This window comes from Pseudomonas sp. BN606, assembly GCF_029873115.1.
Taxonomy (GTDB): Bacteria; Pseudomonadota; Gammaproteobacteria; order Pseudomonadales; family Pseudomonadaceae; genus Metapseudomonas.
Map to the genome: position 1 here is coordinate 1 of NZ_SSOF01000073.1, position 56,084 is coordinate 56,084.

A 56,084-nucleotide genomic window follows, 5' to 3' on the forward strand; every position below is an offset into this window, starting at 1 on the left:
CCGGTGAGGACGCCATGCAAGGTGCGCAGCGGCCGGTTCACCGGCGGGCTGAGGCCGATGATGGGGAGCGGCATGGGCGACGGGTAGAGGCTGAACGCGGCGTCCTGCCCCAGGAGCTGGTCAACCGGCAGATCGCGCTGGCTGGAGGTGAACTCGATGCGGTAGCGGAACGGCTCGCTGAGCGCCTCCTCGCCCTGGAAGGCGAGCACGTCGAGCGTGGCGTCGAGGTTGCGGACCTTGAGCTGGTGGCGGCTGTGATCGAAGAAGGGGCGGATTGCAGCGAGCATGCGGTTGAACCTTCCGTCGTCAGAAACAAACGCCGAAGGTTGCCGCTCACACCGGCCCGCCGCTATCAGACCGGTTCGGAATGATTGCTGGAAAACAAGCGTCGTCGTGTCGGAAGCGTGGGAGTGCGTTGCGGTGTCAACTAAAGCGATTGCTGGAGCCGGAAGGCGGAAAACTCACCTTCTCCAGACGTTAATCCATGCATGCGTTGGTGAGCTGGGACGGAGCACCGCCCAGCCCGTTTACGGAACTCGTGGTGTCAGTGCAGCTTGTCCCGCTTGGCCAGGCCGGGGAACAGCTTCATCCACAGCCCGGTCACGATCAGTGTGCCAACGCCGCCCATGACCACCGCCGGAACGGTGCCGAACCAGGCGGCGGTAACGCCGGACTCGAACTCACCCAACTGGTTGGAAGCGCCGATGAACAGCCCGTTCACCGCACTCACGCGGCCGCGCATCTCGTCCGGGGTATGCAGCTGCACGAAGGCGCCGCGAATCACCATGCTGATCATGTCCGCCGCGCCGAGCACCGCCAGCACCGCCAGGGAGAACCAGAAGGAGGTGGATAGCCCGAAGGCGATGGTCGCTACGCCGAAGATCCCGACCGAGGTGAACATGATCCGGCCCACGTTGCGTTCGATGGGGAATCGCGCCAGCCAGAAGGACATCAGCAATGCACCGACCGCCGGTGCCGAACGCAGCAGGCCCAGGCCCCAGGGGCCGGTGAGCAGGATGTCCTTGGCGAACACCGGGAGCAGGGCGGTGGCACCACCCAGCAGCACGGCGAAGAGGTCCAGGGAAATGGCGCCGAGGATGTCCGGGCGGCTACGGATGAAACGGATGCCCGCCAGCAGGTTTTCCAGGTTGGCCGGAGCCTTGTTGGCCGGCTGCTGCCTGCTGGAGAGGCCCAGCATCAGGACGCAGGCGGCTATATAGAGGACCGCCGTGGGACCGTAGACCCACAGGCTGCCGAAGGCGTAGAGCAGGCCACCAAGGGCCGGCGCGACGATGGTGGCCGCCTGCATGGCCGAAGCCGAGGCCGCCACCGCGCGGGGGAAGAGTTCCTTGGGCACTACGTTCGGCAGCAACGCCTGGGTAGCCGGCATCTCGAACGCCCGGGCGGCGCCGAGGACGAAGGCCATCAGGAAGATCAGTTCGCGGCTGGCGCTGTCGGTGGCGCTGGCGAATACCAGCACGCCTGCCACCAGGGCCTGGAGAACCTGGCAGATCGCGGCGACGCGGCGACGGTCGAAGCGGTCGGCCACATGCCCGGTGTGCAGCATGAACAGCACGCGCGGCAGGAACTCCACCAGACCCACCAGGCCCAGGTCGAGCACGTTGCCGGTGAGTTCGTAGATATGCCAGCCGATGGCGACTGTGATCATCTGGAAACCGCTTGCCGTGCAGACGCGGGCGAACCAGAAAGCCAGGAAAGGACGATGGTGGCGTAGGAGGAGGGCCTGAGACATATCCGGAAAAAGCTTAGGCTGCTATCGATGGCGCAGCCTAGCACGGCGGCGGAAACATGCGGTTGCATTTGCCGAACCGAGCGTTCGATCAGCGCCTGCTCTTCGGAAATTTCTGACCAAAGAGACAGATTTACCCTTTGTCTCTGTCAGTGATTTCGTTAGAATTTGACTTTCAAGTCAGGTTAATCCCTCCGACTACTCTCATATCTACGACCCTTCTCTCCGGAAGGGCCGACAACCGTGTTTGCACAAAGAAAAGCGCCGGCCAACGCCGGTCGATGAGGAACGGGCATGTCCACTCCTGAGTTATCCCGTCGCGCCTTCCTGCAAGGCAGCGTCGTCGCCGGCATCGGCATCACCCTTGCACCCTTGGGCAGCAAGGCCTTCGCCGCTCTGTTCGAAGAACAGGTCACCCGCACGCCCGAGCCCTGGTACACCGCGGGTGGCCAGGCCCGTGGGCGAATTGACGGTGTCAGCAAGGTCTGCGGCGGCAAGGTGTTCGCCCGTGATATCCGCGCCAAGGACATGCCGGGCTGGCCGCAGCAGCAAGGCCACGCGCTGCTGCTCAAGGCCACCCGTGCCGATCACCTCTATCAAGGTTTCGACCTGTCGATGCTGGGCGAAGAGCTGAAACCGGATCGCGTGGTGACCGCCGCCGATCTGGCGCGCGACGGCATCGCCTTCCCCGAAGGCCACAGCCCGGACCCCTTCCTGCCGGAAGGCCAAGTGCCCATGTTCATCGGCCACCCGGTCGCGCTGCTGATCTGGAAGGATTTCGACCGCTACCGCCGCGCGAAGAACATCCTCAAGTTCAACGAGAAGGTGGTGCGCTACGGCGCCCAGGCTCCGCTGTACCAGCGCGACCCCTACGGCAGTTTCCGCTTCGTGCGCGTTGGCGGGGCCACGCCTTTCGAGCCGGACACCTTCTCCAGCCTGAAGGACAGCATGCTGTTCCCGCTGATCCGTGAGCGCAAACCCACCTGGGGCGCCGGCAACCCGGCGGGCGACCTGACCGCCCAGGGCATCTACCACGCCGAGCAGATGCAGTCGAAGCTGGCCAATCCGCCGGAAGGCTGGATGGTCTTCGACGAGCGCTTCAAGACCCAGTCCATCGAGCCGGCCGCCCTGGAAGCGGACAACGGCAACGGCTGGTACGACCCGGCTACCGGCACCCTGCATTTCGTCGTCGCCACCCAGTGCCCCTTCGAAGTGGCCGAGCAGACCGCGCACATGTTGGCGCCGTCGCGCTTCAAGGTGCAGAAGCTGAACATGCACCCCGGCTACACCGTCGGTTACGGCTCCAAGGACAACAACATTTTCGTGTTCTACGCCGCCCTGGCGGCGATTTACGGCGACGGCGTGCCGGTGCGCCTGGCCAATGACCGATACGAGCAGTTCCAGAGCGGTATCAAGCGCCACCCCTTCGACATGCATTACCAACTGGCCGTGAAGAAGGACGACCTGTCGTTCCAGATCTTCCGTGCTCACATGGACGTCGACGGTGGCGGACGCATCAATTACAGCCCCTCGGTCGCCGCCGTGGGTGCTACCGCCGCGCAGTCCATCTACTACCTGCCGCAGAGCGATCTGGCCGCCACCGCCTATCACTCCCGTGGCGTCGAAGCCGGCTCCATGCGCGGCTACGGCACCCTGCAGACCATGGCCGCCACCGAGATGATGGTGGACGAGGTCGCCGCGCGCTTAGGCGTCGACCCCATTGAGTTGCGCCGCAAGAACGTCTTCAAGTCCGGCATGAAGAACACCCAGGGCGCCATTCCCGCCGGTGCCTTGCGCCTGGAGGAAATCCTCGACAAGGCCGCGCAGCACGAGGTCTGGAAGAACCGCGATGCACGCAAGCGCGAGGAAGAGGCGAAGGACCCGGACAACTACTACGGCGTTGGCTTCGCCATCTGCCAGAAGGACTTCGGCACCGGCTCCGAGGCGCCGATGGCCAGCATCGAGTTCACTGCCGATGGCCGCGTGACGCTGCGCCAGATCGCCATCGACATGGGCACCGGCATGGCCACCTCCCAGGCGCTGCTGGTGGCTGACTACCTGGGCCGTCCGGCGCATGAAATCCGCACCGGCGTCACCGAGTGGGCCGAACTGGACCTGACCACCAGCGGCAACCCTTACCTGATCAGCCAGGCTGAACAGGATGCCGCGCTGAAGAACCCGCGCTGGGTCGGCAAGCTGGCGTCGCCGTCCTCGGCCACCAACTCGGCCTATTACTCGGGTCATGGCACCCGCGAGGCGGCACGCATCCTCTTCAACCACGGCCTGTGGCCGGCGGCGCTGAGCATCTGGGGCCGCGGCGAGTTTGGCGGCCTGGCCAACCCCTACGTCGTACGTCGCGAGGACGCCCATTGGGTGGAAGGCAAACTGACCGCCAACGGCCTGCCGCCGATCCCCTTCGAGGTGCTGGCGCACAAGGCCCACGAGCTGGGCCTGGTCACCGGAGTCAGCGTCCACGGTTTCAACCGCTGGGCCTGGGCCGAGGGCGAGTTCGACATAGACGGCAAACGCGACACCTTCCCGCTGGACGCCGTGGCCGTTAAGTACGGTGACGGTGCCGCCAAGGAGAAGAAGGCGAAGATGACCAGCCACGGCTACCACCTGCTGGACCGTACCGCCATCACCTATCCGCCAACCCAGTTGAACAACGCCATGGTCACCTACTACAGCCCGGTGGCGACCCTGGTCGAATTGAAGGTGAACAAGGGCAGTGGCGAAGCGCGAGTGATCAATCATCACTCCTGGCTCGAGTGCGGCCGGGTCATCGTGCCGGAGCTGGTGCGCGGCCAGCTCGAAGGCGGTATCGCCATGGGCATTGGTCACGCATTGCTGGAAGAAATGCCGTTGTACGAGGGCGGCCCCGGTGAGGGCACCTGGAACTTCAACCGTTACCAGCTGCCTCGCGCCAAGGACTGTGCAGTGTGGAAACAGACCGCCGAAATCCTCCCGCCGCTGTCGCCCAGTGACCCGGCCAAGGGCATTGCCGAAGTGGTGATGATCCCGGTGGTCGGCGCCATCGTGAACGCCGTGGCCCACGCCACCGGCAAGCGCCTGCGCGACCTTCCCCTGACTCCGGCCCGCATCAAGGAGGCCCTCCATGGCTAAGCGCGCCCTCAGCATGACCCTCAACGGCCAGGCCATCGGTCCGTTCACCGTGGATGACGACCTGATGATGATCGAGTTCCTCCACGAACACCTGAACCTGACCGGTTCGCGCCTGGGCTGCGGCCAGGGTATCTGCCACGCCTGCGTGGCGATCCTCGACAAGCCCGATGGCACCAGCGAGGAGATCCGCACCTGCATTACTGGCGCGCATTTCTTCGATGGCAAGAAGGTGCGCACCATCGAAGGCCACGCCAAGCGCGATGCCAAGGGTGAAGTCACCGAGCTGAATCCGATCCAGCAGAAGTTCATCGACCAGTTCGCCTTCCAGTGCAGCTACTGCACCCCCGGCTACGTCAACGCCGCCACCGTGCTGGTGGAAAAGCTCCAGCGCCAGCCGGTCAAGCGCAGTGAACTGGAAGGGGAGATCGAACAGGCCCTGGGCAACCACATCTGCCGCTGCACCGGCTACGTCCGCTACTACAACGCCGCGCGCGAAGTGGTAGAAGGTCTCGGCCTGGTCAAGGAGGGTTAAGGATGCGTGCAATTCTCCTCGCGGCGCTGCTGCTGCCCCTGACTGCCCCTGCCGCTGAACAGCCCGCGGACAAGGCGCTGATCGAGCGCGGCAAGTACCTGGCCCGCGCCGCCGACTGCGTGGCCTGCCACAGCATCGAAGGCGGCGCCGAGTACGCCGGCGGCCTGCCGCTGGTGTCCCCATTCGGCACCATCTACGGCACCAACATCACGCCGGACAAGGAGCACGGCATCGGTCAGTACAGTGCCGACGAGTTCTTCAAGGCGGTGACCCAGGGTGAGCGCAAGGACGGTGGCAAGCTCTACCCCGCCATGCCCTACACCTCGTACCACCTGCTCAAGCGTGAAGACTCCGACGCCATCTACGCCTACCTGATGAGCCTGGAGCCCATTGCCAAACCGAGCCCGAAGACCGACCTGGCCTTCCCGTTCAACGTCCGCTTCGGCATGACCTTCTGGAACATGCTTTACAAGAACCGGGTGCAGCTCGAAGCGGCTGATGGCAAGGGCGAGGAGTGGCAGCGCGGGCAGTACCTGGTGGAAGTGCTCGGCCACTGCGGCGAGTGCCATACCCCGCGTAACGCGCTGGGTGCCCTGCAGCAGGACCTGCGCATGACCGGCGGCGTGATCCTCGGCTACGAGGCACCGAGCCTGTTGGCCAAGGACCTGGCCGAGCGCGGCTGGACCACGGACGACTTGTCCACCTTCCTCAAGCACGGCATCAGCGATCAGGGTTCGGTATTCAACGAGATGTACCCGGTGCTGCACCACAGCACTCAGTACCTGCCTCAGGATGATCACCGCGCCATGGCCACCTACCTGCTGGGCGAAGAGCCGCCGGCGCCGCGCAAGATAGCCGCCGTGGCCGAGGCTGAGCTGGGCGAAAGCGCCGCTCGCGGTCGCCAGGACTACCTCAACGTCTGTGCCGGTTGCCATGGCGCGGCAGGAGAGGGCGTGCCGCACGTGGCGGTTGCCATGAACGGCAACACCACCCTGCGCCTGGCGGATTCCCGCAACCTGCTACGGGTGATCGACGACGGCATTCGCGAACAGCAGTTCACCGGTTTCGAACGGATGCAGCCAATGCCCGGCTTCAGGGATAAACTCGATGACGGCCAGATGCGCGACCTGCTCAATTACCTGCGCCAGACCTGGGGCGGACTTGAGGGTGAGGTGAGCCCTGAGCGGGTGTCGGAGCTGCGCGGCGAGGTCCTGTCGTCTCACTGATTAGGGTATTTCCCACGATGCAACACCTCGATCTGCTGGTGGTGCGCAAGGCGCTGGAGTGGTCCGCTTCTGGCCAGCGCGTGTGGCTCTGCACGGTCCTCGCGACCTATGGCTCGGCGCCTCGCGCGCCGGGTTCCCTGCTGGCGGCCACCGCCGACGGGCACTGGATCGGCTCGCTGTCGGGCGGTTGTGTCGAGGATGACTTCCTCGAACGCCTGGTCGCCGGTGCCTTCGCCGAGCCGGTTCAGCTGGTGCGTTATGGCGACGGCAGCGATACCCATTCGTCGATCCGTCTGCCCTGCGGCGGCATTCTCGACGTGCTGGTGGAAAACCTGCCCTCCGATTGTGATGTCCAGGCGCACCTGCGAGAGCTGGAAACGGCCTTGGCCGGCCAGCGCCGCTTGATCCGCGAGGTCGCCCTGCCCGAGGGCGCGCGTCGGTTGTTGCCGGACCGCGAGCATGGCCCGCGGGTGGAGCGCCTGGGCGACCTGCTGCACCTGCGCGTCGGTGCCGCCCAGCGCCTGCTGCTGGCGGGTTACTCCACGGTGGCCCAGGTATGCGCCGAGTTTGGCCAGAGCCTGGGCTTTGAAGTGGTGCTCTGCGACCCGCGTGACGAGGCGCTGCAGGGCGTCGAGCTGCCGGGCGTGGAAATCCGCCGCGAACTGCCCTCGGAGTTCATCCGCCTGGGCGGCTGTCATGCCGATACCGCCGTGGTCGCCCTGACCCACGATCCTAAGATCGACGATCTGGCGATGATCGAAGCGGTGCGCACCGAGGCTTTCTACATCGGCGTGATGGGCTCCATGGCCACCAGCGCCAAGCGTATGGAGCGCCTGCGGCGGATCGGCGGCCTGAACGAGGCGGAACTCGACCGCATCATTGCTCCCATTGGCCTCAACCTGGGCAGCAAGACCCCGTCCGAAATCGCCCTGGCGGTGCTCGCGGATATCCTGCGGGTTCGTAATGGGATTGCGCGGGAAAGGGTTTGATCAAACGAAGTCAGTCGCACCAATCCCCTACAGTTCCATCGCCCCGGGAGATGAAGGATGTCCAATGTCCCCGCCCTGATCCTCGCCGCTGGCTTCGGTACCCGCTTTGGCAGCGACAAGCGTCGCGCCACCCTGGCCGACGGCCGCACGCTGCTGGCAGCCAGTCTTGAGCGGGCCAGGACGGTGTTCGACGAGGTGCAAGTGGTGCTGCGCCCGGAGGACGACCCGACGGTGTTGGGGTTGCCGGAGGGCTGCAACATCATCCTTTGTGAAGATGCCGGGCGGGGCATGGGCCACAGCCTCGCGGCCGGTGCGCGGGCACTTGCCAATGGCGAGGCCGACGCCATCGCCGTATTGCTCGGGGACATGCCCTGGATCGCTGAATCCAGCCTCCGCGCGCTACTGGCCAAGGCTGCGCCGGGCCGTATCGTTTTCCCTGTCCATCACGATGAGCGTGGTCATCCCGTGCTGTTCGGCCGGGAATTCTGGCCGGAACTCTGCGCCTTGACCGGCGATGAAGGGGCGCGCCGGGTTCTGCGTGCCCATGCGGCCGCCTGGGTGGCGGTTGGGGTGGACGATCCGGGGGTGCTGCGGGATGTGGACAGCCCCGAGGCACTTCTACCGTAGGTTGGCGTAGAGCGCAGCGAAACCCAGCAAATCCGAAACAAGCGCGTCGTTGGGCTTCGCTGCGCTCTGCCAAAACCTACAGTCCCCCGCACTCCATGCGGCGCGCGGCCGCGCGGCAACCTGTCGCGCGGCAACGAACCACAGCTTCCAAAATGCCTTGACCGGCTACTCTCTATGCATTGCTTGATCCGCGTCAAAACCCCCGGCGCGGGTTTGTGAAGGGCCGACCTGGCCCGCATCCAGTCGCAGCAGACCCCACAAGAACAATTCGGTCCGGCCCGGCTCCTCTATCCGATGGAGTCGTTCGGGACCTGTACCCGTATCAATCTGATTAGAGGATTCGCCATGTTCGGATTGGAGGCTCTCGATCTCGCCCGAATGCAGTTCGCCTTCACCGTGTCCTTCCACATCATCTTCCCGGCCATCACCATCGGCCTGGCGAGCTACCTCGCCGTCCTGGAAGGGTTGTGGCTGAAGACCTGCGAGGAGGTCTACCGCGACCTCTATCACTTCTGGTCGAAGATATTCGCCGTGAACTTCGGCATGGGCGTGGTCTCGGGCCTGGTCATGGCCTACCAGTTCGGTACCAACTGGAGTGCCTTCTCCGACTTCGCTGGTGCGGTCACCGGGCCGCTGCTGACCTATGAGGTGCTCACTGCCTTCTTCCTGGAGGCCGGCTTCCTTGGCGTCATGCTGTTCGGATGGAATCGCGTGGGTCCGAGCCTGCACTTCTTCTCCACGGTGATGGTGGCCATCGGCACCATCATTTCCACCTTCTGGATCCTCGCCTCCAATAGCTGGATGCAGACCCCGCAGGGCTTCGAGATCATCGACGGCCGCGTGGTACCGGTGGACTGGCTGGCGGTGATCTTCAACCCGTCCTTCCCCTATCGCCTGCTGCACATGGCCACCGCCGCCTTCCTCGCCACCGCCTTCTTCGTCGGCGCCTCGGCGGCCTGGCACCTGCTGCGCGGCCGCGACAACCCGGCGATCCGCAAGATGCTCTCCATGGCCATGTGGATGGCGCTGATCGTGGCCCCGGTACAGGCGTTCATCGGTGACCTGCACGGCCTCAATACCCTCAAGCACCAGCCGGCGAAGATCGCCGCGATGGAAGGCCACTGGGACAACAGCAGTGGCGAAGCCACCCCGCTGATCCTCTTCGGCTGGCCGGACATGGAGCGTGAGGAAACCCGCTTCAAGGTCGAGGTTCCCTATCTCGGCAGCCTGATCCTGACCCACAGCCTGGACAAGCAGGTACCGGCGCTGAAGGAGTTCCCCAAGGAAGACCGGCCCAACTCCACTGTGGTGTTCTGGTCATTCCGCATCATGGCGGGCCTGGGCATGCTGATGATCCTCACCGGCATCTGGAGTCTGTGGCTGCGCTGGCGCGGCGGGCTGTTCCAGTCCCGGCCGTTCCTCTACCTGTGCTTGTGGATGGGCCCGTCCGGGTTGATCGCGATCCTCGCCGGCTGGTTCACCACCGAGATGGGCCGCCAGCCCTGGGTGGTCTATGGCTTGATGCGCACGGCCGATGCGGTGTCCAACCACAGCGTGACGCAGATGAGCCTGACCCTGGTGAGCTTCGTGGTGGTGTACTTCGTGCTCTTCGGCGCGGGCCTGGGCTACATGATGCGCCTGGTGCGCAAGGGCCCGGTCACCCACGAGGGCAAGGAACAGGGTATCGGCGGCCCCGGCCAGCACCGCACGCCTGCACGCCCGCTCTCGGCGACCGAAGAGGGTATGGACGATGACGACAACGTTACCGAGGTAAGGAGCTGAACCATGGGCGTAGACCTTTCACTGATCTGGGCCATCATCATCATCTTCGGCGTGATGATGTACGTGGTGATGGATGGTTTCGATCTCGGAATCGGCATCCTCTTCCCCTTCGTCAAGGATGACGGCGAGCGCGACGTGATGATGAACACCGTCGCGCCGGTCTGGGACGGCAACGAGACGTGGCTGATCCTGGGGGGCGCCGGCCTGTTCGGCGCTTTCCCGCTGGCGTACTCGGTGGTGCTTTCGGCGCTCTACCTGCCGCTGATCCTGATGCTGCTGGGGTTGATCTTCCGTGGCGTGGCCTTCGAGTTCCGCTTCAAGGCCAAGCCGGCCAAGCGCCACCTGTGGGACAAGGCGTTCATCGGCGGCTCCATCGCCGCCACGTTCTTCCAGGGTGTTGCGCTGGGCGCGTTCATCGAGGGCATCCCGGTGGTGAACCGCACCTTTGCCGGTGGCTCGCTGGACTGGCTGGCGCCTTTCCCGATGTTCTGCGGCCTGGGTCTGATCGCCGCTTACGCGCTGCTCGGCTGCACCTGGCTGATCATGAAGACCGAAGGCCGCTTGCAGCAGCAGATGCACGACCTGGCGCGACCGCTGGTGCTGGTGATGCTGGCGATTACCGGCCTCGTCAGCATCTGGACGCCGCTGGCCCACGAGGAAATCGCTACCCGCTGGTTCAGTCTGCCCAACCTGTTCTGGTTCATGCCGGTACCGATCCTGGTGCTGGTGTGCACCTGGGCGTTGCTGCGCGCCGTGGCGAACAACGCCCACCACGCGCCCTTCGTGCTGACGCTGGTGCTGATCTTCCTCGGCTACAGCGGCCTGGGCATCAGCCTCTGGCCCAACGTAATCCCACCGTCCATTTCCATCTGGGAAGCAGCGGCACCGCCGCAGAGCCAGGGGTTCATGTTGGTGGGCGCGCTGTTCATCATCCCCTTCATCCTGATGTACACCGCCTGGAGCTACTACGTGTTCCGCGGCAAGGTGACCCAGGAAGACGGCTACCACTAGGAGCGGCCTGTGGATAAGTCAGAGAAGAAACCGCTTTGGCAGCGCCTCGGCTGGCTGGTGGGTATCTGGGCCCTCAGCGTGTTGGCGCTTGGCGCTGTGGCCTACGTGCTGCGGATGTTCATGACGGCGGCGGGGTTGAGTACGCACTAGGCGTGCTCTCTCATTACTTGTAGGGGCGAATGAATTCGCCCCTACAAGGTTTCAGTGGCCTGGTGCAGCTATTTGCTCGCCTTCAACACCACGAACTTCGGTGTCGCCGCCACCTGCTCCACGCCCCGGAATAGACGCTTGAGCTTGGCGTGGTAGCCCAGGTGGCGATTGCCCACGATCCATAGCTCGCCACCTTTCACCAGTGCATTGCGCGCTTGCACGAACATGCGCCAGGCGAGGAAATCGCCTACAACCTGCTGCTGGTGGAACGGCGGATTGCACAGCACCAGGTCCAGCGAATCCCCCGGCTGCTCTGCCAGACCGTCGCCTGCCCGGATATCCGCAGGGCGTTCGCCCAGTGCCGCGCGCCAATTCTCCTTCGCCGACTGGACGGCCATGTAGGACTCGTCCACCAGGGTCATCTGCGCCTGCGGGTTGGCCAGCGCATAAACGATGCCGAGAACGCCATTGCCACAGCCCAGGTCTGCCGCACGGATATCCGCCAGGCTGCGCGGCAGGTGCGGAAGAAAGGCACGGGTGCCAATGTCCAGGCCTTCGCGGCAGAACACGTTGGCGTGGTTGATCAGCGTCAGGCGTGGCTGGTCCAGTTGGTAGCGGGTGGGGTAGGGCGAAGCAGGTGCCGGCTTCTGTTCGGCCGTGGCGATCAGCAGGCGTGCCTTCTTCACCGCCAGAGATGGCTGCATCGGGCCGATGTATTTCTCCAGCAGGTCGCCAGCGGCGTGGGGCAGGTGCTTGACCATACCCGCGGCTACCACCGTGGCGCCGGGGGCGAGTTGGCCATGCAGGCGGATCAGTTGTTCCTCCAGCAGTGCCAGGGTTTTGGGAACGCGCACCAGTACCCGGTCGAACGGGCCTTCGGCCAGTTCACTTGCGGCCACGAAGCGCACGCGCCCGGCATCCAGTTCGTTGCGTGCCAGATTGCGTTGCAGGGCGATGTGGCCGAGGTGGGAGTCGCCGCTGCTGGTGACGTGCGCGTGGGTGGCCAGGCTGGCGGCCAGCGCGCCGAAGCTGTCATTCAGCACCAGGATGCGCGTTTCGCTGGCGATGCCCTGTTCGTGCAGGTGGTTGAGCAGGTACTCATCGGCGGCATCGAAGGCCTGCAGCGGGTCGTCCTGCTGTTCGGGCTGGCGAACGAGATCGAGCTGGGCAAAAGGCGTAGCAAATATAGGCATAAGAACCGGCGGTGTTTCTGAAGGCCGCTTTGCGAGACACTGAAGCGGCCTTTGAACGAATCGGAAAGAGTGGGAGCGGAGTATGACCGCCAGCGAAGAGAAGTTCACCCGTCAGACCCTGCTGGATGTCGAGACCCTGACGCCCAGCCTGTTCACCCTGCGCACGACCCGTGACGCGGGGTATCGCTTCAGAGCCGGGCAGTTCGCCCGCCTGGGCGTGACCAAGGCCGACGGCAGCACCGTCTGGCGCGCCTATTCCATGGTCTCGGCGCCCCATGACGAGCACCTGGAGTTCTTCTCCATCGTCGTACCGGGGGGCGAATTCACCAGTGAGCTGTCGCGCCTCGCGGTAGGCGACACCCTGATGGTGGACAAGACGTCCTTCGGCTTCCTCACCCTCGACCGTTTCGTCGATGGTCGCGACCTCTGGCTGCTGGCTACCGGCACTGGGCTGGCGCCGTTCCTGTCGATCCTCCAGGACCTGGAGGTCTGGCAGCGTTTCGAACGGATCATCCTCGTCTACAGCGTGCGCCAGGCTGCGGAGCTGGCTTATCAGCCGCTGATTGACGACCTGAAGAACCGCGATTACCTGGAAGGCGTGGCCGACAAGCTGCTGTACATCCCTGTGGTGACCCGCGAGGAAGTGCCCGGCGCGCTGCATGGGCGTATCACTACGTTGATCGAGAACGGCGAGCTGGAACGCGCCGCCGGCCTGGAACTCACCCCGGAGCACTCCCGCGTGATGCTCTGCGGTAACCCGCAGATGATCGACGACACCCGCGCGGTGCTGAAAAAGCGCGACATGAACCTGAGCCTGACCCGCCGGCCGGGGCAGGTGGCGGTGGAGAACTACTGGTAGGTAGTGTGTGGCGGATGAATAGCTTGGAGGGGCGATTTCAATCGCCAAGGGCAGCTCCGCTGCCCCTCACCGGCTTCGCAGGGCAGACCTCCGGCCTGTAGATGCGAATGAATTTGCCCCTACAGGTGTTCTTCACCTCAGGCATCCAGTTCTATTCGCCGCTCGCACCCCCCATCACACCGACCCGGACAGCTGCACCCCGTGCTGCTGCGGGCGGTGGCGCGTTCCATTCGCCTGGCTACGGGCTCGTCGTCGGCAAAGGGCAGCATGGTGGCTTCGTCCAGTTGGCGTTGGCTCCTGCCACCCAGGCTGGCCTGGATGGCGAGGTAGAAGAAGGTCAGGGCAGCCAGGCTAAGCAGGGCGTATGCGCTTTCGCTATCCATGGGCCACCGCCTGCGGGACCGCGTCGGTGGCGCGCGTATCACCGACGCGGATCGTGCGCCAGGTGTTCCAGGCCATCAGCAGCATGCCGGTGACGAAGAAGATGCCACCCACCATGCGCACCACGAATCCGGGGTGGCTGGCTTCCAGCGCTTCGACGAAGGAATAGGTGAGGGTGCCATCCTCGTTCACCGCGCGCCACATGAGGCCCTGGGTGATGCCGTTGACCCACATGGAGGCGATGTACAGAACGGTGCCGATGGTGGCCAGCCAGAAGTGGGCGTTGATCAGGCCGGTGCTGTGCATCTGCGCGCGGCCGTAGAGGCGCGGGATCAGGTGGTAGAGCGAGCCGATGGTGATCATCGCCACCCAGCCCAGCGCTCCGGCGTGTACGTGGCCGATGGTCCAGTCGGTGTAGTGGGACAGCGCGTTTACGGTCTTGATGGCCATCATCGGGCCTTCGAAAGTGCTCATGCCATAGAAGGCCAGCGACACCACGAGGAAGCGCAGGATCGGGTCCTCGCGCAACTTATGCCAGGCCCCGGAGAGGGTCATCATGCCGTTGATCATGCCGCCCCAGCTCGGCGCCAGCAGGATGATCGACATCACCATGCCGAGGGACTGGGCCCAGTCCGGCAGGGCGGTGTAGTGCAGGTGGTGCGGGCCGGCCCAGATGTACAGGGTGATCAGTGCCCAGAAGTGCACGATGGACAGGCGGTAGGAGTACACCGGGCGCCCGGCCTGCTTGGGAATGAAGTAGTACATCATTCCGAGGAAGCCGGTAGTCAGGAAAAAGCCCACGGCGTTGTGCCCGTACCACCACTGCACCATGGCGTCGGTAGCGCCGGAATAGACCGAGTACGACTTGAACCAGCTCACCGGAATGGCCATGTGGTTGACGATGTGCAGCATCGCGGTGACCACGATGAAGGCGCCAAAGAACCAGTTGCCCACATAGATGTGCCTGGTCTTGCGCTTCATCACCGTACCGAAGAACACCACCGCGTAAGCGATCCAGACGATGCCCATCCATACCGCGCCGGTGAACTCCACCTCGGCGTATTCCTTGGTAGTGGTCAGGCCCTGGGGCAGGGTGACCAGGAGGATCACCACCAGTGCCTGCCAGCCCCAGAAGGTGAAGGCAGCAAGCCCACCACCGAACAATCGTGCCTGGCAGGTGCGCTGCACCGTGTAGTAGCTGGTAGCGAACAGGGCACTACCGCCGAAGGCGAAAATCACCAGGTTGGTGTGCAGCGGGCGCAGGCGGCCGAAGCTGGTCCAGGGCAGGTCGAGGTTCAGCGCCGGCCAGACGAGCTGGGCGGCGATGAACACGCCCATGCCCATGCCGACGATGCCCCAGACGAGCGTCATCAGGGCGAACTGGCGAACCACCTTGTAGTCGTAGGTCGGTTCCGGGATTGCGGTGTTCATGTGCGGGCCTTTCGGTTGAGAAGACTGAGCGGCCGCCATTCTGGAAACCCCGTCGCTGGGGAAACAGACTCAGATAAACGCACTTTTTAGTGCTCAGATCGGCTGGCGCCTTGTAGGAGCGAGCTTGCTCGCGAACCGCCGGCATTCGCGAGCAAGCTCGCTCCTGCAAGTCAATCTGATATGGTTTTTTGAGACGGACCTGAAGCTGTTTACGCCGGGCTCGCGCGCCCATAGTGAAGGCCCCCGCCCGCCTTGCTGGAGCCCGCTTGCATGTACCACTACGACGACTACGACCGCGCCCTGGTGCAGGAGCGTGTGGCGCAATTCCGCGACCAGGTGGCGCGGCGTATCAGCGGCGAGCTTTCCGAGGAAGAGTTCCTGCCGCTGCGTCTGCAGAACGGCCTCTACATGCAAAAGCACGCCTACATGCTGCGGGTCGCCATCCCCTACGGAACGCTGTCGTCCAGCCAGATGCGTTGCCTGGCGCGAATCGCCCGCGAACATGATCGCGGCTATGGCCACTTCACCACCCGGCAGAACATCCAGTTCAACTGGATCGAGTTGGCCGAGGTGCCGGACATCCTCCAGCAACTGGCCGAGGTGGAGATGCACGCGATCCAGACATCCGGCAACTGCGTGCGCAACATCACCACCGAAGCCTTCGCCGGGGTGGCCGCCGACGAGTTGCTGGACCCGCGACCACTGGCGGAAATTCTCCGCCAGTGGTCCACCATCAATCCGGAATTCCTCTTCCTGCCGCGCAAGTTCAAGATCGCGCTCTGCGCAGCCGAGCAGGATCGAGCCGCCGTGCAGATGCACGACATCGGCCTTTACCTGTACCGCGACGATGCGGGCGAAATGCGCCTGCGGGTATTGGTGGGCGGCGGCCTCGGCCGCACACCGATCCTCGGTCAGCAGATTCGTGACGGCCTGCACTGGCGACACTTGCTGTCCTATGTCGAAGCCATCCTGCGCGTCTACAACCGCCACGGCCGGCGCGACAACAAGTACAAGGCGCGGATCAAGATCCTGGTCAAGGCGCTGGGTATCGAAGCCTTTGCCCGCGAGGTGGAAGCCGAGTGGCAGCACCTGAAGGAGGGCCCGGCCGAGTTGACCGAGGCTGAGTACCAGCGCGTTGCCAGCAGCTTCGATGCACCGTCCTATGCCCGCCTGGATGAGGCCGACCTGGACTTCGGCAGCCAACTGGCGCGGGACCCGGAATTCGCCCGCTGGTGTGCGCGCAACCTGCAACCGCACAAGGTTCCGGGCTACGCCGCCGTCGTGCTGTCCACCAAGCCGGGACCGGATGCCCCGCCCGGAGATGTCACCGACGTCCAGATGGAGGCAGTAGCCGACTGGGCCGAGTGCTTCGGTTTCGGTGAAATCCGCATCGCCCACGAACAGAACCTGGTGCTGCCCGACGTGCGCAAGGCCGACCTGCACGCACTTTGGCTGAAGGCCCGCGACTGTGGCCTGGCGACCGCCAACATCGGCCTGCTCACCGACATCATTGCCTGCCCGGGCGGCGACTACTGTTCCCTGGCCAACGCCAAGTCCATCCCCATCGCCCAGGCCATCCAGGCGCGCTTCGTTGATCCAGCGGCACTTCAGGATCTGGGTGAGCTCAGCCTGAACATCTCCGGCTGCATGAACGCCTGCGGTCATCACCACATCGGCAACATCGGCATCCTCGGTGTGGATAAGGGCGGCAGCGAGTGGTACCAGATCACCCTCGGGGGCGCCCAGGGCATGGACAGCGAACTGGGCAAGGTGATCGGACCTTCCTTCAGCGCTGACGAGGTGCCGGACGTGATCGAAAAGGTGGTGGAAACCTTCCGCGACTATCGCGAGCCGGAGGAACGCTTCGTCGATACGGTGCGGCGCATCGGCCTGGATCCCTTCAAGGAACGGGTCTACGCCAAAGTGGGGGTACCGGCATGAACAACCTGATCAAACTTGTGGATGGTGAGGCTCGCCTGGTGGAAGACACCTGGACCCTGGCGCGCGAGGCGGGCGAAACCTTGCCGGATGGGCAACTGATCCTGCCGCTGGCGCTCTGGCGTGAGCGCGACGGCCGCGACGGGTTGTTGCTGCAACCGGACGATGAAGTCGAGCCGCTGGCACCGCTCTTGGAAGGAGTGCCCCTGATCGCCGTCGACTTTCCCAGCTTCCGTGACGGCCGCGGCTACAGCCAGGCCTACCTGCTGCGTACCCGCCTGGGCTGGCGCGGTGAGCTGCGTGCGGTCGGTGATGTGCTGCGTGACCAACTCAGCCATATGCGTCAGTGCGGCTTCGACGCCTTTGCCGTTCGCGAGGATAAATCCGCCGAGGATGCGCTGAAGGGATTGGCGGGTGTGAGTGTGCTTTATGGCCGTTCGGTGATAGAGCCAAGGCCACTGTTTCGCAGGCGCTGAGAGATTTCGTACATGAATGGTAAAAATTCCCTACTTAGCGCTGGATGATTTCTGACCTAGCATTTGCGGTTCGTTTATCCGAACTGGAAACCAATGGACAGCGATAGTTGTAAGCCGCCCCCTGCAACCCCGGGTGCGGCCGCCCCCCTTCCCGCCGGCGTCTACGCACGCCATTTCGAATTGCAGCGTCCCGCTGCCCACTCTTCGTGCATGTCGATGCAGCGCCCGCAGGCGCCGTTTGCGCCTGCCCGTAAACCTGGTTCGAGAGCCTGATCCCTATGGAATGGATAGTTGACCCTACGGCCTGGCTGGGCCTGCTGACTCTGATCGTCCTGGAGATCGTCCTCGGTATCGACAACCTGGTGTTCATCGCCATCCTGGCCGACAAGCTGCCCCCCCATCAGCGCGACCGTGCGCGATTGATCGGCCTGTCCCTGGCCCTGCTGATGCGCCTGGGTTTGCTGGCCAGTATTTCCTGGCTGGTCACCCTCACCACGCCGCTGTTCGAGGTGTTCGATAAGAGCTTCTCCGGCCGTGATCTGATCATGCTGTTCGGTGGTGTGTTCCTGTTGTTCAAGGCCACCATGGAATTGCACGAGCGCCTGGAAGGCCGCGTTCACAGCCAGGGTGGCAGCCGTGCCTACGCCTTGTTCTGGCCGGTAGTGGCGCAGATCGTGGTGCTGGATGCGGTGTTCTCCCTGGACGCGGTGATTACCGCCGTGGGCATGGTCGAACACCTGGAAGTGATGATGATCGCGGTGGTGGTGTCCATCGGCCTGATGATCATCGCCAGCAAGCCGCTGACTGCCTTCGTCAACGCCCACCCAACGGTGATCATGCTGTGTCTGGGCTTCCTGATGATGATCGGTTTCAGCCTGACCGCCGAAGGCTTGGGCTTCCATATCCCGAAAGGCTACCTGTATGCCGCCATCGGCTTCTCGCTGCTGATCGAGGCTGCCAACCAACTGGTGCGCTGGCGCCGCAAGCGCCAGCTCCAGGGCGACCGCAGCGTGCGTGAGCGAACTGCCCACGCCGTGCTCCGCCTGCTGGGTGGCCGTGGCGTGGAGGCCGATGAAGTAGGCGAGGAAATCGCCGACCTGTTGGATGGCGGCGACGCTGGCAAGGTGCCCTTCGACCGTCGTGAGCGGATCATGATCAGCGGCGTACTGGGATTGGCCGAGCGCCAGGTCCGTACGCTGATGACCAATCGCAGCGAGGTGGAGCGCATCGATCTCGACGACCCGCGCGAAAGCATCCGTGACGCCCTGCTGCGTTCGCCGCACTCGCGCTTGTTGGTGATCCGGGGCGGCGATGTGGATGAGCCCCTGGGCTATGTGCACAAGAAGGAACTGCTGCGCGAGTTGCTGCAGGGGCAGGAGCCGGAGTTCGAGCAGATGCTGCGGATTCCGCCGAACCTGCCGGAGAGCGCTTCCGTACTGGGCGCCCTGGAAGAAATGCGCAAGGCCTCTACCCACGTGGCGTTCGTCGTCAACGAATTCGGCGGCTTCGAGGGGCTGCTGACCATGACCGACATACTCGAGTCCATCGCCGGTGAGCTGCCTGACGCCAGTGAGGTGGATGGCCTGGATATCGAACCGTGCGATGAGGGCTGGAAGGTCAGTGGTGCGGTGAACCTCAGCCTGCTGGGGGAGCGCGTCGGCTTTGCCGCCAAGCCCGGAGAGGACTACCAGACCCTCGCAGGCCTGGCCATGAGTCTGCTGGATCGCCTGCCGGTCATCGGTGACTCCCTGGAAGTCGCAGGCTGGCAGTTGCAGGTGATCGAAGTGAAGGAGCGGCGGGTCAATCGCCTGCTGCTCAAGCCGCTGACAACAGCAACCTGATCACTTATGGGAGCGACTTCAGTCGCGAAATGAAGAAGGGCCGCGATGCGGCCCTTCTCTTTTGCTGAGGTCGGTGGGATTCGCGAATGAATTCGCTCCCACACAGGACGCCTCGGGCAACTCAGGGCTGCTTGTCCCCCTGGGCTTTCAGCAGGTCACGTATCTCGGTCAGCAGGGTTTCCTCGGGGGAGGGCGCCGGTGGCAGCTCGGGAGCAGCGGCTTCTTCGCGTTTGAGTTTGTTGATCACTTTCACCCCCATGAAGATGGCGAAGGCGACGATCACGAAGTCGAGGATTGTCTGGATGAACTTGCCATAACTCAACACTACAGCCGGGATTTCCCCCTCGGCGGCCTTGAGGATGATGGCCAGGTCGGAAAAGTCGACCCCGCCGATCAGCAGGCCAATGGGCGGCATGATCACGTCGCCCACGAAGGACGAGACGATCTTGCCGAAGGCAGCGCCAATGATGATGCCAACGGCCATGTCGACCACGTTGCCTTTGACGGCGAAGGCTTTGAATTCGTTGAGCAAGCTCATGTTTCACTCCCTGAGGTTCTGGATTCAACGCTGAAGTGTAATTCAGCAGGTCGAGGCTGCCAGCGACGGCCACCTCCTTGTGCCGGTGCTCATGCTAGGGGCCGGAGGTGGCAGTGCCAAGTCCGGGTGAGGTTTCCGTCAGGCGGCGCTTTCCGCCTGTGGTCCCTGGTCTAGCCTGAGAGTGAGGCTGCAAGAGGAGGGTCGCTGCCATGCCACTAGAACACCACCCGCTCAACCGTGAATTCCCAGAGTTCAAGGACACCATGCGCGCACTGCTGCAGAGCGATGCGCACTTTGCCCGATTGGCGGGGGAGTACCAGGATCTGGATTCGCAAATCTACGAAGTCGAGGACGGCAACAAGGCCCTCGATGACAACATCCTGCACGGTTTGAAGGTGCAGAGGGTTGCCCTGAAGGACGAAATCGCCCGGATGCTCAAGAGTGCCAAGGGCTGACACTTTGATTTGATCGGGGTCAACAGCGCCAGGAAGGAGGCCGGATAGGCTGGCTCACCCTCTATCCGGAGCCAGTCCCATGCCTGCTACTAACCTCTCGTCCGGCGCGGATTTTTCGTCCGCGTCGTCGCTCTCCCCTGAGCGCCAGGAAGCCATCGAGCGTCTCGACCGCCTGCAACAACAGTACGATCTGCTGCAACGTCGCATCGCTCGCGTCGAGGAAGGCAGCGAGCCGCTGGACGGCTCCAGCCTTAGCGCCCTGCACATGCGCCTGGACGGCCTGAGCCAGGATCTCGAGCGCCAGCGTCGGCGCGCTAGCGGCCAATGCTGCAACTGCGGCGGCGGTTGCCGAGGCTGATCCGCTATCATGCGGGCTTTCGTTTTTCTGACGGAGTCCGCTGATGGCCAAGGCCAAGCGCATGTACGGCTGCACCGAGTGCGGCGCTACCTTCCCCAAATGGGCCGGCCAGTGTGCTGACTGCGGGGCCTGGAACACCCTGGTGGAAACCGTGCTGGAGGGCGCCGCCGCTACCTCCGGGGGGCGCGGCGGCTGGGCCGGCCAGCAGGCGCAGATCAAGACCCTGGCCGAGGTCAGCGTTGAGGAAATGCCGCGTTTTTCCACCGCTTCCACCGAGCTTGATCGGGTGCTCGGTGGTGGCTTGGTGGACGGGTCGGTGGTTCTGATCGGCGGCGATCCGGGCATCGGCAAATCCACCATCCTCCTGCAAACCCTCTGCAACATCGCCACGCGTCTGCCCGCGCTCTATGTCACCGGTGAGGAGTCCCAGCAACAGGTCGCCATGCGTGCCCGCCGCCTGGGCTTGCCGGAAGACAAGCTGAAGGTCATGACCGAGACCTGCATCGAAAGCATCATCGCCACCGCGCGGGTCGAGCAGCCCAAGGTGATGGTGATCGATTCCATCCAGACTATCTTCACCGAGCAATTGCAGTCCGCCCCAGGCGGCGTGGCCCAGGTCCGCGAGAGTGCGGCACTGCTGGTGCGTTTCGCCAAGCAGAGTGGCACGGCGATCTTCCTGGTCGGCCATGTGACCAAGGAAGGCGCCCTGGCTGGCCCGCGCGTGCTGGAGCACATGGTGGACACCGTGCTCTATTTCGAGGGCGAGTCCGACGGCCGACTGCGCCTGTTGCGGGCGGTGAAGAATCGTTTCGGTGCGGTCAACGAGCTGGGCGTGTTCGGCATGACGGACAAAGGCCTGAAGGAGGTTTCCAACCCCTCGGCGATCTTCCTCACACGCGCCCAGGAGTCCGTGCCCGGCAGCGTGGTAATGGCGACCTGGGAAGGCTCGCGGCCCATGCTGGTGGAGGTTCAGGCGCTGGTCGACACCAGCCACCTGGCCAACCCGCGACGGGTAACCCTGGGGCTGGACCAGAACCGCCTGGCCATGTTGCTGGCGGTATTGCACCGGCACGGCGGCATCCCGACCTACGATCAGGATGTGTTCCTCAACGTGGTTGGCGGTGTGAAGGTACTTGAGACCGCTTCCGACCTTGCGCTGATCGCCGCCATCATCTCCAGTCTGCGCAACCGCCCCCTGGCCCATGATGTGCTGGTGTTCGGTGAAGTGGGGTTGTCCGGTGAGGTACGTCCGGTGCCCAGCGGCCAGGAGCGCCTGAAGGAAGCCGCCAAGCATGGTTTCAAGCGGGCGATCGTGCCCAAGGGCAACGCCCCCAAGGAAGATCCGCCGGGCCTCACCGTGGTCGCGGTGACGCGCCTGGAGCAGGCGTTGGATGCGCTGTTCGAGTAGTTTTCGCGAATGAATTCGCTCCCACACGAAGAGCGAAAAGCCAATTGATTGCACGGACAGCCCCCTCTCCCTTTGGGAGAGGGCTGGGGGTGAGGGACCTTTGGCAGAACTGCGATCTGCTTGGCGAACGAATTCGCCCCTATAGGGAGCTTCAGCCCGGCGGGCTACTCCTCGCCCAGTGCCGTCAGTTCACGTTCCAGCAGTTCTTCGCTACCCAGGTTGAGTTCCACCAGGCGACGCAGGTGGCTGATGGAGTCGAGGTCGATATGGCGGCAGACGAATCCAAGTTGGTCGCCCTGGGCGCGAGTCAGTTCCACTTCCATCTCGACCTTGGCGTCTGCGCCCAGATCGACGCGCACGTCGAACGGCCTTGCCGGATCGCCATCCCAGTCAGCCGGGCGGATCACCAGCAAGCCCTTGAGGGAAATGTCGTGCAGCTCCGCCGTCCAGCGCTTGTCGCCCTGGTTGATTGTGGTGGCGGCGTCGAAGTTGATGCGGTGGAAGCGCCGACGGTCGTTGGCGATTTCACTCATGGTCATGCTCCTGAGAGATTTCATCCACTATAGCCAAGGCCAACGAGACTGTTCATTCGCCGCGGCGACGCCTGAACCAGAAAAACGACAGGGCCAGGATCAGCGCTCCAGCCCCGGCGAGCAGGTACTTGTAGGGGCGCAAGCTGTTGCGCAGTTGCTTCCCGCGCTCCTCCCAGACACGCTTGCCCGCGGCGTCGAAGTCAGGCTCCTCGCAGTTCCGTCCGAAATTGGCTGCCCAGGGCACATACGGGCCGTGCTGCACATAACGCCGGTAGTAGCCGCGCGCGTCTTCCAGATTGCTGCTGAGCAGGAAGCCGGTTGCCTTGCACAGCACCGCGGCGAAGGCCTGGCTATTTTGCGGCAACTGGTCGGCGGCCCGCCCGGCCAGATGCGCGGCGACCCAGCGATAGTGATAGCGGGTGTTGGGCTGGGCGAGGTTGTCGTTATGTCGCTTGGCTTCGTCTGCACTCAGCAGGTCGCCCGCTTGCTGTTGCCCCACCTGGGGCAGGGCGAAGGAGCCGCCTAGGCTGTGAAAGTCTGGCGACATCTCGTAACCCAGCAGTTCCATGCCCTGCTCGCGGGCGATCAGCGCGGCTTTATAGAGGGCTTCGGCGCGCCCGGTAGCGGTCCAGCGGTTATCCGCCTCCTCGCGGGCCTGGCCATAGCGACGGGCGGTTTCGCGCAGTTCAACATCATCGAAGTAGGGCAATGCCTCGTTGTAATGGCCTTCGCGCAGCAGACGCCGGGCCAGAAGGTTGCGCAGTTGGGCCGCGACCGGGCGTGGCTGGTAATTCTCGCGCTCTTCCGCAGTCTGCGGCTTGGGCTCTGGCACCTTGGCGTCGACATAGCCCTTGAGCTCTTCCAGGGTCAGCACGCGCTCGGCGATGGTGGCGCTGTCCCACCAGTAGATATCGCCGCTGTGCCAGAGCAGGTCGAAGGCGTCCAGATAGTCGCCGCGCTGGAGCGAAAGGATGGCGTTCTCGCCGTCCACTCGGCAGCGCGGCTTCACGTCCTCCCAATCCCAATCTGCGGTGCGCCGGTAGCCCCAGTCTTCTTCCTTCGGGAAGGCCCGCGCGGCCTTGGCATAGGCCTCGGTGGCGCGGGTCGCGTCGCCATCGCGCAAGGCCAGCTTGGCCCGCAGCCACCAGGCAAGCCCACTGTCGCCGGCCTTGGCGACGAAGTGCTCGGCCTCAGAGTAGCGCCCGAACTGGTAGCTCAGGGCGGCCAGGCGATCGGCATTGGCCAGGTCGGCACCAGCGTTCTCGATCAGTAGCGTACTGATGCGTTCATCACCGCTCTGCTCACCGTCGATGCGGCTGAGCAGGCGAGCGGTGAGCAGGTGCTGCACTTCGGGTAGGGCCAGCAGTGGCGCCAGCTCCTCGTTGGGCATGCGCGCCAGTTCGCCAGCGAGTTGGCGCAGGGAGCTGTAGCCGGTACTGGATCGATGGGCCGTCTGGCTGGCATAGAGACGGATGGCGCTGGCCCAGTCACCGGCCAGGTAGTCCAGGCGGGCTTCCTCGCCGAGGCTGGCGATGCCCAGTTCCAGCGGGTCGGCATAGCCTTGGATGGCGAGCTGGCGAGTCTGCTGGAACGCTTCCCGCGCGGACTGGGCTGCATCCTGCATGAACAGGCGCTGATCTTCCTCACTGCGCTGGGTTGCTTCGACGGGTACGCCTTCGGGGCGGCTCAGATTGGCCTGGGCTCGCCCCAGGGAGTAGGCGGCCCAGGTACCGCGCAAGCGGCGTTGGTCCGCCGGAAGTTCCAGCACGCGGCGAAAGTAGTCGCTGGCCAGCAGGTAGTCCTGCTGGGCGAAGGCCACCGCGCCGGCACTGTAGAGGCGCAGCTCTGCGGGCAGCTCCTGGCCCTGGTCTTCGACCTGGCGGGAGTCAGTCAACGTACGCAGGCGTTTTATCTGCTGGTAGAGGGTGTCTCCCAGTTCCTTCTGTTCGATCTCGTCGCGCTGCTGGAGGTATCGCTCTCCACCGTCGTCCCAGTAGCCCGCCAGGGTGGCATCGCCGGACTGGCCGAGGCCGGGCACCGGTTTGCCCAGACGCGCCGCTTCGAACGCGAAGTTGCCCTCAGGCAGTTCGGCCAGGGTCTGCGCACGGTCGCCCAGCAGGCTCAGGGGAAAATCCGGCCCGCAGGCCTGGGCACTCAATACCGGCAGACAGAGTGCAATGGCCAGCGCCAGTCGCCGGCTGCGTTCAGGGGTAGACATGGGATCCTCCTTGATCGACTTGCTGGCAGCGTGCCCAACCCAGGGCACGTTGCTGGCCGGCGGAGAGCTGGCCTTCGGTGTGGCGGGTGAATACCAGGGCACTGGCCGTACGTTCCAGGCGATAGCCGGCCAGGGCATCGGCAGCATCGCAGGCTTGCGCCGGCAGCTCGATGCGTTCCGGCAACGCGGCGGCAAGGTTGCCTTGATTGGTCAGGACCAGTTCGTGGAGCGGTCCATGCTGACTGACCTGTGGCCGGATATCCGCGTATAGCTCGTCGCCGCGCGCTACAGCCTTGAGGGTGTCGAGCGGCCAGGCACGACGGTCGCCGGCCAGCGGCAGGCGGAACCAGATGACGCCGGCCAGGTGCGCGGGAGGCGTCTGCCGTAGTTCGGTGAGCAATTCGGCCAGTTGCCGCGGGTCTGCCTGTAGTTCACGGCGCGGTCCGGCAAGCGCCAGCGGGCTTTCACTTTCCACCACGCCGTTCACCAGGGCGATGCCATAGGCGGGCAAGGCGAGTTGGAAGGGGCGGTCGCTGATCTGGCTCCAGCGCCGGGTCCAGGTCAGGGCGCGGGCAGGGTCGAACAGTCCGTTCGCCGGGGCGTTGACTGCATGGATCTGCAGCACGCTGCTGTCCACCTCGCGCAGCAAATCGACGAGGGCGGGGCTGTCGAGCCAGGCGGGCAGGGCGGTAATACTGAGTTTCAGCTCCGTTGGCAGCGCTTGGCGCAGTTCACCGAGGAAGGCGCGATAGGCTGGCAGGCGTGCACTGGCGCAATCGTGGTCGATCTCCAGCCCCTGCACGGCGAGGCCCAGCGCGCGCCAGTCGTTCATCAGCGCGAGGATATCGTCGCGGGTGCGCTGTAGGTCCAGCTCCGGCAGTTGGCCATCCAGCCGCACGACGGCCACCAGCGGACGGCCATCGGCTTTGAGCATCCCTGCATTCACCCTGATACGAGACCAGCCTGCGCCGGGATGGGCCTGGGCGGCGAGCACTCGAAGGGTAGAAAAGTCGGCGCGGCTGGCAGCCAGCGCATCTGCGTGGGCGGGCCGCCATTGGCGTTGCCAGATGTAGAGCTGCTGGTCGAGCGCTTGTGGTATTTCCGGCCGACAGCCAGCCTCGCCGAGCAGCAGAAGGGCGAGGGCGACACGGAGATAGGGGACAGGCATGGATGCGACGCGCACTGGGGCGGTGTCCTTGGGCATTCGAGCCGGAGTGCGGCGAATTACATCCGCATTCCCAGGTGCCGGCAAGGCCTGCCGGCGCTGGTTTGACAGTTCCCCATCCGTCACCAAAGCTCCTTAGGCGGTTTCTCTATAAATCCATGCGGAGCGCAGAATATGGATAAGCGACTGCTGAGCAAGGGGTTGATCGTAGGACTGCTGAGTGCGGCGAGTCTGGCTGCACAAGCGGACCAGGCCGGGGGTGGCGGCTGCGGCTGGGGCAACATGGTGTTCGAAGGTCAGCGTGGCCTCGTGCCACACCTGCTGGCCACCACCACCAACGGTACGTCAGGTAATGCCACCTTCGGCCTGACTTCGGGGACCAACGGTTGCGATTCCAGCGTCCGCATTGGCTATGGAGGCCGGTCCTTGCTGGCCATGAACGGCATGCTGGACAACATTGCCGAAGACATGGCCCAGGGCAAGGGCGAGGCACTGGATGCCTATGCGACCCTGCTGGGTATCGAACAGGGCGACCGCGCGCACTTCGCCCAGGTCACCCAGGCCAATTTCTCTACCATCTTCTCCGGCTCGGACGTCACCGGGGAGCAAGTACTTGCCGCGACCCTGGACGTGATGAGCCGCGACCACCAGCTGGCCCGCTATGCCAAGCAGCCGAGTTAAGTTCCGCAGCGCATAAAAGAGCCGGGCAATGCCCGGCTTTTTTCTAGCCCCCGGTCGTGCAAAGGGTCATTGCAGACGGTGGCCAGCCACCGGTTGCCTCCAGACGGACTAAGCTTGTGCGGCAGCTTGTTTGTCCATCCATTCGGAGCTTCCTATGAACAATAACAACAGCGTCCTGCGCCACCTGCCATGGGCAGTGCTGGCTGTGGTCGGCGCCTGTGCTCTGGGCGTCGTCGCGTTGCGTCGCGGCGAAGCGATCAACGCCCTGTGGATAGTGGTGGCCGCCGTTGCCCTTTATCTGGTTGCCTACCGCTACTACAGCCTGTTTATCGCCAACAAGGTGATGCAGCTCGACCCCGCCCGTGCCACACCGGCGATCATCCATAACGACGGTCTGGACTACGTTCCGACCAACAAGCATGTGCTCTTTGGTCACCACTTCGCCGCCATTGCCGGTGCCGGTCCGCTGGTGGGCCCGGTACTCGCCGCGCAGATGGGCTACCTGCCCGGCACGCTCTGGCTGATCGCCGGCGTGGTGCTGGCCGGTGCGGTGCAGGACTTCATGGTGCTGTTCATTTCCAGTCGTCGAGACGGCCGGTCCCTTGGCGAGCTGGTGCGCGAGGAAATGGGGCAGGTCCCTGGCACCATTGCGCTGTTCGGCGCTTTCCTGATCATGGTCATCATCCTCGCGGTGCTCTCGCTGATCGTGGTGAAAGCCCTGGCCGAAAGCCCGTGGGGTATGTTCACCGTGATGGCCACCATCCCCATCGCGATGTTGATGGGCATCTACATGCGCTACATCCGCCCGGGGCGCATCGGTGAGATTTCGGTGGTGGGCGTGGTGCTGCTGCTGACATCCATCTGGTTGGGTGGCCAGGTGGCTGCTGACCCGGTCTGGGGCCCGGCCTTCACCTTCACCGGTGTGCAGATCACCTGGATGCTGATCGGCTACGGCTTCGTGGCCGCCGTGCTGCCAGTGTGGCTGGTGCTGGCGCCACGTGATTACCTGTCGACCTTCCTGAAGATCGGCACCATCGTCGCGCTGGCCATCGGCATCCTGATCACCATGCCGGAACTGAAAATGCCGGCGCTGACCCAGTTCGTCGACGGCACCGGTCCGGTGTGGAAGGGCGCCCTGTTCCCCTTCCTGTTCATCACCATCGCCTGCGGCGCCGTTTCCGGCTTCCACGCGCTAATCAGTTCCGGCACCACACCCAAGCTGCTGTCCAGTGAGTCCCATGCCCGCTACATCGGCTACGGCGGCATGCTGATGGAGTCCTTCGTCGCCATCATGGCCATGGTCGCCGCCTCGGTGATCGAGCCGGGTGTGTACTTCGCCATGAACAGCCCGCCTGCCGTGGTAGGTGCGGATGTCGCCAGCGTGGCCGCGGCGGTCAGCAACTGGGGCTTCGCCATCACGCCCGAGGCACTGGAGGCCACCGCCAAGGACATCGGCGAGCACACCATCCTGGCCCGCGCCGGTGGTGCGCCGACTCTGGCCGTGGGTATCGCGCAGATCCTTCACCAGGTGCTGCCGGGTGAGAACACCATGGCCTTCTGGTACCACTTCGCGATCCTCTTCGAGGCACTGTTCATCCTCACCGCGGTGGACGCCGGTACCCGTGCCGGGCGCTTCATGCTGCAGGACCTTCTGGGTGAGTTCGTACCGACACTCAGCAACACTGAGTCCTGGACCGCCAACGTCATCGCCACCGCCGGTTGCGTGGCCATGTGGGGCTGGCTGCTGTACCAGGGCGTGATCGACCCGCTGGGCGGTATCAACACCCTGTGGCCGCTGTTCGGCATTTCCAACCAGATGCTGGCGGGCATCGCCCTGATGCTGGGTTGCGTGGTGCTGATCAAGATGAAGCGCCAGCGCTACGTCTGGGTGACGCTGATTCCGGCCACCTGGCTGCTGATCTGCACCACCACTGCGGGCCTGATCAAGCTGCTCGACCCGAACCCGGCCGTTGGTTTCCTGGCCCTGGCCAAGAAGTACAGCGATGCGCTCGAGGCTGGCCAAATCATGGCACCGGCCAAGGACATTACCCAGATGCAGCATGTGATCTTCAACGCCTACACCAACGCGACCCTGACCGTGCTGTTCCTCTTCGTGGTACTGAGCATCCTGTTCTACGCCATCAAGGTGGGACGCAGCGCCTGGATGAAACCGGAGCGCACCGACAAGGAATCGCCGTTCCAGCCGATTCCGGACGCATGAGGAGGCCGCGCGTATGTTCAATGACTTGAGCCGCATGGGGAAATACCTCGGGCAGGCCGCGCGAATGCTCGTGGGCATGCCGGACTACGACAATTACGTCGAACACATGCAGAACAAGCACCCGGACAAGCCGGTAATGACTTACGAGGAGTTCTTCCGCGAGCGCCAGGAGGCGCGTTACGGCGGTGGCAAGGGACGGCCCGTGCGTTGTTGCTGAGCTGAAAGGCAGAGGCAAGGAGCGCCACGCGTTGTCGTGGCGCTTTTTTTTGTGCTCAGTTGCTGGACCGGTGAAGCGCGGTCCACTCCATGTGACGTGCCACCTGGGCCCGGTGCGAACCGGCCCGCAGTCCCAACAATCCGGCAGCCAGACACAAGTGACTGGCACGCACGATCACGACGCCGTCGATGGTGATGGTTCTAATCCTTCCCAGCCCTCAACGGAGCAGGGCGGGAGGGAACCATGAAGAAGACGTTCTGCCTGTTGCTGTGCACGTTGCTGACCGCGTTTGCCCAGGCCGAAGAGGTTTTGCGGGTCTACAACTGGACCAACTACATCGATCCCGAGGTGCTCGCCGCTTTCCAGCGTGAAAGCGGGATTCGCGTCGAGTACACCACTTTCAATACTGCCGCTGACCTGGATGCGGCCCTGGCCGGGTCGGCGCAGTACGACCTGGTGGTGCCCTCGCATTTCCAGCTCACAAGGTTGATCGGCGAAAAGCGCCTGCAGTCTCTGGATTTCGCTCAGTTGCCCTATTACGGCAGCCTGGACCCTGCACTGCTGGCCATGCTGGCCGGATTCGATTCTGCGAACCGCTACGTGGTGCCCTATCTCTGGGGCTCGGTTGGCCTGGTGAGCAATCCGTCCCTGGCTGAAGCGGCGCTTGGCGGTGCCTTGCCAAACAGCTGGAGCCTGCTCTTCGACGAGCAGCAGCGATCGCGCCTGGCGGGCTGCGGCCTGGGAATGCTGGATGCACCGGAGGAGACCCTTTCACTATGGCTCAACTATCGAGGCCGTAACCTGAGCAAGGCAGGCACCCGGCAGATTGACCAGGCCGGCAAGCAGTTGCTGGCCATGCAGGGGCAGTTCCGTAACCTGGACAACGACGGCTATGTCGGCGACCTCGCCAGCGGCAAGCTCTGTGTGGCCATGGCCTGGGTTGGACATGCGCTGACGGCGGCGGAAAAGAACCCTGCGCTGCGTTTTCGGATTCCTGATGAGGGTGCCCTGGTGTTTATCGACAGCCTGGCGATTCCCGCCAATGCCGCGCGGCCCGACCTTGCCTACCGGTTCATCGACTATCTGCTGAAGCCCGAGAATGCGCGGCGCAATGCCCTGGCATCGCGCTTCTATTCGCCCATGGCGGCAGATTCGCCGGAAATGGCCCGGCTGGCGCAGGAGCAACCGATGCTGGTGCCCGACCAGGCAGAGCGAAAGCGCCTGTACTTCCTGGAGCGCCTGAAGCCAGAGCAGAAAACGCACGTCGACGCGCTGTGGCAGCAGATCAAGGCGGCGCGTACTGCGTTGTGAGGGGTGGAGCATCCTGAGGCCTTGGAGGTATGCGGATTTCCAGATCAAGGTCTCATCCTCGATTGGCAAGATTGCGCGAGAGGCGCGGGCTTCCCTCACCCCCGTCCCTCTCCCCGAGGTAGAGGGGGGACTCGCACCGGAAGTGGCAGAACAATGCTGATGCGTGGGTATCGCCTGAAGGTTTGCAGAGGAGGTGGGGCAGCGACTCCGCCTCTTCAGTAAGCCCAGCGCAATGATGGAGGGAGGGCACCCCGGCGAAGCCGGGGCCGGATGCAGGGGCAAGCCCTTTGGCTTCTTTCCGGGTGCGGCCATCTGCCGATTGAGGAAGGGACTCGCCTGGGAAGACGAAACAGAAAGTGGAAGTCCACTCGGCAATGAACGGGTCACCTATGTCGAAGCCGACTCGTACCGGATTGCCAATCCGGTACGAGCTGAACACCCACAAAAAAGCCCGGCATTTGCCGGGCTTTCTCGTTGCTCTGTCGCTTACTTGCCGTAAACCGGCAGCTTGGCGCAGATGGCCTTGACCTTCTCGCGAACCGCGTCGATCACGGACTCGTCGCCCATGTTCTCGAGGATGTCGCAGATCCAGCCGGCCAGTTCGCGGCACTCGGCTTCCTTGAAACCGCGAGTGGTGACCGCCGGGGTGCCGATACGCAGGCCGGAGGTGACGAACGGAGAACGCGGATCGTTCGGTACCGAGTTCTTGTTCACGGTGATGAAGGCGCGACCCAGGGCGGCGTCGGCGTCTTTACCCGTGATGTCCTGCTTGATCAGCGACAGCAGGAACAGGTGGTTCTGGGTACCGCCGGAAACCACGTCGAAGCCACGGTCGATGAAGACCTGGGCCATGGTCTGGGCGTTTTTCAGGACCTGCTGCTGGTAGGTCTTGAACTCAGGCTGCAGGGCTTCCTTGAAGCACACGGCCTTGGCGGCGATCACGTGCTCCAGCGGACCGCCCTGGGCGCCCGGGAATACAGCGGAGTTCAGCTTCTTCTCGATCTCTTCGTTCTTGCGAGCGAGGATCAGGCCGCCACGCGGACCGCGCAGGGTCTTGTGGGTGGTGGTGGTGACCACGTCGGCGAACGGAACCGGGTTCGGGTAGACGCCAGCGGCGACCAGACCGGCAACATGGGCCATGTCGACGAACAGGTAGGCGCCTACCTTGTCGGCGATGGCGCGGAAGCGCGGGAAGTCCAGAACCTGGGAGTAGGCGGAGAAGCCGGCGACGATCATCTTCGGCTTGTGCTCGACGGCCAGGCGCTCGACTTCGTCGTAGTCGATCAGGCCATTGGCATCGATGCCGTACTGTACGGCGTTGTACAGCTTGCCGGAGGAGCTCACGCTGGCGCCGTGGGTCAGGTGGCCGCCGTGGGCCAGGCTCATGCCGAGGATGGTGTCACCGGCATTGAGCAGCGCCAGGTAGACAGCGGCGTTGGCCTGGGAACCCGCGTGCGGCTGAACGTTGGCGTAGTCGGCGCCGAACAGTTCCTTGGCGCGGTCGATGGCCAGTTGCTCGACGATGTCGACGTATTCGCAGCCACCGTAGTAGCGCTTGTGCGGGTAGCCTTCGGCGTACTTGTTGGTCAGCACGGAGCCCTGGGCTTCCATCACCGCCGGGCTGGTGTAGTTCTCGGAGGCGATGAGCTCGATGTGCTCTTCCTGGCGCTTGGCTTCTTGCTCCATGGCGGCGAACAGGTCGGCATCGTAGCGGGCGAGGGTCAAATCACGGCTGAACATGGCGGTCCTCATAAGGATCGGTGCTAGGAAAGGGTCGCATTCTACCTGATAGGTCGCTGGCTGGCATATGAAGGTCGGTCATGTGACAGACAAGTGGCCCTCATGGCCAGCGCTTGTGCGGAACTGAACGCCGACTCAGCTGAGGATGAAGTTGGCACTGCTGCCGAACAGGTGCTCGAAGCGCGCCGCCGGCATCGGGTGGCCGAAGAGGTAGCCCTGGACTTCGTCGCAACCGTGTTCGCGAAGGAACTCGAGCTGGGCGTGGGTCTCCACGCCTTCGGCGATCACCGCCAGGTTCAGGCTGTGGGCCATGGCGATGATGGCGCGGGCGATCTGTGCGTCGCGCTCGCCATCGGGCAGGCCGTCGACGAAGCTGCGGTCGATCTTCAGTACGTCGATGGGGAACTGCTTGAGGTAGTTGAGCGATGAGTAGCCGGTGCCGAAGTCGTCCACTGCAATGCACAGGCCCAGGCGCTTGAGGTTCTCGAGGATGTCCATGGCTTCGGCCACGTCGCGCATCAGGATGCTCTCGGTCAATTCCAGCTCCAGACAGGCCGGTGGCAGGCCACTGTCTTCGATGATGGCGGCGATGCGCTCGGCCAGTTGTCCGTCGGCGAACTGGCGGGCGGAAATGTTCACCGAAATCTTCGGCAGGCGAATCTTCTCCTGGTGCCAGGCCTTGAGTTGGCGGCAGGCTTCGTTCAGTACCCAGTCGCCTACCTGCACCACCAGACCGAGCTCTTCCAGCACCGGAATGAACTCACCAGGCGGTACCAACCCGCGCTTGGGGTGGCGCCAGCGCAGCAGGGCCTCCACTCCGGTCAGGCGCTTGCCGTCGCCGGAGAACTGCGGCTGGTAGTAGAGAAGGAATTCGCCCTGCTCCAGGGCGTGACGCAGATCGCTCTCCAGTTCCAGGCGTTCCAGGGCGCGGGCGTTCATATCCGCCTGGTAGAACTGGAAGTTGTTCTTGCCGCGTTCCTTGGCGTGGTACATCGCCGTGTCGGCGTTCTTCATCAATTGGCTCAGCTCGCGGCCGTCCTGGGGCGCGAGGGCGATGCCGATGCTCGCAGTGACGAAGAACTCGCGGCCTTCGAGAACGAAGGGGCGGGCCAGGCTGTCGAGGATCTGTTCGGCGACATGCACGGCCCGGTTCAGGGCGCCTTCTCGGGTGGCGCGTGGCTGCAGCAGCAAGGTGAATTCGTCGCCGCCCATGCGCGCCACGGTGTCGTCATCGTGAACGCAGGCCGCCAGGCGCACGGCGACATCCTTAAGCATGCGATCGCCGGCGGCGTGACCGAGGGAGTCGTTGATCGGCTTGAAACGGTCGAGATCGAGGAACATCAGCACCACCCATTCCTGGTGCCGCTCGGCGTACTGCAGGGCCGTATGCAGCCGGTCCTGGAAAAGCGTGCGGTTGGGCAAGTGGGTCAGGCCGTCGTAGTAGGCCAGGCGATGGATGCGCTGCTCGCTGGCCTTGCGCTCGCTGATGTCGCTGAAGAAGCAGACGTAGCTGACCAGGTCACCGTCTTCGTCGTGCACGGCGGTGATGCCGACCCAGGCGGGGTAGGTGTCGCCTTCGTGGCGCTTGAGCCAGATCTCGCCTTCCCAACTGCCGCGCTGGTTGAGTTGGCCAATGATGTAGTTGAGCTGATTGGCCTGCTGGCGGTCGGCGGTGAGCATCGATGGCAGCTGGTCCAGCACTTCGTCGGCCTTGTGGCCGGTAATGCGGCAGAAGGCTTCGTTGACCTGGACGATGTAACCCGCCGGATCGGTGACGAGGATGGCCGAGGTGGAGTGCTCGAACACCGTAGCCGCCATGCGCAGATCCTTGTCGGCGCGGCGTTGCTGGCTGATGTCCCGACCGACGCCGAGCATGCCTTCGAAACGCCCGTATTCGTCCCACATCAGCATGGTGCGCAGTTCCACCGGGATCTTCTGGCCATCGGCACGCATGCAGTCGAAAAGGAACAGCCGCGCCGGCATCTGGTTGCGCAGTTCGGCCAGGCGCTGGGGGTTGCCCAGGGCGCTGCGAATCTGCTCAAGCTGATCGAACAGCTCGAGCATTTGCCGTGGGTCGGCCGCCATTCCCTGGAAACCGTTGGCGATGGCCCAGTCAGCGCTATAGCCGAGTACTGGCTGGACCGAGGGGCTGACGTAGTTGAGCTGTAGTTCGCTGTCGGTGGTGAAGATCACGTCGCTGATGCTTTCGGCCAGCATGCGGTAGCGGCGTTCACTCTCGCGCATGGACTCGGTGGCTTCGATTTGCTCGGTGATGTCTTTCGCCACGCCGATCAGGCGGCTGACGCGGCCCTTGTCGTCGCGGGCCAGGGCCTGCTCGCGCACATCGAACCAGTGCCAGCTTCCGTCCTTGTGTCGCCAGCGCAACTGGCACTGCAGAAGCATGCCATCGCCCACTACCTGCTGCAGGCTGCGCACGCGCCAGTACTGTTCGGCGTCGTCGGGATGTAGCACTTCCTCCCAGAAGCGCTCGCCCATCTTGCGCACATCTTTTCGGCTGTAGCCCAGCTGTTGGGCAAGGCGATTGTTGGTGAGCATCACCCGTTTGCTGATGATGTCGTGCACATAAAGGGTATCGGGCACCGCCAGCACCACGTCGGACCAGAATCGCTCACGTTCGATCAGCGACAGCTCGACCTGTTTGCGGCTGGTGATGTCGCTGATGCTGAGGGTGACGGCTTCGAGGTCCTGGATCATGTCCGGCAGGTGCAGCACCAGCCAGATGTGTCGCACCTGTCCCTGGGCCGTGACGATCTGGCTTTCCATTTCCAGGTGCCTGTTGCCTCCCAGCAGGGCGGCCATCACCTGGAAGCGGATGCCGCCCTCACGCAGTGGGTGCGTGCCGATCAACTGGCACCAGGCCTGCTCGCTGCTGCTGACTTCCAGCAGGCGCATGGCCACCTGGTTCACCTCGGTGATACGCAGCAGGCGCAGCGGTTCGGCGTGACGTTCGCGATTGTCCTTGAACCATGCCGCGAGGCTGGCGTGATCGCGCATACCTTGCTGGATCAGGTACTTGCGCAGATCGGCGAGGTCCAGCACGCAGAGCGCGATGCCGCTGCCCTCGAAGATGTCCTGGTAGCGACGCCGGGTTTCCTGCAGTACGCGCAGTGCGTGCTGCTCTTCAGTGACGTCGCGCACCACCCAGACATAGCCGAGCAGCTGGCTACCGTCATTGAGATCGTTACGGGTGACAGCCAGCAGGCGCGTCTCGCCGTTGCGCCGAAACTGCACCAGGTCCGAACCCAGTTCGTGGTCCAGGTTCGGCGCATTGAGCAGCAGCGGGTCCAGGCCCGGCAGCAGGGCCAGCAGGTGGTGGTCCTGGGCGGTTTCGCCGCTGATGCCGAACATGGTCTCGGCCTGGGGGTTGAGGTAGCTCAGGCGGCCGTCTACCTGGGTCACCAGCACACGCTCCTCGATCACACCAAGGGCACTGGCAGCCTGGCGCAGCGAGCGTCGTGATGCGGCGTTGAGTTCGCGCAGGCCGCGTTGCTCGCGCTGCAGGTAGTAGAGGGCGATCAACGCCAGGCTGGCGCTGATGAGGAACAGCAGCAGTTTGCTGAGCAGTTCAGGCAGCAGTCGGGCGCGTACTTGGCGCTCGTCGTGCAGCGCTCGCAATTGCCAATCGCTGTTCTTGAGCGCCGAAACGAGGATGGTCTGCCCTTCCTGCTCGGCGGTCACGGGCATCACGATGGGATTGCTGTGGCTGAATTTGCCGCTTTGCGCCAGGACCCGCTGCAGGAAATGGTCTTCCAGTAGCCAGCGGTAATTGCGGTCTTCGTGCTTGAGCAGCCAGGTGCGAATGGCCTCGGCGTCCAGACGCAGGGCCCAGTAGCCGCTGGGCTCGGGCAGCGGCGACTGGCGCAGGATCAGGTAGACCTCGCCTCGACCCTCGGTGCTGAAGGCGAAGTGATAGGTCTGGCCCTCGCTACGCTGGGCCAGGCTGGCGAGGAACAGTTCATCGTCGCTGTCGGCCTGGGTATCTGCCAGTACGCCGCCATTGGGGTTGAGCCAGGCCAGGCTGGTGATCGCTGGCAGGATGGGGCGCACGAGCTCAAGTTCGGCCAGTCGCTCGTCTTCGACCTCGGGCCTGGTCGGTTGCTGGCGAAGCAGTGCAAGCACCGCGTCGGCCTTCATCTGCATGACCAGCTCAAGGTGGCTGGCCAGCTCGCGGGTCAGCGTGTAGTTGCGCTCCCGGGCACCGTCCTGCAGTTGGCGGTATTCCTGATGCAGCTGCCAGAGGAGCAGTGCGAGCATCAGCAGCACGAGACCGACCAGCAGTCCCTTGACCGAGCCGCGCGCGGGCGCGCTGGCCAGGAGATGTCCTGGCTCATGCTGGGTTGGAGGGCGGGAGCTGACTGGCAAGCGTGGCGTTCCTGCTACTGCTCGATTGGCAGGTGACGGGGTGTCCCGTGCCACATGGGGCGCGGGGCGGCTAGCATGCCCTGAAGGCATGCAAAGTGCCAGTACGACCGACGAGTGTCGTTTGCCCTCCCCGGTGCATTCCGGTAGCTTTGCCGCACGCGCGCGGGAGCGCCTGTTCCCTGATAGTCGCTCCCCGCCTTATTCCACATTCGTCACAGCACCAAGGTCAGTCATGGCTCAATACGTCTACACCATGCACCGGGTCGGCAAGGTCGTGCCCCCGAAGCGTGAGATCCTCAAAGACATTTCCCTTTCCTTCTTCCCGGGCGCCAAGATCGGCGTGCTCGGTCTGAACGGCGCGGGTAAGTCGACCCTCCTGCGCATCATGGCCGGGGTGGATACCGAGATCGATGGTGAAGCCCGCCCGATGCCTGGCATCAAAGTCGGCTACCTGCCCCAGGAACCCAAGCTGGATCCGACCAAGACCGTGCGCGACATCGTCGAAGAGGCGGTGGGCGAGATCAAGCAGGCCCAGGCCCGCCTGGACGAGGTCTACGCCGCCTACGCCGAGCCGGACGCCGATTTCGATGCCCTGGCTGCCGAGCAGGCCAAGCTGGAAGCCATCCTCCAGGCCTCCGATGGCCATAACCTGGAGCGCCAGCTGGAAGTCGCCGCCGATGCTCTGCGCCTGCCGCAGTGGGACGCGAAGATCGAACACCTTTCCGGTGGCGAGAAGCGCCGCGTGGCCCTGTGCCGCCTGCTGCTGTCCGCCCCTGACATGCTGCTGCTGGACGAGCCGACCAACCACCTGGACGCCGACTCCGTGGCCTGGCTGGAGCACTTCCTCCACGACTTCCCCGGCACCGTGGTAGCCATTACCCACGACCGTTACTTCCTCGACAACGTAGCCGGCTGGATTCTCGAGCTGGACCGTGGCCACGGCATCCCCTTCGAGGGCAACTACTCCGGCTGGCTGGAATCCAAGGCCAACCGCCTGGCCCAGGAAGCCAAGCAGGAAGCCTCCCACGCCAAGGCCATGAAGGCCGAGCTGGAGTGGGTTCGCCAGGGCGCCAAGGCTCGCCAGTCCAAGTCCAAGGCGCGCCTGCAACGCTTCGAGGAAATGCAATCCCAGGAATTCCAGAAGCGCAGCGAAACCAACGAGATCTACATCCCGGCCGGTCCGCGCCTGGGTGACAAGGTCATCGAGCTGCACAACGTTACCAAGGGCTACGGTGATCGTGTCCTGATCGACGACCTGTCCCTGAGCATTCCGAAAGGCGCCATCGTCGGCGTGATCGGCGGCAACGGTGCGGGCAAGTCCACGCTGTTCCGCATGCTCACCGGTAAGGAGCAACCGGACTCCGGCACCATCGACATCGGTGAGACCGTGCAGATCGCCAGCGTCGACCAGAGCCGCGACAGCCTGGAAGGCACCAAGACCGTTTGGCAGCAGGTTTCCGACGGTTTCGAGCAGATCAAGATCGGCAACTATGAAGTCCCGTCGCGCAGCTATGTCGGCCGCTTCAACTTCAAGGGCGCCGACCAGCAGAAGTTCGTCAAGGACCTCTCCGGTGGTGAGCGTGGCCGCCTGCACCTGGCCCTGACCCTGAAGCAGGGCGGCAACGTGCTGCTGCTCGACGAACCGTCCAACGACCTCGACGTGGAAACCCTGCGTGCGCTGGAAGAAGCGCTGCTGGACTTCCCGGGCGCCGCCATCGTGATCTCCCACGATCGCTGGTTCCTGGACCGTATCGCCACCCACATCCTGTCCTATGAGGACGACGGCAAGGTGACCTTCTTCGAAGGCAACTACACCGAGTTCGAGGCGGACCGCAAGAAACGCCTCGGCGAGGCTGCCGCCCAGCCGCACCGGGTGCGCTACAAGAAGCTCGCCCAGTAATTTACCGGGCAGGTAGCAGAAGACAACGGAGCCCTTTGGCTCCGTTGTCGTTTCAGGAGGCTCCATGAAGGGATTCAATCACTACCTGTTCTGGCTCTCGTCCCTGGCGTTGTTCGGGGTCTGCGGCCTGTACTTCTCGTTCTACCCGTCACCTGCCTGGAAAGCCGGTTCGGTCGGCTGTGCCCTCGTGGCTGGCAGCGGGCTGTACGCCTGGCTGGCCTGGCGGGAGCGTTTCGTCAGCCTCTTTCAGTTGGAAACCGACAGTGCGCGCTGGCAGCTACACGCTGTCCTGGGGTCGCTACTGATCCTAGTGGTCTGGGGCGCGCTGCAGGTGCCGGTGGCGGCGCTTTACACCCAGTGGCTGGGGGAGGACGCCGAGTTCGCGGCCAGGGTTCTGGACAAGGATGACGGCGGCCTCGGCTGCCAGTTCCGGGTGGAGCTGGTGCTGGACGACGCGGCAATGGGCGTCGGTGTCTGCGTTGCGGAAGATGTCTGGCATTCCCTGCCGGACCACGGCGCGGTAGTGCTGCGCGGCAAGCGCAGTGCACTGGGCATCAATCCCCGAGAGGTGCTGCGCACGTCGGCGGGGCGCTGAACCGTTCAGGCCCCGTCCCACGCCTTGGGTTACTTCACCTTGCGGTTGAGGTCTTCGACGCTGCGCTTCAATTGATCCATCTGGCTCTTTTGCTCATCGACAGTGCGCTTGAGACGATCCAGTTCGTTGGAGCTGCTGCTGGCGTGATCAGCTTGCCCAGCATCAAGACGCCAAGTGCCGTGTCAATGAATGTGCAGGGTTCGTTTCGCAGGCCGGGCATCCCTTGGACTCCTCAATGAGTGCCGATATGGCACATCGCGATGATTTCTCCTCGCGTCGCATGTTCCTGAGATGGCGAATTGTATCCAGTCGTGACTGGCAGCAGCGCCGGCATCGATGTAGCAATCAGGCATGAATGGTTGAGTGTCCGTTGTGGTGCGTTGATGCTTTGTGATGGTGCCTTCATGGCTTGAACGGGTGCGTTCTATGTGCCCGTGGAATTGGGCTTTTGGCAGGTAAGTTCACTGCGGCTGGTGAAGATTTATATTCTTTGCACCAAAAAGATTCATATATGCGTCATTTTGCCCTATCGAGGTGCTGCCTGGCTTGGTAGAGTCTCGCGCCATAAATTGTTCACAAAAGAAGAAATTGGTGAGAGTCATGACGCAATCTGTCGACGCCTTCCTGCTGCGCCTGAAGCAGCGCGACCCCGACCAGCCTGAGTTCCATCAGGCCGTGGAAGAGGTACTGCGTAGCCTTTGGCCGTTCCTTGAAACCCATCCACAGTATCTGGAGGCCGGCATCGTCGAGCGGATCGTCGAGCCGGAACGCGCCGTGCTGTTCCGGGTTCCGTGGGTCGACGACCAAGGGCAGGTCCGCGTCAACCGTGGTTTCCGCGTGCAGATGAGCAGCGCCATCGGCCCCTACAAGGGCGGCCTGCGTTTCCATCCCTCGGTGAACCTGGGCGTGCTGAAATTCCTCGCCTTCGAACAGGTCTTCAAGAACTCCCTGACCTCACTGCCCATGGGCGGCGGCAAGGGCGGTTCGGACTTCGATCCCAAGGGCAAGAGCGACGCCGAAGTCATGCGCTTCTGTCAGTCCTTCATGAGTGAGCTTTACCGCCATATCGGCGCCGACCTGGACGTGCCGGCCGGTGACATTGGTGTCGGCGCCCGTGAAATCGGCTTCCTCTTCGGTCAGTACAAACGTCTGTCCAACGAGTTCACGTCGGTGTTCACCGGCAAGGGCCTGGCCTACGGCGGCAGCCTGATCCGCCCGGAGGCGACGGGCTACGGTTGCGTCTACTTCGCTCAGGAAATGCTTAAAGGCATCGGTCGTGGCTTCGACGGCCAGCGCGTGGCCATTTCCGGCTCTGGCAACGTGGCCCAGTACGCGGCGCAGAAGGTGATGGAGCTGGGCGGCAAAGTGATTTCGCTGTCCGACTCCGAAGGCACCCTGTTCGCCGAGGCGGGTCTGACCGTCGAACAGTGGGAAGCAGCGATGGAGTTGAAGAACGTCCGCCGTGGCCGTCTCAGTGAGCTCTCCGCCCCGGGTCTGCGCTTCCTGCCTGGGCAGCGTCCCTGGGCCCTGCCTTGTGACATCGCGTTGCCCTGCGCGACCCAGAACGAGTTGGACGCCGACGATGCTCGCGCCTTGCTGGCCAATGGCTGTGTCTGCGTCGCCGAAGGCGCCAACATGCCGTCGACCCTGGCCGCAGTGGACCTGTTCCACGAAGCGGGCATCCTCTTTGCGCCGGGCAAGGCATCCAACGCCGGCGGCGTTGCTACCAGCGGCCTGGAAATGAGTCAGAACGCGATGCGCCTGCACTGGACCGCGGGTGAAGTGGACCAGCGCTTGCACGGCATCATGCAGAACATCCACCACGCCTGCGTGAGCTACGGCGAGGAGAACGGCCGGGTGAACTACGTGAAGGGCGCCAATATCGCCGGCTTCGTGAAGGTGGCTGATGCCATGCTGGCGCAAGGTGTGGTGTAACGCTGCTGTTTCCTGAGGCAGACCTCGTGGGGGCGAACTCATTCGCCCCTACAGATTCTTTGCCGTCAATCCGGATGCAACGCCCTCCCCATGGCGTTGCTCCTGTCCCGTTCCCATTCATCGTCGTGCCGATCGCGGCGCCAATCCTCGTACTCGCGGCGTTCCTCGCTCTGCACTTGTGCCTGGCATTGGCGGAATCCATCGCTCCAGCCTTCGGCGTACGTTGCGTCCTTGAGATAGCGCGGTACGTCCTTGCGGAATTCTCCGCTGATGGTTCCGGCGGCCTGGCGGCCGCTGCTGCAGCCATCGGCGAAACCGTCGGCGAATGCAGGTGGATAACCCTGGGCGATCAGGTGGTCATGGGTGGACTCACACCCTGCCAGCAGGCTGCTGATGAGTATGAAGAGCGCGGCGTGACGCGACGCCATGTTGACTCCCGTGCGCCGGGAAGCGGGCGCACGCGCAATGGGGGTTGCGAGCGACTCTAGCGCGAGGCGCGTGATGAAAACGTCAAGGCGCTCAACCCTTGACGCAGACCACCTGGCGCAGGGTGTGCACGACTTCCACCAGGTCGCACTGGGCTGCCATCACGGCGTCGATGTCCTTGTAGGCCATGGGGATCTCGTCGATCACATCCTTGTCCTTGCGGCATTCGACATGGGCGGTGGCGCGGATCTGGTCTTCCACCGTGAACAGTTTTTTTGCCCGTCCACGGCTCATGGCCCTACCGGCACCGTGGCTGCAGGAGCAGAAGGCGTCTTCATTGCCGAGGCCGCGTACGATGAAGCTCCTGGCGCCCATCGAGCCGGGAATGATGCCCAGTTCGCCCTTCTGCGCTGACACCGCACCCTTGCGCGTCACCAGTACCTCGTGGCCGAAGTGCCGTTCTTTCTGCACGTAGTTGTGGTGACAGTTCACCGCTTCCAGGCTGGCCTCGAAGGGACGCTTGAGCGCCTTGCGGGCAGCCTCGATAACCGCCTGCATCATCAGCGAGCGGTTCTGCCGGGCGAAGTCCTGGGCCCAGCCCACGGCTTCCACGTAGTCGTCGAAGTGTCGACTGCCTTCCTCGAAGTAGGCCAGGTCCCGGTCGGGCAGGTTGGCGATGTGTTGGCGCATGTCGGCCTGGGCCAGTTCGATGAACAGGGTACCGATAGCATTACCGACCCCACGCGAGCCACTGTGCAGCATGAACCAGACTCGGTCGGTTTCGTCCAGGCAGACCTCGATGAAGTGATTGCCGGTGCCCAGGGTGCCCAGGTGATGCCGGTTATTGGTCTTTTCCAGGCGAGGGTACTTCGCGGTAATGGCCTTGAAACGTCGGGCCAGCGGCCGCCAGGCCTGGTCAGCGATGTCCGGTACATCATCCCAGGCGCCCTGGTCACGCCTGCCGAAGGTCTTTCCGTGGGGGACCGCGCGTTCGATGGCGCTGCGCAGGCCGTGGAGATTGTCCGGCAAGTCGCGGGCGTGCAGGGAGGTGAGGGCGGCGATCATCCCGCAGCCGATGTCCACGCCGACCGCTGCGGGGATGATGGCGCCCACGGTGGGAATCACGCTGCCGATGGTCGAACCCTTGCCCAGGTGAACGTCGGGCATCACCGCCAGGTGCTTGAAGATGAAGGGCATCTTCGCGGTGTTGATCAACTGCTGGCGAGCTTCGTCCTCCACCGGCACGCCCTGCGTCCAGAGGCGAATGGGTTTGCCGCCGGCCACTTCCAGCAGTTGTGAGTTGTTCGGTTTCATCGGTGCTGCCAGGTAGGAGTGGACATCTATTGTGGGCCTGTCGGGGCAGGCCGGCGACGCATCTTACAGATGGCTGCGCCGGCGGTAATCGCTGCCGCCGCCGTGACAAGGCAGGCACCTTGGGATGGGGCGCGCGGCGTTTCTTTGAGGTACGAAACCCATCAATAGTGATACCACTTCAGTTCGAGCATCACTTCGTTCACTGGCGCGGCAAGCTGGCTGAACTCCCGCTGTGCTGTCAGGCGCAAGCCGAGGTTGCGGGAGATGTCCCATTGCTGGTTGAGGGAGAGCCGGCGGCGGACTTCACCGTTGTGGAAGTAGTCACCGGCCGCCTCCAGGCTGAGGCTGCCCAGCGGGTTGTGCCATAGCAGGCCGGTGTTGAAGCCCGCTGCAGTGGCGACGAAGGGGGCGAAGTCCTCGTTGTGCTCGATGCGAGCAGTTGCCAGGGCAAATCCGAGGGCGTCTTCATCAAGCTGCCAGGAGCCACCGACACCACCATTGAGATGGCTGACCAGGCGTTCGTCGCCATCTTCGCCCAGCACGCGCTCTAGTCCACCGGCCACTTGCCAGGACAGGGGCTTGAGCAGTTCCCCGCGTGGGGTCAGTGAACGGATGGTGGCCAGGTCCAGGCGCTGCAACTGCCAGTGGTTGTCCTCGTACTGGCGCAGCTTGAGCTGGAGGATCTCGATCTGCGCACCCAGCGGGAAACCTGACAGGTTGTCGTTGAGGTCGTGATAGGCCATGCGCAGGCCGTACTCGGCGAAAGCACGGTCCTCACGGGTACCAGCGCCCAGTTGCCAGGTACGCGATTCGTGGCCCTCCTCGGGCAGCCCGGGGCGGTCCAGACTCAGCTCCGGCGGCGGATTGCGATTGATGCTCCGCAGCAGCTTGTAGCTGCGCGTGGCGTTTTCGCTGCTGCGCGCTTCCCCGGTCGCGCGGTAGCGAACCAGGCGGAAGGCGGCGTCCTGGATCAGGGCACGGCGTGGAGCGGGCAGGGCGAGGAAGTCCGGGGCATCAAGCAGCTTTTCGTTTTCGGCCAGCTGGCGTACCCATTGTTGCTCGGCATGGTTCAGCGGCTCGGCGCGTGCCAGCAGTTCCTTTTCTCGCGAGGGACGATAGTCGATCGATTCCACCAGGCCGGCCTGCTTGACCGCGCGCACGGTATCGGTGGGGATGGCGGTAATCGGGAACTGGTCTGTGAGCTCGATTCCAGAGCGGGCGATCTCCAGCAGTTCCAGCAGGCGGTAGGAGCAGTTCTCGTCGAAGAAGTAATAGTCGAAGCGGATCTGCTTGAGCTCCCAGACGTGCTCCACCATGCGCCCGGTTTCCTCGGCGGTGAGGTTCAGGCGGTACTCCCAGAGGTCGCGGTTCTCGAGGCGGCTGTACTCCTTGAGCTTGTCGCGGTAGGGCACCAGGGCGAACAGGCCGGGGTAACCCCCCATCAGGCCCTTCCAGGCGTAGAGGATGCTGTTGTCCGCCCCTTCGATGAATGCGCCGAAGTTCAGCGCATAACTGAGCATTGCCGTGTTGTTTTCGTGGATGTCCGGCTGGTCGATGCGCAGCAGCGTGTGGCCGAACATGGACGAGGGGCTGTTCAGGTAGGCGGCGGGGAATACCAGAACGGTGCTGTGCGGGTTGATGTCGGCGTACCAGGCCTTGTATTCGCCGCAAACCGGCTGCGGCAGGTCGCTGAGCTGGAGCTGCTCTCGAAGCCAGCGGGTGCGAGCGGGGTAGACACATTGCGGATGCTTGTCGCCTTGATCGGTCGCCGTGTAGAGGGCCGTCAGGGTGGCACGTAGTTCGGCTGCCGGGTCGCTCGCTCCCTCTTCGGCGAGGAAGAAGTCGGGATCATCCACATAGCTGCGCCAGCCCCCCAGTTTTCCGGTCTCGTAATGGCCGAGGGCAATCCAATAGGGATTGTTCGCCAGCGCCTCGAGGCGCTCGGCTGGGATCTGGGGAGTGGCGTGGGCGTTGATCCAGGTGCACAGGGCGAGGTACGGGAAAATCCGTTTCAAGGGCACAGCTCTTCCTGGTGAGAGATTCGCCCGGAGCTTTGGGTAACGCCGGGGCGGGTGTCAAGCAAGGTTAAGACGTGCATTTGCGCAAGTTTGCACAAGCGGGGTGCAGGCTGCGTTACAGCGTCCACACTTAGGGAGTGAACAGGGGAGATTCCAGCATGAATACCACCGACCCTCGGGCCGCCCTCGACGCCCTGATAGTGGAATACACCGCACGCGCCAATTCGATTCGCGAAGACCTGGCCAGTAGCCACTCACCGGATTTCGCCGAACAGGCGGGGGAGCGCGAGAACGACGAAGTGCTGACGGCCATCCTCGCCGAGACCGAGGCTGCCCTGCGCCGTGTGGGCATGGCCAAGCTGCGTCTGGCCGACGGCAGCTACGGCTACTGCCAGCGTTGCGGCGAGCCCATAGAGCCGGCGCGACTGGCGGTGCTACCTGCGGCCGAGTACTGCCTGAGCTGCGCTGACCTGCCCCATTGAAGACCTCTGGCGTTATGCCTTGCCAGTGATGTCAGGGCGGCGCCAGAATGCGGCCATTGCTTTCTTGCCGAGCCATTAAGGACACTCGATGCCTGACTCCTTCGCTGCCAGCCTACGACTGGCGCCCGATGCGCTGACCCGTCCCTTCGAGCCCCACCAGTTCAGTTTCAAGTCGACCGAAGATCTGGAGCCTTTCCGCGGCGTGCTCGGCCAGGAGCGCGCGGTGGAGGCCCTGCAGTTCGGCGTGGCGATGCCACGTCCCGGTTACAACGTCTATGTGATGGGGGAGCCGGGCACCGGCCGCTTCTCCTTCGTCAAGCGCTACCTCAAAGCCGAGGGCAAACGCCTGGAAACCCCGGCTGATTGGCTCTACGTCAACCACTTTGAAGAGCCCCGCGAGCCTCGGGCCTTGCAGTTGCCGGCTGGCGAGGCGAACGATTTCATCAGCGACATCGAGCATCTGGTGGATAACCTGCTGGCTACTTTCCCAGCGGTATTCGAGACGCCCACTTTCCAACAGAAGAAGAGCGCTATCGATCGCGCCTTCAACCAGCGTTACGACCGTGCTCTGGACGTGATCGAGCGCCTGGCCCTGGAGAAGGATGTCGCCCTCTATCGCGATAGCGCGAACATCGCCTTCACGCCCATGAAGGACGGCAAGGCCCTGGACGAAGCGGACTTCGCCCAGCTGGATGAAGCCGAGCGCGATCGATTCCATGACGACATTTCCCTGCTGGAGGAGCGCCTGAACGAGGAGCTGTCCAGCCTGCCGCAGTGGAAGCGCGAGTCCAGCAACCAGCTGCGCCATCTCAACGAGGAAACCATTACCCAGGCACTGCAACCGCTGCTTTCGCCTCTGTCGGAAAAGTACGCGGAGAATGCCGGCGTGGTGGCCTATCTGCAGGCCATGCAGGTGAATCTGCTGAAGACGGTGGTGGACCAGCTGCTGGACGACAAGCCGGACGCCCAGCGTCGCGAGCTGCTGGAAGAGCAATACTGCCCCAGCCTGGTGGTGGGCCATCACGCCAGCGGCGGTGCCCCTGTGGTATTCGAGCCGCACCCCACCTATGACAACCTGTTCGGCCGTATCGAGTACGGCACCGACCAGGGTGCCCTCTACACCAGCTACCGCCAGCTGCGCCCAGGTGCGCTGCATCGGGCCAACGGCGGTTTCCTGATCCTGGAAGCCGAGAAACTGCTGAGCGAACCCTTCGTCTGGGATGCCCTGAAACGCGCACTGCAGTCGCGCAAGCTGAAGATGGAGTCGCCCCTTGCTGAGCTCGGCCGCCTGGCCACCGTGACCCTGACACCCCAGATGATCCCGCTGCAGGTCAAGGTGGTGATCATCGGTTCGCGCCAGCTCTACTACACGCTGCAGGACCTGGATCCCGACTTCCAGGAGATGTTCCGCGTGCTCGTGGACTTCGACGAGGAAATTGCCCTGTCGGACGACAGCCTGGAGCAGTTCGCTCAGTTGCTGAAGACCCGCACCTCGGAAGAAGGCATGGCCCCCCTCACTGCCGCAGCTGTAGCCCGTCTGGCGACCTACAGCGCCCGTCTGGCCGAACACCAGGGCCGCCTTTCCGCGCGCATTGGCGACCTGTTCCAGCTGGTCAGCGAAGCGGACTTCATCCGTCAGCTGGCGAATGAGCCCTTGACCGACGCCGATCATATCGACCGCGCCCTCAAGGCCAAGGCCACGCGGACTGGCCGCGTCTCCGCGCGCATCCTCGACGACATGCTGGCGGGCATCATCCTGATCGACACCGCTGGCGCCGCAGTAGGCAAGTGCAACGGCCTGACAGTACTGGAAGTGGGCGATTCGGCGTTCGGTGTGCCGGCGCGGATTTCCGCGACCGTCTACCCGGGCAGCTCGGGCATCGTCGACATCGAGCGCGAGGTCAACCTGGGCCAGCCCATCCACTCCAAGGGCGTGATGATCCTTACTGGCTACCTCGGCAGCCGATATGCCCAGGAATTCCCCCTGGAAATCTCCGCGAGCATCGCCCTGGAGCAGTCCTACGGCTATGTGGACGGCGACAGCGCTTCCCTTGGCGAGGCCTGCACCCTGATCTCCGCTCTCTCGCGCACGCCGCTCAAGCAGTGCTTTGCCATCACCGGCTCGATCAACCAGTTCGGTGAAGTGCAGGCGGTGGGTGGCGTCAACGAGAAGATCGAGGGCTTCTTCCGGCTCTGCGAGGCCCGCGGCCTGACCGGCGAGCAGGGGGTGATCATTCCTCACGCGAACGTCACCACCCTGATGCTGGACGAGCGCGTGCTGGAGGCGGTGCGCCAGGGCCGCTTCCACGTCTACGCGGTTCGCCAGGCCGACGAGGCCCTGAGCCTGCTGGTGGGCGAGCCGGCGGGTGTTCCGGACGACAAGGGCCAGTTCCCTGAAGGCAGCGTCAACGCCCGCGTCGTGGCGCGACTGCGGGAAATCGCCGAGATGGGGCTGGAGGAAGAAGAGAAACCAGCACTTGCCCAGGAGGTGGTGGAGGCCGTCGCCAAGGTTGCGGCACCGCCCAAGCCTGCGCGCAAGGGCCCCAAGCAGGAGCCGGGCAAGGCGCCGGTTCCGGACAAGACTCAGGGCCCATCGTGAGCAAACCCTGACTCGTCACGCCGGGGTTGGTGCCCGGTGTGGCTGGTCAGTCATTGAGCGGTGGGGGAGGAGCCTCGGTCAGCCAACGCCCCACCGCCTTTCCCTCACCCTGTACACAGGGTTATCCACAGTTCACGTGGATAAGCATCGCGCTTTCGCAGGTCTGAACTCGGGTGTAGGCTGAAAACAGGCCTCTGCGAGGAAAGCCGCCATGACGCGCAACCTCTGCCTTACCCGCCAGTGCCTGGGACTCGTGACCCGGATCGAGTGCGTGATCCGTCCGCTGGCGGGAGAGAATGGACTCTGGACGCTGCTCTGCGCAGCAGGGATGTCGGGGGAGCAACCCTCGGCAATCAAAGCCCAGGGCCCGTTCCATGGGCCTCTCGTGGCGGAGTCGGTACTCTCCGCCATTGCCGATTGCCTGGCCGAGCAGGGCTACACCGAAGCCCACGATCCGCCGATCTGGCGCCTGCATCTCCAGGGTGAGCTGCGACGCATCAATGGCACACGTTGCCGAAACCTTGGTGACTACCAGTTCCGTCCTGAAACCTGACGGATTTCGGCTGGCCAGCTTTTGTGCAGCGGCTGCAAGCCTGCGGCCGAAGCGGCGTTCGCCAGACGCTCCAGTGCTCGTTCACAGACTTATCCACAGTGTTTGGGGATATTTCTCCCCGTGCTGCCATTATTTTTCTGTAGGAAACAGCTAGTTATACTCGCGGCCGGTTTTTTACTGACTACGAGAAGCCATGGAACGCTTTATAGAAAATTCGATGTACGCCGCACGCTGGTTGCTGGCCCCGATCTACTTCGGCCTGTCCCTGGCTCTGTTGGCTCTGACCCTGAAATTCTTCCAGGAAATCGTGCACATCCTGCCGCACGTCTTCGAGAAGACCGAAGCGGATCTGATCCTGGTGCTGCTGTCGCTGATCGATATGTCGCTGGTGGGCGGCCTGCTGGTGATGGTGATGATCTCCGGCTACGAGAACTTCGTTTCGCAACTGGATATCGACGACAGCAAAGAGAAGCTGAGCTGGCTCGGCAAGATGGACTCCGGCTCGCTGAAGATGAAGGTAGCGGCATCCATCGTAGCGATCTCATCCATCCACCTGCTGCGCATTTTCATGGACGCGCAGAACATCGATAACAACAAGATCATGTGGTACGTCGTCCTGCACATGACCTTCGTCGTCTCGGCCTTCGCCATGGGTTACCTGGACAAGATGACCAAGCACGACCACTGACCGGGTGAAATCGCCATCCAGACCGCCCGGCCGCTGAAAAGCGGACGGGCGGTTGCGTATCTGCCGCCCCCATTGGTTCCTGTGCATTAGATTTGAGGTGTACATCGAGCGAGGGCGACGCCATGAAATTGCACGACCTCAGTAGTCATGCCCGTGCCGGGCACGTCGAAGAAATCAACCTGATCTCCCTGGAGGGCGGCATCTACCTGCTGGAAGCCCGGATCGATGGCCGCACCCATCATCTGGACGACGGCCAGGGGCATGCAACGCACCTGCGCTCGGTGGAACATGCGCGGGAAGTGCTTCGCGAGTTCCCGGAGTTGCCGTTCCATCTGGTGCACAGCGTGGTGCACGATGAGATGTGTGGGATGGAGGCGGACAGCCAGGACACGGTGCGCGTGCCCATTTCCACTCGCGTCTCCCACTGACCCGGTTGTTGCCGGCGGGAGCCCGCGCCGGGGAAAGGAAGCTGTGCTAGTCTGGCCGGCCTTTTTTCCCGGAGCGGAGTTCCGCCATGTCCCAACTCGATCTTTCCACCGACGAAACCCGCGTCAGCTATGGCATTGGCCGTCAGCTCGGCGACCAGATCCGTGACAATCCTCCGCCCGGCGTGAGTCTGGAAGCTGTGATCGCTGGCCTCAGCGATGCCTTCCAGGGCCTGGAAAGCCGTGTTGATGGCGCCGCCCTGTCCGCCAGCTTCCGCGTGATCCGTGAGCGCATGCAGGAAGAAGCCGCGGCCAAGGCCGAAGCCGCCGCTGGCGCCGGCCGTAGCTACCTGGAAGAGAACGCCAAGCGCGAAGGCGTGACCGTCCTGCCGTCCGGCCTGCAGTACGAAGTACTGGTAGCGGGCGAGGGCGCAAAGCCGTCTGCTGAAGACACCGTGCGGACTCACTACCACGGCACCCTGATCGACGGCACTGTGTTCGACAGCTCCTACGATCGCGGTCAGCCGGCCGAATTCCCGGTTGGCGGCGTGATCGCCGGTTGGGTCGAAGCCCTGCAACTGATGAATGCCGGCAGCAAATGGCGCCTGCACGTTCCGAGCGAACTGGCCTACGGCGGCCAGGCTGTCGGCAGTATCCCGCCGCACAGCGTGCTTGTGTTCGACGTGGAACTCCTGGACATCCTCTGATCCAGTCGACCCCTGGGTTAGTCGCCCCTGACACGCCCAGGAACCGGCGAGGGCGCCTTTGCCCTCGCTGCAAGAGCGGCGCCCGGGCGCCGCTCTTGCGGATGACGCATCCTGGCGTCATCCAGATTCCCAAATGACCTTCAGTGCAGCTCGCCGTGCGGACGCAATGCTCTGGCGTAGCAGAACAGGAAGAGGTTGCGCACCAGTTCCTTGAGCACCAGCGGTTCGCTGGAGTTGAGGCCGGCGAGGTCGAGGTCGCCCTGGTCACGCAGTTCGTCGAGGGCTTCTTCTTCCAGCACGGCGCAGACCTCACCGGTTTCCCGATGAAGTATCCGCAGGTAAGGGTGGGGGCGATCCAGCCAGGCATCGATCAGGTAGGTCATGGCTCATCTCCTTGAAAACCGTCGAGATGAGAATAATTCTTATTGTATAAATAACAAGTGCTAGTCGATGCTTTTCGTCGAGGCAGAAAAAAGCCCGTCACAAGGACGGGCTTTTCGGCTGGCTCAACCTCAGTGGGTTCGCGCGACTGCGAACTCGGTGAGCTCGACCAGCGCATCGCGATAAGCATTGGCCGGCAGCGTGTCCAGGCAGGCGATGGCACGGGCTGCGTAGTCGCGGGCCAGTTGGGCTGTGTAGTCAAGGGCGCCAGCTGCTTCCACGGCAGCGCGAATACCCTCCAGGTCCTGGCTGCCGCCTTGCTGGATGGCCTTGCGCACCAGGCTCGCCTGCTCCGGAGTACCGTCGCGCATGGTGGCGATCAGCGGCAGGGTGGGCTTGCCTTCGGCCAGATCATCACCGACGTTCTTGCCGAGGGTGGCTGCATCGCCACGGTAGTCGAGCAGGTCGTCCACCAACTGGAAAGCGATGCCCAGGGCGTCGCCGAACTGGCGCAGGGCTTCGGACTGCTCGGTGCTTGCACCGGCGAGCACAGCGGCGCTGTGTGTGGAGGCTTCGAAGAGCATCGCGGTCTTGCCGCGAATGACTTCCATATAGGTTTCTTCGGTGGTGCTGGCGTCACGGATTTTCGACAACTGCAGCACTTCGCCTTCGGCGATGACCCGAGTGGCCTGGGAAATGATGCGCATCACCGGCATGGAGCCGAGTTCCACCATCATTTCGAAGGAGCGGGCATAGAGGAAGTCGCCCACCAGCACGCTGGGCGCATTGCCCCACAGTGCGTTTGCGGTGGAACGGCCGCGGCGTAGGCCGGAGGCATCCACCACGTCATCGTGGAGCAGGGTGGAGGTGTGCAGGAACTCGATGGTGGCGGCCAGCAGGCGGAGCTGGTCGCCACCGAAACCGAGAGCGTTGCCGCTCAGCAGTACGAGCAGAGGGCGAAGGCGCTTGCCTCCGGCGGAGACGATGTAGTCACCGATCTTTTCCACCAGGGGGACGCGAGAGGTCAACTGCCGGCGAATGATGTCGTCGACTGCGGTAAAATCGTCCGCCACCACGCGGTAGAAAGCCTGGGGTTGCATCGGCCAGATGTGCTCCTGTTGGGATGCGCGGCATGCTAGGGACCGGGCCGGGGGCTGTCAAGGCGAGCGCTGGCGGTGCTTGCGCGGTAATCTCGGCTTGCGTACAATCGCGGCCCCTGAACTTCCTTGGGCATTTTCCTGCCTTACGCAATTGCACGGGCGTCAGTTCCGGCCCCATGCAGCCATGCCGACCGATACCTCTTTTTATAAAGCGTCGGGTGAGCAGGTTTAACGGAGAAAATCCATGTACGCAGTTATCGTTACCGGCGGCAAGCAATACAAAGTCGCTGAAGGTGAATTCCTGAAAGTCGAGAAGCTCGAAATCGCCACTGGCGAATCCGTGACTTTCGACCGCGTCCTGCTGATCGGCAATGGCGAAGACGTGAAGATCGGTGCTCCGGTTGTTGATGGCGCCAAAGTGGTCGCAGAAGTGGTCTCTCAAGGCCGTCACGACAAAGTGCGCATCATCAAGTTCCGCCGTCGTAAGCACCACATGAAGCGCCAGGGCCACCGCCAGTGGTTCACTGAAATCAAAATCACCGGCATCCAGGCCTAATTTCCTTTTTGGAGGATTTGACTCATGGCACACAAAAAAGCTGGCGGTTCTACCCGCAACGGCCGCGACTCAGAAAGTAAACGCCTTGGCGTGAAGCTGTTCGGTGGCCAGGTTGTCAAAGCTGGCAACATCATCGTGCGTCAGCGCGGCACCAAGTTCCACGCCGGCGTCGGCGTTGGCCTGGGCAAGGATCACACCCTGTTCGCGAAAGTGGACGGCGTGATCAAGTTCGAGGTCAAAGGTGCTTTCGGCCGCAAGTACGTAAGCATCGTCGCAGCCTGATTGCGACTTCGCTGGAGAAGCCCCGTCTTGCGACGGGGCTTTTTCGTTTCTGCTTCATGGAAACTCTGCATTGAGCAGGGTTCCCTGTATCCTATGTGCTTTGTTTCACTCAACCCGTCCCCGTGGCGGGAGGCGTCCTGATGAAATTCGTCGATGAAGTATCGATCTTTGTAAAAGCGGGCGACGGCGGCAATGGCCTGATGAGTTTCCGTCGCGAAAAATTCATTGAAAAGGGCGGCCCCAACGGTGGTGACGGGGGCGATGGCGGCTCCGTGTTCATGGAGGCCGATCCGAACCTCAATACCCTGGTTGATTATCGCTACACCCGTCGTTTCGATGCCCAGCGTGGCGAAAATGGCGGCAGCAAGGATTGCACTGGTCGCAAGGGCGAGGACCTGATCCTGCCGGTGCCGGTGGGGACCACGATCATCGATGCTGCGACCCAGGAAATCATTGGCGACCTGACCAAGCCGGGGCAGCGCCTGATGGTTGCCCAGGGTGGCTGGCACGGCCTGGGCAATACCCGTTTCAAGTCCAGTACCAACCGCGCGCCGCGTCAGACCACCAAGGGCAAGCCGGGCGAGTCCCGCGATCTCAAGCTGGAGCTGAAGGTGCTGGCTGATGTCGGTCTTCTGGGGCTGCCGAACGCGGGCAAGAGCACATTCATTCGTGCTGTTTCCGCCGCCAAGCCGAAAGTGGCTGATTACCCGTTCACCACGCTGGTGCCGAACCTCGGTGTAGTCAGTGTGGGGCGTTTCAAGTCCTTCGTGGTGGCCGATATCCCGGGTCTGATCGAGGGTGCCGCGGAAGGTGCCGGCCTGGGCATTCGCTTCCTCAAGCACCTGGCGCGGACCCGTCTGTTGCTGCACATCGTCGATATGGCGCCGCTGGATGAGAGCGATCCGGCCGAGGCTGCCGCAACCATCATCGAAGAACTGGGGCGCTTCAGTCCGGCTCTGACCGAGCGTGATCGCTGGCTGGTGCTGAACAAGGCTGACCAGCTTCTTGATGATGATCGCGATGCGCGCCTGAAGGCTGTGCTCGAGCGTCTTGGGTGGGAGGGTCCGGTGTTCGTGATCTCCGCGCTGGAGCGCGAGGGTACCGAGGCACTCTCGCAGGAGATCATGCGTTACCTCGACGAGCGCACCCTGCGCATGAGCGAGGAGCCGGAGTATGCCGAGCAGCTTGCCGAGCTGGATCAGCGCATCGAGGACGAGGCGCGTGCCCGTCTGCAGGCTATGGATGACCAGCGTGCCCTGCGTCGTGCCGGCATGAAGAGCGCTGGCGTCGATGACGACGACGATTTCGATGACGACGAGGATGACGGCGACGGGCCGGAAATCTTCTACGTACCCTGATCCCGGCGCCGCCCGGCGCTGTGGGTGTTCGCATGGCCGCGCGCCTTGCCGCGTGGCCTTCTAGCTAAGGTTGGACGATATGCGGGACAAGGTGACTGGCGCGCAGCGCTGGGTGGTGAAGATTGGTAGTGCTTTGCTCACGGCTGACGGTCGCGGGCTGGATCGCTCGGCAATGGCTGTCTGGGTCGAGCAGATGGTGGCCTTGCGTGATGCGGGGGTGGAGCTGGTGCTGGTGTCTTCCGGTGCCGTGGCGGCTGGTATGAGTCGCCTTGGGTGGCAGAGCCGTCCGAGCGCCGTTCACGAGCTGCAGGCTGCCGCATCCGTAGGGCAGATGGGGCTGGTCCAGGCTTGGGAGTCCAGTTTCGCCGAGCATGGCCGTCACACTGCGCAGATCCTGCTGACTCACGACGACCTGTCCGATCGCAAGCGCTACCTGAACGCTCGCAGCACTCTGCGCACTTTGGTGGAGCTGGGTGCGATTCCGGTGATCAACGAAAACGACACCGTTGTTACCGATGAAATTCGCTTCGGTGACAACGACACCCTGGCGGCTCTGGTGGCCAACCTGGTGGAGGCGGATTTGTTGGTGATCCTTACCGATCGCGACGGCATGTTCGATGCAGACCCTCGCCACAATCCTGATGCTCAATTGATCTTCGAGGCCCGTGCCGATGACCCGGCGCTGGATGCTGTGGCTGGCGGCACCGGTGGTGCTCTGGGGCGCGGTGGCATGCAGACCAAGCTGCGCGCTGCGCGGCTGGCGGCTCGCTCCGGCGCCCATACGGTGATCGTTGGTGGGCGAATCGAGCGTGTTCTGGATCGCCTCAAGGCTGGTGAGCGTCTGGGCACGCTGCTTGCGCCTGAGCGCGGCATGCTGGCCGCGCGTAAGCAGTGGCTGGCTGGTCATCTGCAGACCCGTGGCACCCTGGTGCTCGATGCGGGGGCGGTCAAGGCGCTCCGCGAAGACCGCAAGAGCCTGCTGCCGGTCGGCGTGAAAGCCGTCCAGGGTAGCTTTCGTCGCGGCGAGATGGTCGTTTGCGTCGGGCCTGATGGTGCGGAAATCGCCCGCGGCCTGGCCAACTACAGTGCGCTCGAGGCGCAGAAGATCATCGGCCAATCGTCCGATCTCATCGAAAAGCTACTGGGTTATGTCGATGAGCCGGAGTTGGTGCATCGAGACAACCTGGTTCTGGTCTGAGTTGGAGGGGTAGATGCGACTGATCAAGGGAATGGTGGTGGCGCTTCTGGCAATGCCGCTGGTGGCTGTCGCGGAGGAAATCGGTTCGGTATCCACGGTGTTCAAGTGGGTGGGGCCGAATGACAAGATTACCGTCGAGGCATTCGACGATCCGAAGGTGGAGGGTGTGACCTGCTACCTTTCGCGAGCCAAGACTGGCGGTGTGAAGGGTGGTCTGGGGTTGGCCGAGGATCGTGCCGAGGCGTCCATTGCCTGTCGTCAGGTGGGGCCCATTCGCTTCAATGGCGAGCTCAAGGATGGCGAAGAGGTATTCAAGGAACGCACATCGCTGGTGTTCAAGACCATGCAGGTCGTGCGCTTCTTCGATCGCAAGCGCAATACGCTGGTCTATCTGGTCTACAGCGATCGCATAATCGAGGGCAGTCCGCAGAATGCCGTTACCGCGATCCCGATCATTCCATGGCCGAACCGGCCTTGAGTTAATGCCAGAGCGAAGAAAAGCCCGGAATCTCCGGGCTTTTTCATGGATGCAGATCCTGTTGCATAAAATGCAGGCAATAAAAAACCGGCCAGAAGGCCGGTTTTTCGCAAGAACTCAAGCTTAGGCAGCAGCTTGACCGAGCGCCTTGATGTGGGCGTTCAGGCGGCTCTTGTGACGAGCAGCTTTGTTCTTGTGGATGATGCCTTTGTCGGCCATGCGGTCGATCACCGGTACAGCAGCGGTGAAAGCGGCTTGTGCCTTGGGCAGGTCTTTGGCGTCGATAGCCTTGACCACGTTCTTGATGTAGGTACGAACCATGGAGCGCAGGCTGGCGTTATGGCTACGACGCTTCTCAGCCTGTTTGGCGCGTTTTTTGGCAGAAGGTGTGTTGGCCACCGTCAAGCTCCTCGAAACTGGGGAATTGAATCAAATTAAGGCCGCGAATCATGCCGACGTGATCTGGCCTTGTCAAGGGCGATCAGGCAGGTCGGGCGACGAGCGTCAGCTTTTCTTGCTGGATGCTTTTATCCCGCACGGACTCTACACTCG

At 63.5% G+C, this 56,084-nt stretch carries 49 protein-coding genes and 1 pseudogene; 33 read left to right on the forward strand and 17 right to left on the reverse strand.

The features are described from left to right. Positions 1-287, reverse strand: a pseudogene (locus E8E75_RS15085) (type VI secretion system tip protein VgrG); the annotation flags it as partial. Positions 288-544: 257 nt separating this feature from the next. Beyond that, entirely contained in the window at positions 545-1,753 is a 1,209-nt protein-coding gene (locus tag E8E75_RS15090; RefSeq protein ID WP_120653041.1) for an MFS transporter, read from the reverse strand. Positions 1,754-2,044: 291 nt separating this feature from the next. Here E8E75_RS15090 and E8E75_RS15095 point away from each other — a divergent pair, with 291 nt between their 5' ends. The 8 genes from E8E75_RS15095 (at position 2,045) to E8E75_RS15130 (ending at position 11,190) form a co-directional block, all read left to right on the forward strand. Next, the gene (locus tag E8E75_RS15095) at positions 2,045-4,873 is read left to right on the forward strand and encodes a xanthine dehydrogenase family protein molybdopterin-binding subunit (RefSeq protein WP_153921615.1); all 2,829 of its coding nucleotides are present in this window, start codon (positions 2,045-2,047) and stop codon (positions 4,871-4,873) included. Further along, positions 4,866-5,405, forward strand: a complete 540-nt coding sequence (locus E8E75_RS15100; RefSeq protein ID WP_153921612.1) for a (2Fe-2S)-binding protein — start codon at positions 4,866-4,868, stop codon at positions 5,403-5,405. Before E8E75_RS15095 ends, E8E75_RS15100 begins: the two co-directional genes overlap by 8 nt. A gap of 2 nt (positions 5,406-5,407) precedes the next feature. Beyond that, positions 5,408-6,631: a cytochrome c gene (locus E8E75_RS15105; protein WP_153921609.1), complete on the forward strand. Its 1,224-nt coding sequence runs from the start codon at positions 5,408-5,410 to the stop codon at positions 6,629-6,631. A gap of 17 nt (positions 6,632-6,648) precedes the next feature. Further along, a complete protein-coding gene (locus E8E75_RS15110; RefSeq protein ID WP_120653037.1) occupies positions 6,649-7,620 on the forward strand; it encodes an XdhC family protein in 972 nt (323 codons plus the stop codon). Positions 7,621-7,677: 57 nt separating this feature from the next. Next, positions 7,678-8,247, forward strand: coding sequence for a nucleotidyltransferase family protein (locus E8E75_RS15115; RefSeq protein WP_153921606.1), 570 nt, complete (start codon positions 7,678-7,680; stop codon positions 8,245-8,247). A 345-nt stretch (positions 8,248-8,592) separates the two neighbouring features. Further along, entirely contained in the window at positions 8,593-10,029 is a 1,437-nt protein-coding gene (locus tag E8E75_RS15120) for a cytochrome ubiquinol oxidase subunit I (RefSeq protein ID WP_153921603.1), read from the forward strand. A 3-nt stretch (positions 10,030-10,032) separates the two neighbouring features. Next, a complete protein-coding gene (cydB, locus tag E8E75_RS15125; RefSeq protein ID WP_153921600.1) occupies positions 10,033-11,040 on the forward strand; it encodes a cytochrome d ubiquinol oxidase subunit II in 1,008 nt (335 codons plus the stop codon). 9 nt (positions 11,041-11,049) lie between these two features. Beyond that, a complete protein-coding gene (locus tag E8E75_RS15130) occupies positions 11,050-11,190 on the forward strand; it encodes a DUF2474 domain-containing protein (RefSeq protein WP_120653033.1) in 141 nt (46 codons plus the stop codon). A gap of 68 nt (positions 11,191-11,258) precedes the next feature. On the opposite strand, the gene E8E75_RS15135 is transcribed toward E8E75_RS15130, so the two are convergent. Next, complete coding sequence (locus E8E75_RS15135; RefSeq protein WP_153921597.1) at positions 11,259-12,383, reverse strand: class I SAM-dependent methyltransferase; 1,125 nt, start codon at positions 12,381-12,383, stop codon at positions 11,259-11,261. Positions 12,384-12,465: 82 nt separating this feature from the next. On the opposite strand from E8E75_RS15135, the gene E8E75_RS15140 reads away from it, so the two are divergent. After that, positions 12,466-13,242, forward strand: coding sequence for a ferredoxin--NADP reductase (locus E8E75_RS15140; RefSeq protein ID WP_120653031.1), 777 nt, complete (start codon positions 12,466-12,468; stop codon positions 13,240-13,242). A 137-nt stretch (positions 13,243-13,379) separates the two neighbouring features. Here the strand turns inward: E8E75_RS15140 and E8E75_RS15145 are convergent, their stop codons facing one another. Together E8E75_RS15145 and ccoN are read right to left on the reverse strand one after the other, a co-directional pair. Next, complete coding sequence (locus E8E75_RS15145) at positions 13,380-13,625, reverse strand: cbb3-type cytochrome c oxidase subunit 3 (protein ID WP_153921595.1); 246 nt, start codon at positions 13,623-13,625, stop codon at positions 13,380-13,382. Next, complete coding sequence (gene ccoN, locus E8E75_RS15150) at positions 13,618-15,054, reverse strand: cytochrome-c oxidase, cbb3-type subunit I (RefSeq protein WP_280359355.1); 1,437 nt, start codon at positions 15,052-15,054, stop codon at positions 13,618-13,620. The genes E8E75_RS15145 and ccoN overlap by 8 nt, the downstream gene beginning before the upstream one ends. Before the next feature lie 270 nt (positions 15,055-15,324). Between ccoN and E8E75_RS15155 the strand changes: the two genes are divergently transcribed. From E8E75_RS15155 to E8E75_RS15165, 3 genes are all read left to right on the forward strand, one after another. Beyond that, on the forward strand, positions 15,325-16,995 hold the full coding sequence (locus E8E75_RS15155) for a nitrite/sulfite reductase (RefSeq protein ID WP_153921592.1): 1,671 nt from the start codon (positions 15,325-15,327) through the stop codon (positions 16,993-16,995). After that, positions 16,992-17,468 carry a DUF934 domain-containing protein gene (locus E8E75_RS15160; RefSeq protein ID WP_153921589.1) on the forward strand — a complete coding sequence of 159 codons (477 nt, stop codon included), beginning with the start codon at positions 16,992-16,994 and terminating at the stop codon, positions 17,466-17,468. The genes E8E75_RS15155 and E8E75_RS15160 overlap by 4 nt, the downstream gene beginning before the upstream one ends. Before the next feature lie 278 nt (positions 17,469-17,746). Then, entirely contained in the window at positions 17,747-19,309 is a 1,563-nt protein-coding gene (locus E8E75_RS15165; RefSeq protein WP_120653026.1) for a TerC family protein, read from the forward strand. 121 nt (positions 19,310-19,430) lie between these two features. Here E8E75_RS15165 and mscL read toward each other — a convergent pair whose 3' ends face one another. After that, entirely contained in the window at positions 19,431-19,847 is a 417-nt protein-coding gene (mscL, locus tag E8E75_RS15170; RefSeq protein WP_120653025.1) for a large-conductance mechanosensitive channel protein MscL, read from the reverse strand. A gap of 209 nt (positions 19,848-20,056) precedes the next feature. On the opposite strand from mscL, the gene E8E75_RS15175 reads away from it, so the two are divergent. From E8E75_RS15175 to radA, 3 genes are all read left to right on the forward strand, one after another. Then, the gene (locus E8E75_RS15175) at positions 20,057-20,302 is read left to right on the forward strand and encodes a YdcH family protein (RefSeq protein ID WP_120653024.1); all 246 of its coding nucleotides are present in this window, start codon (positions 20,057-20,059) and stop codon (positions 20,300-20,302) included. Positions 20,303-20,381: 79 nt separating this feature from the next. Further along, positions 20,382-20,660, forward strand: coding sequence for a hypothetical protein (locus E8E75_RS15180; RefSeq protein ID WP_120653023.1), 279 nt, complete (start codon positions 20,382-20,384; stop codon positions 20,658-20,660). 43 nt (positions 20,661-20,703) lie between these two features. Continuing rightward, positions 20,704-22,068, forward strand: a complete 1,365-nt coding sequence (radA, locus tag E8E75_RS15185; protein WP_120653022.1) for a DNA repair protein RadA — start codon at positions 20,704-20,706, stop codon at positions 22,066-22,068. 164 nt (positions 22,069-22,232) lie between these two features. Here the strand turns inward: radA and E8E75_RS15190 are convergent, their stop codons facing one another. From E8E75_RS15190 to E8E75_RS15200, 3 genes are read right to left on the reverse strand one after another with little or no spacing between them, the layout of a single operon-like run. Next, a complete protein-coding gene (locus E8E75_RS15190) occupies positions 22,233-22,601 on the reverse strand; it encodes a PilZ domain-containing protein (RefSeq protein WP_120653021.1) in 369 nt (122 codons plus the stop codon). Between the two features lie 52 nt (positions 22,602-22,653). Continuing rightward, positions 22,654-24,819 carry a hypothetical protein gene (locus E8E75_RS15195; protein WP_153921586.1) on the reverse strand — a complete coding sequence of 722 codons (2,166 nt, stop codon included), beginning with the start codon at positions 24,817-24,819 and terminating at the stop codon, positions 22,654-22,656. Next, positions 24,806-25,987, reverse strand: coding sequence for a DUF3142 domain-containing protein (locus tag E8E75_RS15200; RefSeq protein WP_153921630.1), 1,182 nt, complete (start codon positions 25,985-25,987; stop codon positions 24,806-24,808). Before E8E75_RS15200 ends, E8E75_RS15195 begins: the two co-directional genes overlap by 14 nt. A 171-nt stretch (positions 25,988-26,158) precedes the next feature. On the opposite strand from E8E75_RS15200, the gene E8E75_RS15205 reads away from it, so the two are divergent. The 4 genes from E8E75_RS15205 to E8E75_RS15220 all read left to right on the forward strand — a co-directional run bounded on the left by E8E75_RS15205 (position 26,159) and on the right by E8E75_RS15220 (position 30,414). Then, positions 26,159-26,665 carry a DUF3015 domain-containing protein gene (locus E8E75_RS15205; protein ID WP_120653019.1) on the forward strand — a complete coding sequence of 169 codons (507 nt, stop codon included), beginning with the start codon at positions 26,159-26,161 and terminating at the stop codon, positions 26,663-26,665. 154 nt (positions 26,666-26,819) lie between these two features. Beyond that, entirely contained in the window at positions 26,820-28,886 is a 2,067-nt protein-coding gene (locus E8E75_RS15210; protein WP_120653018.1) for a carbon starvation CstA family protein, read from the forward strand. Positions 28,887-28,899: 13 nt separating this feature from the next. Continuing rightward, positions 28,900-29,103 carry a YbdD/YjiX family protein gene (locus E8E75_RS15215; protein ID WP_153921583.1) on the forward strand — a complete coding sequence of 68 codons (204 nt, stop codon included), beginning with the start codon at positions 28,900-28,902 and terminating at the stop codon, positions 29,101-29,103. Positions 29,104-29,346: 243 nt separating this feature from the next. Next, a complete protein-coding gene (locus E8E75_RS15220) occupies positions 29,347-30,414 on the forward strand; it encodes an extracellular solute-binding protein (RefSeq protein ID WP_153921579.1) in 1,068 nt (355 codons plus the stop codon). Between the two features lie 486 nt (positions 30,415-30,900). On the opposite strand, the gene glyA is transcribed toward E8E75_RS15220, so the two are convergent. Continuing rightward, positions 30,901-32,154: a serine hydroxymethyltransferase gene (glyA, locus tag E8E75_RS15225; protein ID WP_120653015.1), complete on the reverse strand. Its 1,254-nt coding sequence runs from the start codon at positions 32,152-32,154 to the stop codon at positions 30,901-30,903. Between the two features lie 135 nt (positions 32,155-32,289). Then, positions 32,290-36,429 (reverse strand): EAL domain-containing protein, encoded by a 4,140-nt coding sequence (locus tag E8E75_RS15230; RefSeq protein WP_153921629.1) that lies wholly within the window; start codon positions 36,427-36,429, stop codon positions 32,290-32,292. Between the two features lie 340 nt (positions 36,430-36,769). On the opposite strand from E8E75_RS15230, the gene ettA reads away from it, so the two are divergent. The 3 genes from ettA to gdhA all read left to right on the forward strand — a co-directional run bounded on the left by ettA (position 36,770) and on the right by gdhA (position 40,967). Beyond that, a complete protein-coding gene (gene ettA, locus E8E75_RS15235) occupies positions 36,770-38,437 on the forward strand; it encodes an energy-dependent translational throttle protein EttA (RefSeq protein ID WP_120653014.1) in 1,668 nt (555 codons plus the stop codon). 64 nt (positions 38,438-38,501) lie between these two features. Beyond that, positions 38,502-39,032, forward strand: a complete 531-nt coding sequence (locus E8E75_RS15240) for a hypothetical protein (protein WP_120653013.1) — start codon at positions 38,502-38,504, stop codon at positions 39,030-39,032. Positions 39,033-39,632: 600 nt separating this feature from the next. After that, positions 39,633-40,967 (forward strand): NADP-specific glutamate dehydrogenase, encoded by a 1,335-nt coding sequence (gdhA, locus tag E8E75_RS15245; RefSeq protein ID WP_120653012.1) that lies wholly within the window; start codon positions 39,633-39,635, stop codon positions 40,965-40,967. A gap of 65 nt (positions 40,968-41,032) precedes the next feature. Here the strand turns inward: gdhA and E8E75_RS15250 are convergent, their stop codons facing one another. From E8E75_RS15250 to E8E75_RS15260, 3 genes are all read right to left on the reverse strand, one after another. Then, positions 41,033-41,395: a hypothetical protein gene (locus E8E75_RS15250; RefSeq protein ID WP_120653011.1), complete on the reverse strand. Its 363-nt coding sequence runs from the start codon at positions 41,393-41,395 to the stop codon at positions 41,033-41,035. Positions 41,396-41,486: 91 nt separating this feature from the next. Next, positions 41,487-42,707, reverse strand: a complete 1,221-nt coding sequence (locus E8E75_RS15255; protein ID WP_153921576.1) for an RtcB family protein — start codon at positions 42,705-42,707, stop codon at positions 41,487-41,489. 161 nt (positions 42,708-42,868) lie between these two features. Continuing rightward, positions 42,869-44,728, reverse strand: coding sequence for a DUF4105 domain-containing protein (locus E8E75_RS15260; protein WP_280359361.1), 1,860 nt, complete (start codon positions 44,726-44,728; stop codon positions 42,869-42,871). Positions 44,729-44,883: 155 nt separating this feature from the next. Here E8E75_RS15260 and E8E75_RS15265 point away from each other — a divergent pair, with 155 nt between their 5' ends. From E8E75_RS15265 to E8E75_RS15290, 6 genes are all read left to right on the forward strand, one after another. After that, a complete protein-coding gene (locus E8E75_RS15265; protein ID WP_120653008.1) occupies positions 44,884-45,207 on the forward strand; it encodes a TraR/DksA family transcriptional regulator in 324 nt (107 codons plus the stop codon). A gap of 88 nt (positions 45,208-45,295) precedes the next feature. Then, a complete protein-coding gene (locus tag E8E75_RS15270) occupies positions 45,296-47,806 on the forward strand; it encodes an ATP-binding protein (protein WP_120653007.1) in 2,511 nt (836 codons plus the stop codon). A 211-nt stretch (positions 47,807-48,017) separates the two neighbouring features. Then, entirely contained in the window at positions 48,018-48,359 is a 342-nt protein-coding gene (locus E8E75_RS15275) for a hypothetical protein (RefSeq protein WP_028629637.1), read from the forward strand. Between the two features lie 193 nt (positions 48,360-48,552). Beyond that, the gene (locus E8E75_RS15280) at positions 48,553-49,047 is read left to right on the forward strand and encodes a TIGR00645 family protein (RefSeq protein WP_120653006.1); all 495 of its coding nucleotides are present in this window, start codon (positions 48,553-48,555) and stop codon (positions 49,045-49,047) included. Positions 49,048-49,169: 122 nt separating this feature from the next. Further along, positions 49,170-49,475 carry a DUF6482 family protein gene (locus tag E8E75_RS15285; RefSeq protein ID WP_120653005.1) on the forward strand — a complete coding sequence of 102 codons (306 nt, stop codon included), beginning with the start codon at positions 49,170-49,172 and terminating at the stop codon, positions 49,473-49,475. Positions 49,476-49,561: 86 nt separating this feature from the next. Further along, positions 49,562-50,179, forward strand: coding sequence for an FKBP-type peptidyl-prolyl cis-trans isomerase (locus E8E75_RS15290; RefSeq protein ID WP_120653004.1), 618 nt, complete (start codon positions 49,562-49,564; stop codon positions 50,177-50,179). A gap of 140 nt (positions 50,180-50,319) precedes the next feature. On the opposite strand, the gene E8E75_RS15295 is transcribed toward E8E75_RS15290, so the two are convergent. Continuing rightward, on the reverse strand, positions 50,320-50,562 hold the full coding sequence (locus tag E8E75_RS15295) for a hypothetical protein (RefSeq protein WP_120653003.1): 243 nt from the start codon (positions 50,560-50,562) through the stop codon (positions 50,320-50,322). 129 nt (positions 50,563-50,691) lie between these two features. Next, positions 50,692-51,660 (reverse strand): polyprenyl synthetase family protein, encoded by a 969-nt coding sequence (locus E8E75_RS15300; RefSeq protein ID WP_120653002.1) that lies wholly within the window; start codon positions 51,658-51,660, stop codon positions 50,692-50,694. Positions 51,661-51,904: 244 nt separating this feature from the next. Here E8E75_RS15300 and rplU point away from each other — a divergent pair, with 244 nt between their 5' ends. The 5 genes from rplU to E8E75_RS15325 all read left to right on the forward strand — a co-directional run bounded on the left by rplU (position 51,905) and on the right by E8E75_RS15325 (position 55,532). Beyond that, complete coding sequence (rplU, locus tag E8E75_RS15305; protein WP_120653001.1) at positions 51,905-52,216, forward strand: 50S ribosomal protein L21; 312 nt, start codon at positions 51,905-51,907, stop codon at positions 52,214-52,216. A 24-nt stretch (positions 52,217-52,240) separates the two neighbouring features. Beyond that, positions 52,241-52,498 carry a 50S ribosomal protein L27 gene (rpmA, locus tag E8E75_RS15310; protein ID WP_120653000.1) on the forward strand — a complete coding sequence of 86 codons (258 nt, stop codon included), beginning with the start codon at positions 52,241-52,243 and terminating at the stop codon, positions 52,496-52,498. Positions 52,499-52,638: 140 nt separating this feature from the next. Continuing rightward, the gene (gene cgtA / locus E8E75_RS15315) at positions 52,639-53,856 is read left to right on the forward strand and encodes an Obg family GTPase CgtA (RefSeq protein ID WP_120652999.1); all 1,218 of its coding nucleotides are present in this window, start codon (positions 52,639-52,641) and stop codon (positions 53,854-53,856) included. Positions 53,857-53,935: 79 nt separating this feature from the next. Continuing rightward, positions 53,936-55,054 carry a glutamate 5-kinase gene (gene proB / locus E8E75_RS15320; protein ID WP_153921570.1) on the forward strand — a complete coding sequence of 373 codons (1,119 nt, stop codon included), beginning with the start codon at positions 53,936-53,938 and terminating at the stop codon, positions 55,052-55,054. 13 nt (positions 55,055-55,067) lie between these two features. Beyond that, positions 55,068-55,532 (forward strand): CreA family protein, encoded by a 465-nt coding sequence (locus E8E75_RS15325; RefSeq protein ID WP_120652998.1) that lies wholly within the window; start codon positions 55,068-55,070, stop codon positions 55,530-55,532. 123 nt (positions 55,533-55,655) lie between these two features. Here E8E75_RS15325 and rpsT read toward each other — a convergent pair whose 3' ends face one another. Further along, positions 55,656-55,931 (reverse strand): 30S ribosomal protein S20, encoded by a 276-nt coding sequence (gene rpsT / locus E8E75_RS15330; RefSeq protein ID WP_069082204.1) that lies wholly within the window; start codon positions 55,929-55,931, stop codon positions 55,656-55,658. Positions 55,932-56,084 lie beyond the last annotated feature (153 nt).

Excerpts from the sequence above, each read along its gene's own strand:
- ettA (WP_120653014.1), top strand. The coding sequence starts at position 36,770 with ATGGCTCAATACGTCTACACCATGCACCGGGTCGGCAAGGTCGTGCCC.
- E8E75_RS15275 (WP_028629637.1), top strand. The coding sequence starts at position 48,018 with ATGACGCGCAACCTCTGCCTTACCCGCCAGTGCCTGGGACTCGTGACC.
- E8E75_RS15290 (WP_120653004.1), top strand. The coding sequence starts at position 49,562 with ATGTCCCAACTCGATCTTTCCACCGACGAAACCCGCGTCAGCTATGGC.
- cgtA (WP_120652999.1), top strand. The coding sequence starts at position 52,639 with ATGAAATTCGTCGATGAAGTATCGATCTTTGTAAAAGCGGGCGACGGC.
- E8E75_RS15200 (WP_153921630.1), bottom strand. The coding sequence starts at position 25,987 with ATGCCTGTCCCCTATCTCCGTGTCGCCCTCGCCCTTCTGCTGCTCGGC.
- E8E75_RS15265 (WP_120653008.1), top strand. The coding sequence starts at position 44,884 with ATGAATACCACCGACCCTCGGGCCGCCCTCGACGCCCTGATAGTGGAA.
- E8E75_RS15190 (WP_120653021.1), bottom strand. The coding sequence starts at position 22,601 with ATGAGTGAAATCGCCAACGACCGTCGGCGCTTCCACCGCATCAACTTC.
- E8E75_RS15255 (WP_153921576.1), bottom strand. The coding sequence starts at position 42,707 with ATGAAACCGAACAACTCACAACTGCTGGAAGTGGCCGGCGGCAAACCC.
- E8E75_RS15240 (WP_120653013.1), top strand. The coding sequence starts at position 38,502 with ATGAAGGGATTCAATCACTACCTGTTCTGGCTCTCGTCCCTGGCGTTG.
- E8E75_RS15285 (WP_120653005.1), top strand. The coding sequence starts at position 49,170 with ATGAAATTGCACGACCTCAGTAGTCATGCCCGTGCCGGGCACGTCGAA.
- E8E75_RS15215 (WP_153921583.1), top strand. The coding sequence starts at position 28,900 with ATGTTCAATGACTTGAGCCGCATGGGGAAATACCTCGGGCAGGCCGCG.
- rplU (WP_120653001.1), top strand. The coding sequence starts at position 51,905 with ATGTACGCAGTTATCGTTACCGGCGGCAAGCAATACAAAGTCGCTGAA.
- E8E75_RS15100 (WP_153921612.1), top strand. The coding sequence starts at position 4,866 with ATGGCTAAGCGCGCCCTCAGCATGACCCTCAACGGCCAGGCCATCGGT.
- E8E75_RS15270 (WP_120653007.1), top strand. The coding sequence starts at position 45,296 with ATGCCTGACTCCTTCGCTGCCAGCCTACGACTGGCGCCCGATGCGCTG.
- E8E75_RS15325 (WP_120652998.1), top strand. The coding sequence starts at position 55,068 with ATGCGACTGATCAAGGGAATGGTGGTGGCGCTTCTGGCAATGCCGCTG.
- E8E75_RS15180 (WP_120653023.1), top strand. The coding sequence starts at position 20,382 with ATGCCTGCTACTAACCTCTCGTCCGGCGCGGATTTTTCGTCCGCGTCG.
- rpmA (WP_120653000.1), top strand. The coding sequence starts at position 52,241 with ATGGCACACAAAAAAGCTGGCGGTTCTACCCGCAACGGCCGCGACTCA.
- E8E75_RS15090 (WP_120653041.1), bottom strand. The coding sequence starts at position 1,753 with ATGTCTCAGGCCCTCCTCCTACGCCACCATCGTCCTTTCCTGGCTTTC.
- E8E75_RS15205 (WP_120653019.1), top strand. The coding sequence starts at position 26,159 with ATGGATAAGCGACTGCTGAGCAAGGGGTTGATCGTAGGACTGCTGAGT.
- E8E75_RS15160 (WP_153921589.1), top strand. The coding sequence starts at position 16,992 with ATGAACAACCTGATCAAACTTGTGGATGGTGAGGCTCGCCTGGTGGAA.
- cydB (WP_153921600.1), top strand. The coding sequence starts at position 10,033 with ATGGGCGTAGACCTTTCACTGATCTGGGCCATCATCATCATCTTCGGC.
- ccoN (WP_280359355.1), bottom strand. The coding sequence starts at position 15,054 with ATGAACACCGCAATCCCGGAACCGACCTACGACTACAAGGTGGTTCGC.
- E8E75_RS15295 (WP_120653003.1), bottom strand. The coding sequence starts at position 50,562 with ATGACCTACCTGATCGATGCCTGGCTGGATCGCCCCCACCCTTACCTG.
- E8E75_RS15120 (WP_153921603.1), top strand. The coding sequence starts at position 8,593 with ATGTTCGGATTGGAGGCTCTCGATCTCGCCCGAATGCAGTTCGCCTTC.
- radA (WP_120653022.1), top strand. The coding sequence starts at position 20,704 with ATGGCCAAGGCCAAGCGCATGTACGGCTGCACCGAGTGCGGCGCTACC.
- E8E75_RS15140 (WP_120653031.1), top strand. The coding sequence starts at position 12,466 with ATGACCGCCAGCGAAGAGAAGTTCACCCGTCAGACCCTGCTGGATGTC.
- glyA (WP_120653015.1), bottom strand. The coding sequence starts at position 32,154 with ATGTTCAGCCGTGATTTGACCCTCGCCCGCTACGATGCCGACCTGTTC.
- E8E75_RS15145 (WP_153921595.1), bottom strand. The coding sequence starts at position 13,625 with ATGGATAGCGAAAGCGCATACGCCCTGCTTAGCCTGGCTGCCCTGACC.
- E8E75_RS15250 (WP_120653011.1), bottom strand. The coding sequence starts at position 41,395 with ATGGCGTCGCGTCACGCCGCGCTCTTCATACTCATCAGCAGCCTGCTG.
- E8E75_RS15115 (WP_153921606.1), top strand. The coding sequence starts at position 7,678 with ATGTCCAATGTCCCCGCCCTGATCCTCGCCGCTGGCTTCGGTACCCGC.
- mscL (WP_120653025.1), bottom strand. The coding sequence starts at position 19,847 with ATGAGCTTGCTCAACGAATTCAAAGCCTTCGCCGTCAAAGGCAACGTG.
- E8E75_RS15280 (WP_120653006.1), top strand. The coding sequence starts at position 48,553 with ATGGAACGCTTTATAGAAAATTCGATGTACGCCGCACGCTGGTTGCTG.
- E8E75_RS15095 (WP_153921615.1), top strand. The coding sequence starts at position 2,045 with ATGTCCACTCCTGAGTTATCCCGTCGCGCCTTCCTGCAAGGCAGCGTC.
- E8E75_RS15230 (WP_153921629.1), bottom strand. The coding sequence starts at position 36,429 with ATGCTCGCACTGCTCCTCTGGCAGCTGCATCAGGAATACCGCCAACTG.
- E8E75_RS15135 (WP_153921597.1), bottom strand. The coding sequence starts at position 12,383 with ATGCCTATATTTGCTACGCCTTTTGCCCAGCTCGATCTCGTTCGCCAG.
- E8E75_RS15195 (WP_153921586.1), bottom strand. The coding sequence starts at position 24,819 with ATGTCTACCCCTGAACGCAGCCGGCGACTGGCGCTGGCCATTGCACTC.
- E8E75_RS15105 (WP_153921609.1), top strand. The coding sequence starts at position 5,408 with ATGCGTGCAATTCTCCTCGCGGCGCTGCTGCTGCCCCTGACTGCCCCT.
- E8E75_RS15300 (WP_120653002.1), bottom strand. The coding sequence starts at position 51,660 with ATGCAACCCCAGGCTTTCTACCGCGTGGTGGCGGACGATTTTACCGCA.
- gdhA (WP_120653012.1), top strand. The coding sequence starts at position 39,633 with ATGACGCAATCTGTCGACGCCTTCCTGCTGCGCCTGAAGCAGCGCGAC.
- proB (WP_153921570.1), top strand. The coding sequence starts at position 53,936 with ATGCGGGACAAGGTGACTGGCGCGCAGCGCTGGGTGGTGAAGATTGGT.
- E8E75_RS15220 (WP_153921579.1), top strand. The coding sequence starts at position 29,347 with ATGAAGAAGACGTTCTGCCTGTTGCTGTGCACGTTGCTGACCGCGTTT.
- E8E75_RS15165 (WP_120653026.1), top strand. The coding sequence starts at position 17,747 with ATGGAATGGATAGTTGACCCTACGGCCTGGCTGGGCCTGCTGACTCTG.
- E8E75_RS15155 (WP_153921592.1), top strand. The coding sequence starts at position 15,325 with ATGTACCACTACGACGACTACGACCGCGCCCTGGTGCAGGAGCGTGTG.
- E8E75_RS15175 (WP_120653024.1), top strand. The coding sequence starts at position 20,057 with ATGCCACTAGAACACCACCCGCTCAACCGTGAATTCCCAGAGTTCAAG.
- E8E75_RS15110 (WP_120653037.1), top strand. The coding sequence starts at position 6,649 with ATGCAACACCTCGATCTGCTGGTGGTGCGCAAGGCGCTGGAGTGGTCC.
- E8E75_RS15210 (WP_120653018.1), top strand. The coding sequence starts at position 26,820 with ATGAACAATAACAACAGCGTCCTGCGCCACCTGCCATGGGCAGTGCTG.